Consider the following 57,671-nt stretch of genomic DNA (forward strand, 5'->3'; position numbering starts at 1 on the left):
TAATCGGGAAGCTTCCAATATTGGAACATAGGCCCGTTATCTCCATAGACGGGATCCTTCACCGGGAGCGGCACGTTTCTTATCTCTTCGAGCACCTGCGGACGCTCGTTGTTTTTGCCTGTTTTCAAATTGTAGCTCATTCCTTCCGGATAAGCTCCTGCGACGCGAAAGCCTGAGCCGGATGATATGCGTTTGTGCCCTGTTCCTGCCGGCAGCACGATGACATCGCCTCTTTTTACCTCCAGGAGTTTGCCGTTTTCCCCGCCGATTTGCAGCTCCGCATAACCGCTTAGCACCCCCAGCACTTCATGAACGTTACTGTGGTAGTGATGGAAATCGAATACGCCGTTAATCCAGCTGTTCAACCAACGGTTCCGGTGAAATACGCTCAACGCCTGGTCCGAATCCAAATCGGTGAACACACCGGAGTAGATCAGCACAGGGAAGCGGGGATGGTTAGGGATCACTCCGTCGTCTTGGAAATAATAAGGGATGGCTGCAGATAGGTTCATTCGGTTTCACTCCTTTTTCGTATGATTAGCTGTTTGTTAGTTCATCATATTGGATCGAACAGCCGACGAGGAATAGGTTTTCCTTCGGCCGATCATAATTATTTTGTAAAATCGGATCATTCAGAGAGGAGTAATGAGGGATTGTGGCGAATCGTAATCAGTATTGGAGCGCTTTCATCCAAATACAATCATTTATGGGAGGTCCCGAAATGCGAAGTGTGAAGAAAATCGCAGTAACCGCCGCATTATCCACCATGGTGTTGTCAGCATCGATCGGAGTTGTATCCGCCGAAACCGTGAAATCGGACATGAAATTGTTGATCAACGACAAGGAAGCTTCCTTTGCAGCCCAAAGCGTACTGGTGGACAGCAGCTTGTATGCGCCTTATGATGCCGTCGCCAAGCAATTGGGTGTGGAAGCAAAATGGAATGAGGCATCTCAGACGCTGCTGCTTGCGAAGGATACCAACACTTTGGAACTTAGCGTCGGGGCTTCCACGTACAAGGTCAACGGACTGGCTTTGGCCACGACGACACCTTTGAAGGTATTGGACGGAAAAGTCTTAGCCCCTGTACGGATTGTATTTGAAGCGTTCTATCATCAGATCGGATATGAAAATAAAACTCGGACGGTCAGCATCCGTTCGCAGGCAGATACGAAACCGGCATTCAAGGTTCACGGGATCGAACCGGGCGGATACGTCACCGGCAGCGAGCTGAAAGTGTCTGTGTTTACATTTAACCATTTATTGAAGGATTTTGCACAAGCCAAGGAGCCGAAAGCGGGAGAAGGCCACATTCACCTATGGCTGGATAACGAAAAGCTGGACGCCGCTTCCGCGATCAAGCTGTTCAAGAATGAGCCGGTCGTCTTCCGCGATTTGAAGCCGGGCCAGCATACGCTGACCGTTCAGCTGGTGGGCAACGATCATAAACCGGTGCAGCCGGAAGTGAAGCAGGTCATTCCTTTTACGTCTACATCCTTGTCGATTTTGAAGGATCTTGACGAGACGAAGGCGACGGGACTGCGCATCGAGGGCGTCATTGCGGATGAGAAGCACAACGTATATACCGTGGAGATGGAATCCAAAAAGCTGTACCGCATCGCTGCAGACGGTAAAATGGACGTATTGACCGAGCTGCCTCGTTCGGCTACGGGCATGGCGTTCGATGCCGCAGGCAACCTGTACATAGCGAGCGGCGGCATGGAAGGCGTCATATTCAAAGTGAATGCGAAGGAGCTTGCGGGCGGGCCTTTCGACACGTCGTTAGTGGAAACCTACGCAAGCGGCGTCCAAGGGGCGAACGGGATTACATTTGACGCCAAGGGCAGCCTGTATGTAAGCGGCGGGGCGAACGGCAACATTTATGTCGTCTCTCCCGACGGACAGCTGGCGACATACAAGAGCGGCATTGCTGCAGAACGGACCAGCCAGCAAATTGTCGTTAACGGCGTAGCCTTCGGCCAGGACGGCAAGCTGTACGTTGCCAATACGAGCTCCGGAGAGGTGAACCGGTTTGCCATTAATGCAGACGGTTCTCTGGGACCGTGGGAGCTCGTGGCGAAGAGTCCGCTGCTGTACGGAGCGGACGGCTTGAACTTCGGGCCAGACGGCGCCGTCTACGTCGCGGCTAATGAACGTAACGCCATCGTACGCGTGAGCGTGGACGGCAAAGTCACCGAGGTTGCCCATAACGGCAACCAAGGGCCGCTTGAGTTCCCGGCGAGCCTTCATTTCGTAGGCAGCACGCTGTATATTAGCAATTTCGACCAGCCGCGCGGCGACAATATGCCGAACGATCCGGGCATCGGCTCCTCGATTGCGAAGATCGAGTTCGGCAGCGGCAAGTAAATTTTGCTGGAACCATGGTCATATAGATTACCATGCTTGAAACGAGCCACGGATACGGAGCGGTTGAAGACGGACTTGCGTGATTGCACATGCGACAAGCCCGCCGGTTCAATTGCCCGGACCGTGGCTTTTTTTGCCGCGAAACGGGAAAGCGAGGGAAAAGAATGAATCCGTCCGTCGAAGTCGAAGTAATCGAATTGACTGCAGAGCTGCTGCCGCAAGCGAGCTTGCTGCTGGCGGGCTACATGTACCCGAACAGCGAGTGCACGTGGACAGGCGATCGGCTGGAACGATGCAGAGGCAATTTGGAAAGGCTGTTAACCTTTCGTCACGTTAACTTTTTCATGGCCAAAAGAGGGGAGGAGTGCGTCGGTTTCATCGCGGTCCATTGGGGATTTTCCACTACAACGGGCAAGCTTATTTTGAGAATTCAGGATCTTTATGTCGTGCCCGAAAAGCGCAAGCAAGGCATTGCTGCACGGTTGATCCATACTGCGGCGGATTTGGCGAAGCAGCATGACGCGAATCGTCTGGAGCTTAACACGGGGACGGCAAATGTCAGTGCGCGTCGTCTTTATGAAGCGCTGGGCTTCGAACGACAGCCCGGCAAAGAGATTTATATGCATTTTATTCGTTAGCTTGCCGGCGACAACGGGTAGCGTTATGGGAATACCGGGTTCGTACACGTCCGATGACGCATTCGGACGCTCCTGCAGCCGTTGGATCGTCAGCCTCGCGATTGCTATTGTCCGCTATGATTACTCCGAACCGCACCGCCCCTCAATAAGCTCCGCACACCCGCTATCTTTTCCTTTTGCATCCGGCGTCGCTTGTGTGTAAGATAAGACTGTTACTAACTATGAAAAAACAGGAGGGGGATTTGTGGTATTCGGAGCCCGCGTATGGAAGACAGGAATCGCGGTAACATTGGCATTATATATCAGTGCGTGGTTGAATTTTACCCCTCCGGTTATTGCCGCAGTAGCTGCCATCTTTGCGATGCAGCCCTCGATTTACCGATCTTGGCGTTATTTCCTTGAACAGCTGCAGACGAACATTGTGGGGGCGGCGTTAGCGTTGTTTGCCGGGATGTTCTTCTCCAACAACGTTATCGCCATCGGCATCATTTGTATTCTTGTCATCATTATTTGTTTAAGAATGGGTATGGAAGAAACGATAGGCCTCACCCTGGTCACGGTTGTCGCGGTGATGGAAGCTTCGGCCGAATGGCAGTTTGCCGTGAACCGGTTTTTGCTTAGCCTCATCGGGATCGGCTGCGCTTTTTTGATTAACGTCCTCTTTTTTCCCCCGAAGCCGAAGGCGCAGTTTGCCGCACAAATTCATACGGTGTTTAACAAAATGTCACTGCTTCTGCGCACCGTCATTTCCGATGAAATGAAAGAAAACGTGTTCCGGACGGAGAAGGAAGGCTTGCTCAAAACCATACAGGCATTGGCAGATAAATATAAGCTGATGGAAGAAGAAGTCAAGAAGCTGAAGCGGGGCGGGGGCGTCTTCAGCCAGAAGCGCCAGCTGGTCATTTTCAAGCAAATGCTGCGCACGCTGTATAAAGGAGCCGAAGTGCTGGATGCGGTGGAGGAGCACTATTTTCAAGCGGCGCCGAGCGATAAGACCGATGCGTTCTTCGACGAGCAGCTGGAGAAGCTGATCAAGTTCCACGAGCATACTTTGCTGAAATTCGAGGATAAGCTGAAGGCCGACAGCTCGGAAGGGCTGGAGATGGAAGCGGAGAACGAGAGGTTTATGGTTACGCTGATCGAGAAATACAACGAACGGCCGCAAGGGATGCTGCGTCTTTCGGTGGTGGCCGCCGCCATGTACGATTACGGTCACCAGATCGCACGGCTCGACAAGCTTGTCGATCACTACCATCGCGGCGATGCGGACGATAAAGATAAAGAGCCGATAGAGGCTCTGTTAAAAAGCATCAGGCTGAAATAACCTCAGCCGAGAGCCGAGACAAAAGAAAGATCGCCTTCCCAAGATAGGCTTCTAGGGAAGGCGATTTTTCATGTAAGCGAGACTTATGCTTACAGCTGTTTTTTCATCCGGACATGCGGGATTCCGGCATCCAGGAACGTTTCCGGCGAGACGGTGGTGTAGCCGAGCTTGATGTAGAATGGCTCCGCCTGGCATTGCGCGTCCAGCAGCGTGTACGCATAACCGATGCGGCGGGCTTCCTCCTCCAGGGCGAGGACGATCGCTTTGCCGGCTCCGGTCCCGCGGGCCGGCTTCCGAACGGCGATACGCTGCAGCTTCATCGTATCTTCCTTATAAGGGCGCATGCGTCCGGTGGCAACCGGGAGCCCGTCCTCCTGCAGCAGCACATGGCTGCATGCCTGCGGGGAATCGTCGAATTCGTCGATCTCCAGACTTTCGTCGACCTGCTGTTCGTGGACGAATACTTCCTTACGGATATCGAGGCATTGATTCAATTGCTGTTGTGTCGTTACATGGATGATTTCTTTCATGGCAAGGTCTCCTTTGAATTCGAAACTAAGTGAGCTTCGGAAAAATGCTGGTATAACATCCATACCGCAAAAAATGCTTCACGTCAAACGTTCTGCCAAAAGTTGCTATATTTTTGCATCCTTGACCGCTGTTCGATTACAATGGAAGGAGCAGAGAAAAAAGGAGTGGAGACCGTGACAGCAGGGTTTGTCTTGATGATTTTCATTGTAGTATTTGTTATCATCGTATTTAACCTTATGAACGGATCCAGGAGCCGTCACAGCCGTCGCAACAACCGGCACCGGCGTTCGGACGGAGGCTGGAATGCATCGAACGGCTTCTTCATGAACGATACCGTTGACTCTCATCGCCACCACCATCACCATCACGGCCATCATCACGGGCATCACGGGCATCATCACAGTGATGATCACGGCGGAGGCTCCTCCGACAGCGGCAGCTCGAGCGGGGGGGACAGCGGTGGAGGAGGAGACGGCGGAGGCGGCGGTGGCGGAGATTAACCGGTCCGGCTCTATCGGCTAGCAAGATGATGACTAACATGGAGAGTGAGATTATGGACGATTTGCGGTTTCCTATCGGACGTTTTGAATGGACTGAAGATATTACAAAAGACCAGCGGCTGCGGTGGATCGAGGATATCGAATCGGCGCCGGCCCAGCTAAGAGCCGCTGTGGAAGGACTAACGGAGCAGCAGCTGAACGAGCCGTATCGGCCGGGCGGGTGGACCGTTCGCCAAGTGGTCCATCATTTGGCGGACAGCCACATGAACAGCCTAATCCGCTTCAAGCTCGCTTTGACGGAGGACCAGCCGACCATCAAGCCGTACGACGAGGCTGCCTGGGCGGAGCTGACCGACAGCAAGGATGCGCCGATAGCTTTGTCGCTCACTCTGCTGGATCAGCTTCACACTCGATGGGGAGTGCTGCTTCGCTCCGTAAGCGACGAGCAGTGGCAGCGGAGCTTCGTTCATCCCGATTCTGGCGTCGTTCGGCTCGATGTCAACTTGGGGACGTACGCCTGGCATGGCCGTCATCATATCGCGCATATTACGCGCCTAAGAGACCGGATGGGCTGGTAAAGCCGATCGGCCTCACTTCGGCGATTCAAACCCAAAAACCTGTCTGCAGCATCGTCTGCGGACAGGTTTTATTTGATTGCCTATTAGAAAATACTTCCATCCCAAGGTAACCCTTTGCGGAAGCGGGATTCGTCATGCCAGCGCTGCAGCATCAACGGAGTGAATTGATACATTTCCCAAATTTCGCATGGACTTTCCTTGGAGCCGGAGGCCTCCAGCAAGGCGTTAACCGCCCGGCGGGCCGCTTCGTTGGCGCCTTCCATCGTAGCCAAGTCCGTGTTTGTTCTGACATAATCGGAAGCAAGGAACAGGTTCGGAATGGCGGTGTAAGCATTAGGGCGCATATCCCAAGTGTATACCTTGTTGACCAGCAGAGGCTCCAGGTTCACATTAACGCCGTCCGGATTCGGGGTATGAATATCTTCGTCCAGGAACCACGAATGGAGGTTGCTGTCCTCCAGCACGACCCGTCCTCCGACATTCAGGCTCGCTTTCAGCTGCCACCAAACCTCCTGCATAATTTCTTCCCGCGTGCAGTGGCGCGCGCTTTTGCCGAACAGGGCCCCTTTGGCTTCCCAGTCGGAAATATCGACGGACAAAATACCGCGCACTTCACCGTCACCGTACTGGCTCAGATCGGTATGAGGCCAAAACTGCTTCTGGGACACCGAGGTCAGCGCCCACTGGGAATCCATATAAATCATATGCCCGTGAATAATCGGCACGTCTTCCTTGAAGTAAAACTGGATGCCGTTCATCCAGTCCACGTCCTCGGCAAGCTCCTTGATTTTCGCCAAAGTCGGATCGGCATGCACAATCTCGTCGGTTACGAATTGCGCCATCACCTCGACAGGAAAAGCAGCTATGTAATAGTCGGCCTGCACCTCGTAGGTTTTGCCTAATTCGGTCACAACCGCTCCCGTAATGACGCCGTCCTTGCAGTTGATTCGTTCCACCTTCGCATTCAAATGGTAGTCGACGCCGGATTGCTGCAAATAATTAAGCCAAGGGGTAATCCATACTTCGTTCGTCGGCCCGTCCAAGAGACGGTCTGCGCTGCCGCCGGGCAGCACCATGTCGAGCATAATTTGCGCTCCTACGGTACCTACGGTCGCCGTGTTGGCTTCGCGCGCTTTGGCGGCTACGAGAATCCGGGTCATCCCGGTGAAGACGCGCTGGAAATTGGCCGACTGCTCGTCCGCTTGAATGAAGTTCCACCAAGGAATATCTTGATATTCCTCCGTTCGCCGTTCATTGCAGCTGGTCATGACCTGCCAGACCCGCTCCAGGTAGTGGTCGACCTCTTTCTCCGTCAGCCCCAAATGATTGTCAAATATCGACTTGAACAGCGATTTAATATCCGCAATAGACGTTGGGAACTCGGTTACGAACTCTACCGGCACATCGTCGGTACGGGCCAGTCCGAGACGGGTACCTTCGATCAGATTGTCCGCAACCCCGCGTTTATTGTTTCCGTACGGAATCCGTTCCATGGTGTCGATAATATGCTTGTAAAATCGCGGAAAGAAACGAAATCCATGCTCTCCGGGCAAATCCTTGCGTCCGTCCGTACCGCTGTCCGGCACAGGCATGGACCGCGCTTTCCCTCCCGGGATGCGCTTCATCTCGTACACAGCAACCTCGAAACCGCGCTCGATCAGCTCGTGAGCAGCACTCATTCCCGCCACTCCGCCTCCAAGAACGGCGACCTTCTTCTTCATTTCCATTTCCACCCCTGTCATATATTGCTAACTTATCTAATCTAGTTATACCATGACTTTTATCCTACGAAAACCGTTATTTTTCGACAAAATGTTTCCTATTACCTAATAAATGATAGATTTGATTCGAAAATGTATGGAAAACCGGATCGATCGGATGCTATCGGTCCCGGACTCAATTTCCAGTTCGGTAGGCAGCGCGTCAGCAAGTGCGAAGGTTGTCGATAACCGCCGGACGCAGAAAAAGAGGTTTAGCCACAATGATGGAATAAGACAGCCAAATGGAATAAAGACATCGCTGGCCGAATCCGGTATGATGACATTAATGACAGCTTAGTGTACATGCTTACGGACTTACTAAATAAGACGGCAGAAGGGAGCATAATGATGCAACCATTTCGTATTGCGGTGATCGGCTGCGGCAGCATGTCCAAAGCCTGGATCGAATACGCGCAGCAGCGCGAGGACGCACAGATTGTAGCGATGGTGGATATTCGAAAAGAAAGCGCTTCCGCCATGGCTGAGCGCTACGGGATTCAATGCGGCATTTTCGACGATGTGAGAGAGGCCATTGAGCAGACGGGGGCGAACCTGGTGTTCGATGTGACGATACCGGAGAGTCACGCTGCGGTTACGACGACGGCGCTGGAATTGGGCTGCGACGTATTGGGAGAAAAGCCGATGACGACGTCCATGGAACAAGCGCGCCGTCTGGTTCAATCGGCGGAGCGGCAAGGACGCACGTATGCGGTTATGCAAAACCGCCGGTACTTGTCGCAAATTCGCGCGTTCCGCCATTTGGTGGAGCATGCGGGCATTGGGGACATCGGCTTCGTCAATGCGGATTTTTTCCTCGGACCGCATTTCGGCGGCTTCCGCGATGCTATGGAGAGCCCGCTGCTGCTCGATATGGCGATCCATACGTTCGATCAGGCCCGGCTCATTACGGGCAAAGATCCGGTCTCGGTCTACTGCCATGAGTTTAATCCGGCAGGCTCCTGGTATGCCGGCAATGCGGCGGCCATCTGCATTTTCGAGTACGCCGACGGCGGCGTGTTCTGCTACCGGGGCTCCTGGTGCGCGGAAGGGGCGCCGACCTCCTGGGAGGCGGAGTGGCGGGTCAACGGGAGCGGCGGCACGGCCATATGGGACGGGACGCACGCGCCGTTTGCCGAGGTGCTGCTGCCCGCCGCAGAGCAAATCGACGGACGCCGCTTCCGGAGGGTGGAAGCGGAGCTCGTCTGGGACGGCCGCAGCGGCCATGCCGGCTGCCTGGATGAGATGTTCGCCGCTCTATCGGAAGGACGCAAGCCGGAGACGGTGTGTACGGACAACATCAAGAGCATGGCGATGGTATACGGTGCGCTGCAAAGCGCCAAAGAAGGACGCAAAATACTGCTGTCCGACGTGGTTTAAGCTCGATGAGCTAAAATAAACGGCGTTCGGCCCCCGGTTAACACCGCCTTACGGCTGCGGTGACTCCGGGGGCCTGACGCCGTTACAGGCTATTGGCGTATCCGATCGCGTGTGCGTACGGGCAGGCGCAAAATCGTCTTCAGCTTCCCCGGATCCGTCCTCCGCGGATCGGATATATAAATCTCGTGATGGAGCCCGTTCTGCTCCAGTTCATGGGCCTCCATATATCCATGGAGCTGCGTCAACGTTTCCGGCTCCGCCGCATAGGGGCCTTGATGCATCATTTGCACGCACGACATCAATATGTCAGGGTTTTATTAATAGGAGGAACTAGCCTACAGACAGTTTGTTGAGACGCAATCCGATTTCATCCGCTGTCATCGGTTTGCCGTAATAGTAGCCCTGCATGACATGGCATCCGCGTGATTGCAGAAATTGGATTTGCTCTTCCGTCTCGACGCCTTCGGCTATGACTTCCAAATTCAAATTTTTTGCGATCGCAATAATGTTGCTGATGATCGCTTGCTTGGATAGCAGCTGGCTTTTGCGGACAAAAATCTGGTCGATTTTGAGCGTATCCACGGGCATTTCGTCCAGCGTGCCGAGAGAGGAATAGCCGGTCCCGAAATCGTCCAGCGATACGCGGACACCCAGCTCGCGCAGCTTGTAGAGCTGCTGCACCGTATCCTCCGAATCGTGCATCGCAATCGACTCCGTTATTTCGAGCTCCAGATACTTTCCCTGTAAGCCCGACTCGGTTAACGCTTCTTGTACCATATCATACAATGCCTGACTCTCGAACATGCGGACGGACATATTGACGGAAACGCATAATTGGGCCCATTGCTGCTCCTGCCAGTGGCTGTTTTGCTTGCATACCTCTTTTAACAGCCAATGCGTAATCGGAATGATCAGCCCCGTATCCTCCGCGATCGGAATAAATTCTACCGGAGAAATAATGCCGAGGGTCGGATGCCGCCAGCGCAGAAGTGCTTCCATCCCGACCATTTGATTGGTGGAGGCGTCGCATTTCGGCTGATACACCGCAAAAAACTCCTGATGCGCCAACGCTTTGCGAAGGTCCTTTTCGAGCTCCATCTTGCGGATCATTTCACGGTCCATCTGTTCGTCAAAGATACGGAAGCGGTTTTTCCCTGCAGCCTTGGCGTTGTACATGGCGGTATCTGCCGCCTTCAGCAGCGAGGAGCGGTCGGTTCCATGCTGCGGGGATAAGCTGATGCCGATACTGGCCGTAACGTAAAGCTCATTTTCTTCGATAAAATAAGGCTTCTTGATCTCGTTCAACAAGGCTTCGGCGAGTGTTCGAACCGTATCCTCCGATCCGTCCCTCGAAGCGATCAGAAACTCGTCGCCCCCTAGACGAAATACCGTCTGCTTGTCGCTTACCGTCTGCTGCAGTCTCTGCGACACCTCGCGAATGAGCAGATCGCCTATGTCGTGGCCCAGTGTGTCATTAATCGATTTGAACCGGTCGAGGTCGATAAAAAATACGGCTCCTCCCGCCTGCGGGGTGAACTGCTCCTCGAAAAAGCGGGTGAGATCATGGCGGTTAGCAAGCCCAGTCAGCGGATCGCTGTAGGCCATCCGTTCCAGCACGTGACGGTCAAAAAATATCGCTCCCCAAGAGATCGCCAATATGACCAGTGCGGCCAACGATACGCCGATTAACAGAAACAACCGGGGCTCCGCATCCGAAGCGAGACCGGCAGGCTGCATGTCCGAATAAGGAATGAACCGGACAGCCGCCATCCCGATATAATGCATGCCGCATACGGCAATGGCCATAACGACCGAGCTCAACAGCTTCCATCGGCTGTAATCGGGAGAAAGGCGGAATTTCCGGAACAAATACAGGGCGGCATAGCAAGCTACCAGCGCGACAATGACGGAGAGCGTCCACAGCCCCGGTTCGTAGGTCAGGGAGGCTGCCGTACGCATGGCGGACATGCCGGAGTAATGCATCACGACAATTCCGCTGCCCATAAATAAGCCGCCTATGCCAAGGCGCCATTTATTGACCTTTGTGTCCATAGTGGCACGGAAAGCGATGAACGACGCCAGGATGCCGGCCAATGCCGACAAGAGGGTGGTCCAGGCATCGTAGTGAACAGGTAGTTCTATGTGAAAAGCAAGCATGCCGACAAAGTGCATCGACCAAATGCCGCAGCCCATTACGCAAGAGCCCGCCAACAGCCAGACAAGCCGGGATTTGCCGCGCGAACGGGAAATTTTGCCTGCCAAATTCAGCGCGGAGTAAGAGGCCATAATGGCGATAATGAAAGACAGAAGAATAATCCAGCCGTTATAATGAGCATGAAGATGGTCCATGGTCCCAACCTACTTTTCTAGTATCTTCAAATTGATAGATTCAGTATAGTGTATCCCTTGTGCATATACAAAGATAAAGTTTTCACATTTCAACGCATAATGGATCGCTTATAATCCTGAGCTGGGATAGGTATGAAACCTCGGTACCGTATTGTATAATAAGTAATAAAAATGCGGGAACGGCCGGTTCCGCCGCCCAGAAAGTGATGTGAATGCGATGAGCGCCAATAGGGCTGTAGATCCAGCGGCAGATCAGCCGGAAGCAGCGGACGATGCTTGCTGTGCAGTGGACGGAGAACGAAAAAGCCATCATTCGACTAAAGTGAAAGATAATCTAATCTCCCGATTAAACCGGATCGAAGGACAAATCCGTGGCGTCAAAGGCATGATCGAGAAGGATACGTATTGCGACGATGTGCTGAACCAGATTGCCGCCATCCAGTCCGCCCTGAACAGTGTCGGGAAAATACTGCTCGAGGGCCATATGAAAAGCTGTGTCGTCGAAAGGCTGGAGCAAGGGGACAAGGAAGTCATCGACGAGCTGCTCAAGACGGTGGGCAAGCTGATCAAATAAGCTTGCTCTAACTCCGCCCGGGCGAAGGGCCCGTTTAGGCCCGCTTTCGCCCGCTGCCCGTCCCGACCCCTTCCGCTTCGTCGGAAGGGTCGGGGAACATAACAAGAAACCCGCGCTTAGGCAAGTCGCGGGTTTCTTGTTATGGCAAGGCTGCGGCAGCATCCCGTTTATATATGCTGCGCAGGGCTTTTTCTCCAGCCGGTAAGTGCGCCCGGCAAATATTTGCGGCTCATCCACCGGGGAAGGAGGATGGCGCCGCGGATAAATTCATCGGCGATCATCGCGATATAGACGCCGGCGAGCCCCCACTGCAGCTGGATGCCCAGGAAATAGGAGCATCCGACCGAGATCGCCCACAGCGACAGCATGCCGACAACGGTCATAAAGCGGATGTCTCCCACGGCCGTCAAGGCGTTGGTCGTCACCATATTGACCATTTTGAGCGGCTGCAGCAGCAGGTTGAGCGCGAGCAGCGACGCGCCGAGCGTAACGATTTGCGTGTCGCTCGTAAACAGGTAGAGCACGCGCGAGCCGAAGAAGTACAGCAGCAGCACATTCAGGATGACCAAGGCGAGGCCGATCCATATCGCCTGAAATGCGCTTCGGTAGGCTTCCTGATGTCTACCCGCCCCGTACAAATGGGCGATCTGGATTTGCACGGCCATCGCTACGGAGCTTCCCAGAATGAAGCAGAACGATTCGAGCGTATTCATGTACGTTCTTGCAGCCAGCTCCAAGGCGCCCAGCATGGCGACAAAGGAGAAGATGACCAGCTGAGAGAGTACCCATGATGACATATTGACGCCCATCGGCCAGCCGATGCGGATGATTTCGCCGAACAGAGGCTTGTCGAACAGGCGGATATCCCGCCATTCGATCCGCTGCTCAAAAGCGCGGATGAACAAGAGCAGCAGCATAGCGGTAGCGGCAAGCCGGCTTACCAGAGTGGACAGAGCGACGCCGGTCAAGCCCCACTGCGGGAAGCCGAAGGCGCCGTATATAAACGCATAGTTCAATACGACGTGAACTACGTTCATTCCAAGTGCTATAAACATCGGACTGCGCGTATTGCCCGTGCTGCGGATGGCCGTGCTGAGCGCCGCCATCGCTGCCGTAAACACCATGCCTCCGCCTACAATCGAAATGTAGGTGGCTGCCAGCTCGTGCAGCTGCTCGGGCAGCTGAAGCAGCACGGCGATCGGAGCGGCGCCGAAATAGAGTACGGCGCTTAGGGCGGCTCCGATCCAGATGGACACTTTGACGGCCATTATGGCAATCGTTCGCGCATCCTCGGGTTTTCTCGCTCCGATCTTCTGGGCTATGAGGACGCCGGCGCCGCTTGCGACCGTCATGAACAAAATCGTCACGGCGGAGAACAGCTGGTTGGAAATGCCGACGACCGCAACGGCGTCGTCCGAAATCCGGCTGACCATCAGCGTATCGGCCGTCCCGAGTAAAAATTGCAAAAACATTTCAATAAAAATAGGCCATGCCAGTGCCCATAAGGTAAACTTTTGTTCGGATGCCATGGATGTGCTGCCTCCTGCTTCTTTCTGCCTTATCGAATGAGATGAGATGCAGTTAAAATTATAGAGGATACGGCGAGAGCCATGTATAAGGTTGTGAACCAAAACTTTCAGTTTTCCAACCTGCAATTCTCATTCGGAAGGGGGAGCATGATGTCCGTACTGCAGTTCGTTTCTCCGCCGCTCCCGCATTATATCGCCAGCGGCTACACGATCTTTCATCCCGGCGATAAGCATATGAGCCGGCGCAATATCGGCGTGTTCGACCTGCTGGTCGTAACGCGCGGGTGCTTGTTTATCGGCGAGGAAGACCGCCATTACGAGGTTTCAGGCGGCCACGCGCTCATTCTTCGGCCGGATCGTCACCATTATCCGACGAAGGGCTGCGAGGAGCGGACGGAATATTATTGGCTTCATTTCGATACGACCGGCAAATGGGGTCAGGTGGAAGAGGCCGAGAATGAACGGCCGCGGGAGCCGTCCGGAGAGAAGACGGCTTTTACGATGGAAACGTTCACGATGCTGCTGCCCCAATTCGTGTCGCTTCCTTTGCCCAAAGCAACCTACGAGCCGCTGAGGCAGTTAAGCGAATTGGAGCAGGAATCCCATATGAGCTGGGCCCGGTGGAAGCTGCAGCTGATTTTCCAAGGCTTGCTCGAGCAATTGAGCTCCTCGCTGGATCGGCGAACGGCATCGCCAGGGGCGCATGTGGCCGAGCAGGCGGCCTCATACTTAAGAATGCATTACAAAGAAGAAGTAACGGCCAGGCAGCTTGGCGAGGCGTTAAATTTTCATCCTGTGTACATTGCGCGGTGTATGCAGAAGGAATACGGCGTGTCGCCGTTCGACTATTTGCTCCGGTACCGGATCGAGCAGGCTAAGCTGCTGCTGCTGCAGACGAATCATTCGATTGCTCTCATAGCCGAAATGGTCGGCTTCAATCAGGCCGCCTATTTCGCTTCCTGCTTCGCCAAAGTGGAGGGAATCCCGCCGCGAACGTACCGTCAACGCTTTTATCATATTTGATCCGGCTCGCCGACCCCCATAAATGGTTAGAGGCTGACGAACATGCATAGAGAAGATGTCGAAAGCTGGAAATACAAGGCGGGGATCAACATGAATTTGTCCAACTGCAGCGGCTGCGGCAAGCTGCATCTGCAGCGTGAGCATGTGCTGTGTACGGATTGCTTCAAGCTTCATATGGAGGAAAGGAGCAAGGTGAAGGCTTTTCTCTCGGCTCATCCGGGAGCGTCGGTAATGGACCTTGCTCGGCATATGGGACTTTCCATTCAAAAAGTAAACGAACTGGTGAAAAGGTAGCTATATCGGGGATACGCCTCGATAGCTGGCTGCTTGAAGCCGGTTCTTTTTTTGTTAACTGCACTCGATGCGGCTGGTTCAATGACTCTATAAAAAAGGGATAAAGATTATTTAATGATAGTGAAACCATAATATTCGATCTCACGTACCACTAGTGTACGGAGCGACGGAAGGACTTTTCCCGCGGTTGCTCTGGAAAAGTCCATTTCATTTTTGCTATGAATTGGTCATACATTGGGAACCCTATACAACGATCTGAACGAAGGAGAGATGCACATGGAATTGTTTTCCCCCGAATTTTGGTCGGCCTTATTGGCCATCGTGGTGATTGACCTCGTCCTAGCCGGAGATAACGCTATCGTTATCGGGCTGTCTGCGAGAAACTTGCCCAAAGCGCAGCAGAAAAAAGTAATCTTATGGGGTACCGTCGGCGCCATAGCCATTCGTTCTTTGCTGACCTTGGTTGTCGTATGGCTGCTGAAGATTCCGGGATTGCTGCTGATCGGCGGATTGCTGCTGGTCTGGATCGCATACAAGCTGTTGGTGGAAGAGAAAAAGCACGACGTCGAATCGGCGGTCAGCATGATGTCGGCGATCAAGACGATCGTCATTGCCGATACCGTAATGGGATTGGACAACGTCCTGGCTGTAGCGGGCGCGGCGCACGGCGACTTTCTGTTAGTTGTACTCGGCTTGCTGGTCAGCGTTCCTATCGTTGTATGGGGCAGCACGATTATTCTAAAATGGGTCGAACGATTCCCGATTATTATTTATATCGGTTCGGCGGTTCTCGCCTGGACGGCGTCGAAAATGATCGTCGACGAGCCGATCGTCAAAGGATTTTTCGAAGCGAATCCGATATGGAAATATGTATTGATGGTTGTCGTTGTTATAGGGGTACTGGCACTCGGCAGGCTGAAGAAAAAGAGCCACGTGATGGAGAAAGCTTAAGAGAATCAGCTTTTAAGCAGGAACCTGCTGTATGGCGGAGACAGACAGTTATCGATAATCAATAAGGTTAAATAAAATAGGCCGAAGAAAGCGCAGCAGCTTTCTTCGGCTTTGTTGTGTTGATGGACCGTCAGTTATGGAGAACGGGATAGTATCCATATGCGGTCGGAAATCCTCTTCATGTACTGCTCACCCAGAATGGACTGCCGGTCGCTTAGGCTGCTGCAATTGTCCGGCGGCCCTGCGTGCTTGATTGACGCTATCCCTTCAGCCGTTTGCCTTCCTGCAGCAGCTCCACGGCCTTTTCAATGCGTCGGGAGCGGGTATCGGCCTTTTTGGCCGACTCGATCCAATCGATGTATTCTTTTTGGTGAGAATAGGACAGTCGCAGGAACGGCTCCAGCAGGGAAGGGGCGGCCATTTGCAGCGCAGCACGCAGATCGTCCGGCACGTCCACGGTGCGCGTCTCCTTATCCTGCTCCATCTCGACCTCAGCCATATCTCCGGCTTCGACACCTGCGCTGTCCCGCAAGGACTGGTTAACAACCATATAATGGGTGCCGTTGCCATGGGGCATTAGCGTACCGCGGTACGGAACCCCGTTGACGGTGCCTTTCACTTTAACCTGCGACCGGCTTCCGAAGGCTTGCTCCACGTCGAAGGGGACATCGAGATAAGTCCATGTTCCCGTCCCCTCCGGGCGAATGAGCCGGGAAGTAAAGATATGCATGCTGCTTCCGCTCCTTTTTTGCACCTATTATACCATGGGCGAGCGGCGGGAACGAAACTAGCCTTTGCGAGTTACCATGCCGCCAGGAGAGTAAGAACCAAGGCGGAACATACTGCCGGATGAAAAAAAGCCCCCATTGAGGGAGCTCTTTACGCTTCTTGCCTGCTTGTCGTGCTACGTCTGAACTGTAGACAGCTTGCATTTTATGGCGCGCCGAATGATCGTTTTGTGCAGCTTTTTCGGTGTGATGCTTGGATTCCCGGCATTGATGCGCGGCAGCTGCAGCGGGTCGTCCTTGCGCGTCGCCATCCGGCTCGTGACGGTAAAGGCATAGCCGATTCCGCCCTGCTGAACGAGCTCGGAAGCTTCTTTATGGTACATCCCGAACGGATACGCATAAGTATCCACCTTCTTGTTGTGCAGCTCGTACAAACCGTTGATGCACTTCTGGGTATCGTTAACGATACGAGCGCGGTACTCATCTTGCGTCTCCTGCTTGCCGTCCGCGAGCAGATAGCTGGTCAGCAGCGGCTTTCCGTTCGCTTTGGCATGCAGTCCGTGAGAATGGCATTGGAAGTCGACGAGATCGCTCTGCCGCTTCATCTCCCTTATTTCCTCTCTGGATAACGAAGGGAGGTGCGTTGCTTTCGGATGATCGAGATCCTTGGTAATGACGAAGTTCACGGCCGGGATGCGCAGCTCTTGAAGAACCGGATAACCATATGTATAAAAGCTCTCGTAGCCGTCGTCGAATGTGATGAGCACTGCCTTCTTCGGAACCGGAGCCCCTTCTATGTATTGCTTGAACTGATCCAAAGTAATGAAATGATAGCCTTTGCGCTTCAAATAGGATAATTGCTCCCGGAACAGCTGCGGCGTGATGGTCACGCTGCTTTGTTCCTTTTCGCTCAAATGATGATAGGCCAGCACGGCGACCTGATCGCTGTAGGAGTAAGAACCCCACTGGTAAACGCTGAACAGCAGAAAGAAGGAAGCCAGAAGCAGGATGCCGACTGACTTCCACACAACATGTTTCGAACGCATGATTTCGGTTTGAACCTCCGTTTAGCTTTTATGTTTCGGCGCTTCGTCCTCATTCCATACGTCATCGGACGGCTCCTGGTTTCCGGAAGAGGAAGAATGGCTGCCGCTCTTGCCGTTGAACAGCGTTTCGGCCAACGCCTTCAGCTTATCCATGACTTTGCCGTAGCCGAACCCGACGAGGAAGGCGATGGCGATTTTGGCTATTACCGAGTCGCCTGTCTGCAGGAGGAGAATGCCGCTTTGGAACAAAATGATCGTCATGACCGCTGCAGCGGCGCATTTGATGGGGCGGAGCATATACCATAACACCCATCGCTCGGACATCCTGTCGTAATATTCATGAAAAAGGCGAAGCGCGTATAAACACCCGCCTATGCTGCCGGCCAAGGCGTAGTAGACGTAGTCCCGCAGCAGCTGCCAATCGACGCCCAGCATCGTGCCGAACAAGCCGCTTCGCATCGCGGCCATAAGCCAGAAGCTGCCCAGCAGCCAAAGCGTCAAATAGATGACTATGCCGAGCTTGTACGCCTTTTTCTTGTCGAGCATTCGCTTCACCGCCTTTTCCTTGCGCTACTGCATCATATGTGCAAGGCGCACGGGAGGTGCAGACGCAAAAAAAGAAGGATAGAAGCGGCGTCCGTTCGCCGTGCTATCCTCTTAGAGCTGTTTGACGGTAAACCGAAGATTAATTTCCTTTTCGTTTGGACGAGTAGCATTTGCGGCAGACCGGCAAATAGCTTTCGTTGCCGCCGATCTGGATTTGTTCTCCTTCGAATACAGGCTGCCCGTCCTTGCAGCGCATGTTCATGATGGCTTTTTTATCGCAAAACCAGCAAACGGTTTTAATTTCCTCGATCTTATCCGCCAAAGCGAGCAGATGATAGCTGCCTTCGAACAGCTGTCCCAGGAAATCTGCGCGCAGTCCGTAAGCAATGACCGGAATGTCCAGTGTATCGACGATTTCCGTCAGCTGGAGCACCTGCTCTTTATTCAAAAATTGCGCTTCGTCAATAATGATGCAATTGGGCTTTTCCGCCTCCGCCATCTTAACCATATCAATCCGGTCGTCGATGACAATCGCCTGCTTCTGCATCCCGATCCGGGAAGCTACCGTGCCTACACCGTTCCGGTCGTCGACGGAGGGGGTGAACAAAAGCACTTTTTTGCCCTGCTCCTCATAATTGTGAGCGGTACGGAGCACTTCGATCGATTTGCCGCTGTTCATAGTGCCGTACCGGAAATATAATTTGGCCACGTTGGAAGACAGTCCTCTCGGGTGAAAGATATCCACCTATCATAGCACAGGTTGTTCAGGAAGAGTATAGGTCTCCCGCGGAATGGGCCGGACTCCCTTCTCGGCCGGGGTATGACCGGCAGGAAGGAATACCGTGACTTTCGTGCCTGCTCCCGGCTCGCTGGCGATTTGGATGGCACCGCCGTGATCGTTCAGCATTTTTTGGCAGAGCACAAGTCCGAGGCCGGAGCTTTTATCTTTGGTAGTGAAGAAGGGTTCGCCGATGCGTGCCATCAATTCCGGAGGAATGCCGTTCCCTTCGTCTGCAAAGGTCACGGCCAGCATGTCATTCGATAAATAGCAATCGATCGTAATGGTTCCGCCGTCGGGCATAGCTTCCATGCCGTTGCGAATGAGGCTGGCAAATACATGCTTCAGCTGCTCCTCGTCGCAATAAACCTCGACCAGGTGCGTCGGGAAGAGCGGTTTCAGCTTAGCTCTGTTCAAAGCTGCTTCCTCTTCCATAAGAGCGATAACCTCACGGAGGATCGGTCCTATTCTGCGCCGTTTGAATTGGCTCGAAAGAGGACTTGAGAGCATGAGCAGCTTGCTGATCGTTTGCTCGATACGCGTCATCTCGGAGAGCATGACGGAGAAGTATTGCTCCTTGTACTGCGCATTTTGCTTCATGAATTGAGTGAAGCCCTTGAGCGCGGTCAGAGGATTGCGAATTTCGTAGGCCAATCCGGCGGCGAGCTGTCCTGCAACCGACAGCCTATCCGTAAAGCGCAGCACTTCCTCGGCCTGCTTGCGCTCGGTCATGTTGCGCAGGATGAGACAAAGGGCAATGACGCTTTGATCCTCCGCAAGAACAGGAGAAACCGTCATACAGACGTCGATCCTGCTGCCATCCTTATGCTGCCGCACCGTTTCGAGGCTGCCAAGAGACTGTCCTTGCGCTGCTTGCCTGAACCATTTCAGGGTATCTTCCAGAAGAGCGCCTGGAATTGTCGGCGGCAGCTTGCCGAGCAGCTCGTCATCTTCATAGCCGAACGTGCTCTTGTACGCGGGATTGATGTAAATGACGCGGAAGTCCAGATCGAGGATGGCGAAAGCGTCGGGAATATGCTCGATCATGGAATCCAGCAGCCGTTTCAATTCCCTGTAGGCGTTCTCCCGGTTGTTGACCGCGGTCGTTTCCTGGATAAACAGGCACAGGCCGTCTTTGGTCGGATGACAGTTCATTTCATAGGCTCGGCCGGAGGGCATCGTTTCGTGGACGAAGACCGATGTTTTATCTTCCATCGCCCGATGGCACGCTTGGTAAAACCAGGTATTGACGGCATAAGGGAATTTGTCCCATATCCGCTCGCCGATCAGCTGTTCGCGCCGGATTTGGATCAGGTCCTCGGCCGCTTTGTTAACATAAGTATATTTCCAATCGGTGCTTAATTTGATGAAGGAATAAGGAATCGATTCCAATAACGAACAGAAGGAAGAAGAGGAGAAGCGAAGCTGCTGCTCCAGCATTTTGTTATTCGTAATATTGTGCAGCTGCCATAAGATCCATAGCGGCTGTCCGTTCGCATCCTTCAGCAGCATGGCGTTCGCAAGGCACCAAACCGTATCCTTCGACGAATGGATAAACCGGACTTCCTCCTGGAAGGAGGGGATCGCTTGCTCGGCCAGCCGGCTGGATAAGTCCATGCAGCGGAGCAGCTCGTCGGGATGGAGCAGTGCCGGCAAATTCATCTGCTTCAATCGGTGCTCCGTATAACCCAACAATTGACAGAAGGCAGGATTGACCCGCATCAAGCTGCAGTCCATGTTCATCAGCGCTGCTCCGAAGGGGGACTCGGCAAACCATTGCTCTGCAAGCTCTGGGGGAAGAGCCTTATTGTTATTTGGATTCATCTTCGCACGGGCCTCCGAAATAGGCTGAAGTAAGAACTCATTGCTAGCTAAGTTCTACAACAACCCGCCCGTTCCCTTCGTAAGAAAATGACATTGGTGAAATTTTTCTTCACAATTTCTTGGAATTTCCCGGCAGGCAGACAGGGAGCGCGGACTTTTTGGCGAATTGATTGTACTATCGATACGCAACAGGAATACAAATGTAAAGGGATCAGGAGGCGATAGGATGTCCACGATTCGTTGGGCGGTTATCGGAGCGGGTGACGTAGTGGAGCGCAGGGTGGCCAAAGCCTTGCAGACTGCTGAAGGAAGTACGCTCCTGGCCGCGGTGAGACGCGATGAGGCAAAGCTGCAGGCATTTGCCGAGAAGTTCGGCGTGCCAAGGGCATACAAGGATGCTGCGGACGTATGGAACGACCCGGACATCGATGCGGTGTACGTGGCGACACCTGTCATGATGCACGCGGAGCATACGATGGAAGCGGCCCGTCACGGCAAGCACGTGCTGTGTGAAAAGCCGATGGCGCTAAACGCTGCGGAAGCAGAAGGCATGATCGCCGTCTGCAGGGAGCATGGCGTGAAGCTCGGCATTGCGTACTACCGCAGATTTTATCCGAAAATTCAAAAGATGAAGCAACTGATCGACTCGGGCGCCATCGGCAAACCGGTCTATGCCCGTGCGCAATTCAGCGGCAAAACGAATCATGCAGGAACGGACCGGGCATGGCTGCTGAGGCCGGAGGTGTCCGGTGGCGGGCCGCTGATGGATGTCGGCACGCATGTCATCGATTTGCTGTGCTACTGTCTCGGTGAGCCGCGGCAAGTGTCGGCCATGACGGGGAATGTGCTGCAGGAGCTCGATGTCGAGGATACGGCCTCGGTCCTGATCCAATTCGCATCCGGCTGTCACGCTTCCGTTCATGCGAGCTTCAGCACGGCCGCCGGCAACCAGCTGGAATTGTTCGGCACGGAAGGAAAGCTGACTATGAAGACAATCGAGGATTCCGAGCTGGTATGGACGAACGGAGCCGGGGAGGTTCAGCTATTCGATTTGCCCAAGCATGAAAATATGAACGTTCCTATGATAGAGCGTTTCATAGAATATATACGGGGCGGGCAAAGCTTCCCGAGCGAAGGCAAGCAGGGAATACTCGCTTCGCGGGTTGCGGAAGCCGCTTATCGTTCGGCGGCGGAGGGGCGCCATATTTCGGTTTTAGACAAGTAGGCTTGGTCATAGCCGGACATTCATGGATCAAGCTTGGAGAAAAGCTTGGTTTTTGTAGAAAAATGGATTCATTTTAAATTGATAAGTAAGTTCTTAGATGTTAATATATATCATATCTTAAAAAGAGGTTCATAGAATTGTCACAATTTCTTCTATGGCAGGGCGTAAATTCTCCATGTTCATCAGGTGTAACGGCTTCGGCAAACGGGACGCAAATGAGGGCAGCAGGACGGTTTGATCGCCCTTTTTTCCTTTTTAGTGCTTTACATCTGTGAAGCTGTGATTTACAACCGTGCCGGTGAATGGTGAAACCAATACTAAGGTATAGAAAGGTTGTACAACATGAACAGAAAAGGACTGCCAGCGAAGCAAGGTCTGTACGATCCGCAGTTTGAGCACGATGCTTGCGGAATCGGCTTTGTAGCTAACATCAAAGGGGTGCCCTCGCACGAAATTGTCGGTCAGGCGCTGAATGTGCTCTGTAATCTCGACCATCGCGGCGGTCAGGGCTCCGAAACGAATACCGGAGACGGAGCGGGGATTTTGCTGCAAATTCCCCATGCTTTTTTGCAAGCGGAGTGTGCGAAGGAGGGCATAGAGCTTCCGGAGGCCGGCCAGTATGGCGTCGGAATGGTATTCCTGCCGCAGGATGCGGCGCTGCGCGCTGCCTGTGAGAGCATTCTGGAGGAGAATGTCAAGGCATCGGGACAGCGGCTGCTCGGCTGGAGAACCGTGCCGACGGACAATTCCTCTCTCGGGGAATCGGCCAAATCGGTGGAGCCGTTTGTCCGGCAAATTTTTATCGGGGCGGAGGAAGCCGCAGAGCTCGCATTCGAACGCAAGCTGTACGTCATCCGCAAGCGCACCGAGAACGCCGTCCGTGCATTGAGCCAGGAGCGGCCGCTATATTTTGCAAGCTTATCGAGCCGTACGATCGTATACAAAGGCATGCTTACTCCCGTGCAAGTCGACAACTACTACTTGGAATTGAAAGACCCCTCGTTCGAAACCGCATTAGCTCTTGTTCATTCCCGTTTCAGCACGAACACGTTTCCCAGCTGGGAGCGTGCACATCCCTACCGCTATGTCATTCACAATGGAGAAATCAATACGCTGCGGGGCAACGTCAATTGGATGCATGCCCGTCAGCAAATATGCGAAACCGACCTGTTCGGCGACGATTTCAAGAGCATTCTGCCCGTTATCGATACGGACGGCTCGGACTCGCAAATGTTCGACAATACGCTGGAATTTTTGACGCTGTCCGGCCGTTCGCTTCCTCATGCAGCCATGATGATGATACCTGAGCCGTGGTCCAAGCATGAATCGATGAGCGACGACAAGAAAGCGTTCTATGAATACCACAGCTGTCTGATGGAGCCATGGGACGGCCCTGCGGCGATTGCTTTTACCGACGGGACGGTGATCGGAGCGGTGCTGGACCGTAACGGGCTTCGGCCGGGCCGCTATTATGTAACTAAAGACGACCTGATTGTCCTCGCCTCTGAAGCGGGCGTGCTGAATATTGCGCCTGAGCGCATCGCGCGCAAGGAGCGGCTTCAGCCGGGACGCATGCTGCTGGTGGATACGGCTCAAGGCCGGATCGTATCGGATGAGGAGGCGAAGCGCCCGATTATCGCCGAGCATCCTTACCGCGAGTGGCTGAGCGAGCATTTGATCTCACTCGAGGAGCTGCCGGAATCGGCGGACGTTCCGCGGACCGACCACGAATCCGTGCTGCAGCGCCAGCAGGCGTTCGGCTATACATTTGAGAACCTGCGTAAAATTATCGAGCCTATGGCCAAAACAGGCGTAGATCCTGTCGGCTCGATGGGCTTCGATGCGCCGCTTGCCGTTCTGTCGGACCGCCCGCAGCTCTTGTACAGCTATTTCAAGCAGCTGTTCGCACAGGTTACGAATCCTCCTATCGATGCGAACTTCGAGGAGATCATTACTGCGCAGGGAACGACGGTGGGCCCTGAGCGCAGTCTGATTCGTCCGGAGCCCGAGAGCTGCCGGCAAATTCGTCTCGCGACGCCGATTCTGACGAACAGCGAGCTGGCCAAGCTGCGCGACATTCAGCGCGAAGGCTTCCGCACGGAGACGCTGCCGATCCTGTTCAAGGCGGCTGACGGTGCAGCTGCGCTGGAGCAGGCGATGGAGGAGCTGTATGCGGCTGCCGACAAGGCGATTGCCGGCGGTGCAACGCTGATCATTTTGTCCGACCGGGGCGTGGATGCCGCCCATGCGGCGATTCCTGCGCTGCTGGCCGTCTCCGGCCTGCATCATCACCTGATCCGTGAGGGGACGCGGACGAAGGTGGGCCTGCTGCTCGAATCCGGCGAACCGCGGGAAGTGCATCATTTTGCTCTGCTGCTTGGATACGGCGTCAGCGCTATCAATCCTTACCTTGCGATGGAGACGGTGGAAGATTTAGTCCGTTCAAATAAATTGAAGGACGTTACGCCGGAAAAGGCGCTTTACAACTATGTCAAGGCTGCCACCAAAGGCGTCGTCAAAGTATTGGCGAAAATGGGCATTTCGACGATCCAAAGCTACCGGGGAGCGCAAATTTTCGAGGCCATCGGCTTGGATTCATCCGTTATCGACAACTATTTTACATGGACTTATACGCCGGTCGGCGGAATTACCATCGATGTCATCGCGCAGGAAGCGATATTGCGGCATCAGCGCGCGTTCTCGGAGCAGGAAGGCCGCGACCGGGTGCTGGACACCGGCGGTGAGCTGCAGTGGCGCAAAAGCGGTGAGGAGCACCTGTACAATCCGGAGACGATCCACGCGCTGCAAACGGCGGTCCGGACGAACAACTACGGCATGTACAAACAATTTGTAAAGCTGATTCATAAAGAAAACGAAAAGTACGCTGCGCTTCGTGCACTGTTCTCATTCAAAGCCGGCCGGAAGCCGGTCCCGATCGAAGAGGTCGAGCCGGTCGAATCGATGTTCAAACGGTTCAAAACCGGGGCAATGTCGTACGGCTCGATTTCGAAGGAAGCACACGAGAGCATGGCAATCGCTATGAACCGCATCGGCGGCAAATCGAATACGGGCGAGGGCGGCGAGCATCCGGAGCGCTTCACCCGGGATGCGAACGGCGACTTGCGCCGCAGCGCCATCAAGCAGGTAGCGTCCGGACGCTTCGGCGTGACGAGCAACTACCTGGTCAACGCCGACGAGATTCAGATTAAGATGGCGCAGGGCGCGAAGCCGGGCGAGGGCGGACAGCTGCCCGGTACGAAGGTGTACCCTTGGGTAGCCGAGGTGCGCGGCGTAACGCCAGGCGTAGGCTTGATCTCGCCGCCGCCGCATCACGATATTTATTCGATCGAGGATTTGGCGGAGCTGATTCATGATTTGAAGAACGCGAATCCGCGTGCCCGAATCAGCGTCAAGCTCGTATCCGAGGTGGGTGTCGGCACGATTGCGGCCGGCGTCGCCAAAGGGAAAGCCGATGTCGTGCTCATCAGCGGCTACGACGGCGGCACGGGCGCGTCCCCGCTGACGAGCATCCGTCACGCGGGCTTGCCTTGGGAGCTTGGGCTTGCAGAAACGCACCAGACGCTGGTGCTGAACGACTTGAGAAGCCGCATAACCGTCGAGACCGACGGCAAGCTGATGACAGGTCGCGATGTCGTAATCGCAGCGCTGCTAGGCGCCGAGGAATTCGGCTTTGCGACAACGCCGCTTATCGCTCTAGGCTGTATCATGATGAGAGTGTGCCATCTGGATACGTGCCCGGTAGGGGTGGCGACGCAAAATCCGGATTTGCGCAAAAAATTCGCCGGCGACCCGCAGCATGTCGTTAACTTCATGCATTTCGTGGCGCAGGACGCGCGCGAGCTGATGGCGGAGCTCGGCTTCCGCACGATCGAGGAAATGATCGGACATACCGAAATTATCGAAACGAAGCAGGCGGTGGAGCATTGGAAAGCAAAGGGCATCGATTTGACGCCGCTGCTGCATCAGCCCGATGTGGGCGAAGAGGTCGGCCGTTTCTGTTCGCAAGCCCAGGATCACGGTCTGGACCGCTCGATCGATAGGAGAGAGCTGCTCGAGATTGCCAAGCCGGCATTGGATAACAAGGAGCACGTCCATGCGATCTTGCCGGTCCACAACGTGAACCGCGTCGTCGGCACGATACTCGGCAGCGAGGTGACGCGCCGGTACGGGCTCGAGGGCCTGCCGAGCGATACGATCCGTCTGCACTTCAACGGCTCGGCAGGACAAAGCTTCGGCGCTTTCGTGCCGAAGGGGATTACGCTATCGCTCGAAGGCGATGCGAACGATTACGTCGGCAAAGGGCTGTCCGGCGGCAAAATCGCGATCTTCCCATCCGAGCAATCGACCTTTGCGGCGGAGGAGAACATCATCATCGGCAACGTGGCTTTCTACGGCGCCACCGACGGCGAAGCCTACATTCGCGGCATCGCGGGCGAGCGCTTCTGCGTACGGAACTCCGGCGTCCGCGCGGTGATAGAGGGCGTAGGCGACCACGGCTGCGAGTATATGACCGGAGGGCGCGTAGTCGTTCTCGGCAAGACGGGGCGCAACTTTGCCGCCGGGATGTCCGGGGGGATCGCCTACGTGCTGGATGAAGACGGTACGTTCGCGAGCCGCTGCAACAAGGAGATGGTACTCCTGGAGCAGGTCGAGGAAACGTACGAAGCCGAGGAGCTCCGCAACATGATCCAGCACCACGAGACGTTCACCGGCAGCACGGTAGCCGACCGCGTTCTGAAAAGCTGGGGAGAGTACGTGTGGAAATTCGTCAAGATCATTCCGAAGGATTACAAGCGGATGTTCGAGGCGATCGAGCGCGTGAAGCGCTCCGGCTTGAGCCAGCAGGAAGCGATGCTCGTCGCCTTCGAGGAAAATATGAAGGACGTCTCCCGCATCGGCGGTAACTAATCTAAGCGAGTGTGTCGAATGACAGCTTGTTACGGTCACCTTTAGATAAAGCCATTTCGGCACATGTAGGAGGTAAAAGACAAACGATGGGTAAACCAACCGGCTTTATGGAATATGACCGGGAAACCCCGGTCGAGACGGCCCCTCTGCTGCGAATCAGCCATTGGAATGAATTTTCCACTCCGATGTCTGAGGAGAAGCTGCAGACGCAGGGCGCCCGCTGTATGGACTGCGGCATTCCCTTTTGCCATACGGGCAAGCTGATCAGTGGCATGGCGGCAGGCTGCCCGGTCAACAACCTCATTCCCGAATGGAACGACCTAGTCTACCGCGGTCTTTGGCGCGAAGCGCTCGACCGGCTGCACAAGACGAACAACTTCCCGGAATTCACCGGGCGCGTATGCCCGGCTCCGTGCGAAGGCTCCTGTACCGTGGGGTTGAAAGATACCCCGGTTACGATCAAGAACATCGAGAAATCGATCATCGATAAAGGCTTCGCCGAAGGCTGGGTCGTTCCCGAGCCTCCGAAGAGTCGGACCGGCAAGAAGGTGGCCGTTGTCGGATCGGGCCCGTCCGGCCTGGCCTGTGCTGCTCAGCTGAACAAGGCTGGCCATACGGTAACCGTCTACGAGCGTGCGGATCGCGTCGGCGGCTTGCTGATGTACGGCATTCCGAACATGAAGCTGGATAAAAAATACGTGCAGCGCCGTATCGACCTGCTCGCAGCGGAAGGGGTAACGTTCGTCACCGGCACAGAGATCGGCAAAGATATTCCGGCCTCCAAGCTGAAGGAAGACTTCGACGCCGTTGTGCTGTGTGGCGGAGCGACCAAAGGCCGCGACCTGAACATCGAAGGGCGAGAGCTGAAGGGCATCCACCTGGCGATGGAGTTTTTGTCCAAAAACACGAAGAGCCTGCTCGATTCCAAGCACGAGGACGGACAGTTCATTTCCGCCGAAGGAAAGGACATCATCGTGATCGGCGGAGGCGACACCGGCACCGACTGCGTAGGCACGTCGATTCGCCACAAGTGCAAAAGCGTGCTTCAGTTCGAGCTGATGCCGAAGGCGCCGGAGACGCGGCAGCCGAACAACCCGTGGCCGGAATGGCCCAAAGTGCTGAAGGTCGATTACGGCCAGCAGGAGGCGGCCGCGCTGCAAGGCGACGACCCGCGCCAATACCAGATCAGCACGAAGAAGTTCGTTGGCGATGAGACCGGCCATGTCAAAGAGCTCCACACCGTCTTGATCGAGTGGAAGAAGGACGATCAGGGCCGGTTCGTTCCGGTAGAGGTTCCCGGCAGCGAGAAGGTGTATCCTGCGCAGCTCGTCATGCTCGCGATGGGCTTCCTTGGTCCGGAGAGCACGGTGCTCGACCAGCTTGGCGTGGAGAAGGACGAACGCTCCAACGCCAAAGCCGAGTACGGCAAGTTCGCGACCAACGTGGACGGCGTATTCGCAGCGGGCGATATGCGTCGCGGGCAAAGCCTTGTCGTCTGGGCGATCAACGAAGGGCGGGAGGCGGCACGTGAATGCGACCGCTATTTGATGGGAGCGACGAATTTGCCGTAATGAATCATTGCTATGATGAATAATTAATAGGATAAAAAGACGCCGGGAGCGGGTTTTTGAATGCACCTGGGTCTTTTTTTTGACTGCATAGGAATGTTGGCGATTCTACCCTATCTTGCTTACGATGAGACTTGGCGCAGCAAAGCTTTAAGCCGCTCAATTTTGAAAGGTATCGATAAAGGCTTTCCTCCTATGCCGTATCAGGGGCGAGACGGAGTAGAGGCTGGAGGCGCTCTTGCAGCAAAAGCTGCATCGTATTTGTGCCAACGTTGGTCATCACAGCTAATCGGGCATGCATGCAGCTTATAAGCAAAGCGGACCATTCCTTCGGCTTAGGTTTGGCGTCATATCATACTGCGGAAGCTGCGCTCGCGCCTGATGCGGACATAGAATCCGCTATTGTGCCAAAAATGCTCGCTTTGGACATGCTTGCGGACATAGAATCCGTTATTTGCCAAAAAAAGGTTCAAAATTGCTGCTCTTCACGGTAATAACGGAACCAGTGTCCGAGAGTCGACCATTTTGAGCAAATTTGGGGAAATAAAGGATCTACGGTCCGAAGCAGTGCGAGGGGCAGGCATAACAGAGGCGGACGGTGCGAATAAAGTGACGGTGCGACAGAGATGAGGCGGTGTGACAGAGGTGACAGGGGCGGCAGAAGATGAGGTGGTGCGACAAAGGTGACGGGTGCGATAGAGGTGAAGGGTAGGACAGAGAGGGGTGATAGAGAGGAGGAGTGCGACAGAAGTAACGGTACAACAGCGGTGAGGGGGGATGAAGTAGTGTGGGGTACGATAGAATTGACGGGTGCGATAGTGGGGACAGAGGCAATAAAGTCATTAAAACAGGGGCGTGAGATGCACCAGACTCGTCACAGGTATTCAAGTTAGCCGCGAAGCCCAAGACGTTCTGGGCATCCGAGAGTACCATTCCAAACAGAGTCACCGTCGCAAACATATGCGCCATCGCAAACAGAGGCATCATGCCAGACAGAAGCTCATCGCAAACAGAGTCACCATCGCAAACAGAGGCACCATGGCAGACAGAAGCTCATCGCAAACAGAGGCACCATGGTAGACGGAAGCTCATCGCAGACAAAGACACCACGGCAGACAGAAGCTCATCGCAAACAGAGGCACCATGGCAGACAGAAGCTCATCGCAAACAGGGGCACCATGGTAGACGGAAGCTCATCGCAAACAGAGTCACCATCGCAAACAGATGTGCCATCGCAGACAAAGACACCATGGCAGACAGAAGCTCATCGCAAACAAAGACACCATCACAAGGCAGCAGCACTTCACACTTGGAAGCGCCGGTTGCGTCACAAACGCACAATAAACACGATAGGTAATGCCGGCCCCGGCCTACAGTAGGCTATATTTTGCCTATGGCTGCAATTTCTTGGTCTCCTGAGCATAGACATTCCAGTAGCATCACTATTTTTGGAATCCTTCAGGAGGTGCTGTGCTGTATGGCTTCAAGTGAGGAAAGAAACCTGGCGCTGCTCGCACATATTTTATGCCTTATTGTCGGTGTGATAGCTCCCCTAATTATTTATCTCATGAAAAAGGACGAATCCGCTTATGTCACCGAGCATGCGAAAGAATCGCTGAACTTCCAAATTTCCATGATCATTTATTCCATTATCGCCGGCATTCTTTGCTTCGCCATCATCGGGTTCGTTCTTTTGCCGATCCTCGGGGTTTTTGCGCTGATCGTCATTATCATTGCTACGATACGCGCTTCCAAGGGACAGCACTATGAGTACCCGCTGACCATCCGCTTGGTGAAGTAGCGCCGGGCTGATCCAGACATCCCCCCGAGCATCGGACTGCTAAGAAGAAAAATGCTCTATCGTTAACAAGCGGTTCATAGCCCGGTCTTACTTTGTTAACACTTTGTTCCTATTTACGTAATTTAATGTAATATACCGCAGGAACCCTCTCTTAATGGTGCCGCGCCCCGAACGCTATGGGGTAAACCTAGTTATCCGAGAATATGGAGGGAGCAGAGCATGTCCTTTTATCGCACGCTTATACCCAACAAAAATCTTGATGAGAACTGGCTCAACTTGATGATTGCAGCTCGCGACATGGGTATATCCAAAAAAGAAGTGCTGCAGTTTATACGACAAACGAAGCAGGAAGAACGTTTCATACCGTATGAAGATCCGTGTAGCCAATAAGTGTAGCCAATAAGAGAGAGAGAAAAAGAAAACATATTTTTTTTCACTGTAAATGGCAACGCTTACAAAATACTTTTTTTACAAATGACCCTACACAGACTTGTATTTTTTGATACAATATACTGGATAACGGACTAGATAGAAACTAGGGGTGGCTACCATGATTGGCAGACGAGTGAAACAGTTACGAATGGAAAAAGGCCTCACCCTCACGGAGCTTGCAGAAAAGGCCGGGGTAGCGAAGTCTTACTTAAGCTCAATCGAAAGGGATATCCAGTCGAACCCGTCGATCCACTTTCTTGAGAAAATATGTGCTGTCCTTGAAGTACCCATAGAATCGTTTCTGCAAAATAAAGCCACTCTGAGCAAAGAGCTGGACGAAGAGTGGTTAGGGCTAGTTCGTGAGGCAATGGATTCGGGCATCAGCAAAGAGCAGTTTCTCGAATTTCTGCAATACAACAAATGGCGCAAAGACAACAACAAGTAAAGCATGTCCTGGTCTTAAGGACGTGTTTATTCGCCGTGGATGCCAGGCCGGGCGGCTCGCTTCACTAACGGCAGCCGATCTGGTGCGCCGGCTCAAATGAAAAAGGATGACTCCTTCCTAATGAAGGGTCATCCTTTTTTGTACCTGCCGGAGCTCCGGGAGGCACATGCGCCTCATCCGCGCTATCACTTCGAAGCAGGAGGCTTCTGGCTGCCGCCGCCCATCTGCTGGTATGCCTGCTTCATGGCGTCGTAGCTTTGCTTGAGCCGCTCGACGTAGCCGACCTTCTCCCACTGCTTCCAGTGGTAGACAGGCAGCTTGGAGACGGCATACGGACCGCCGCTTCCGTTATCCAGTCCGACGACGCTGTTGTCCGAGCGCTGCACGATCCAAGGGACGAACCGGATTCCTTCGGTTGTCTGTGCAAACAGCTTGCCTTCCTGCTCACCGTAGGCTATGACCTGAAGCGAGCTCGGGTCGCTGAAGCCTAGCAGCATCCACGGGATTCTCATTTCGACGGTGTCGCCTTTCGCCTGCCACATCGTCAAGGAGTTGAACTCGGGGGAGTCGAACTTTGTCGTCCCGCGCAGCATTTTGCCCGCATCGACTTCCTCGAACGGATAATACTTTTTCGCGTCCGGCGGCGTCAGCTCGAGCCCGATAGCGAGCTTCCACGGATTGAACACGCCCGAGTCGTCCTTGAACTCCTCCGGCTTGACCTCCATCATGCCGTAGCGTTTGCCGTACAGGCGGCGGTGGAAATCGTAGTTCGACGCGATGCGGACCTCGCTTTCCCCGTTTTTACCGAGTCTGACAACGGTCTCGAGCCCTTCATCCAGCGTCCTGCCGCCCATTTCCTTCGCGTGACGGTTGCCGCCGGGCAGGGTGTCGACGCCGAGGTACAGCTGCTCGCGTTCCGCATCGAACGGCTTCTCCAGCTTGCCGGTTACGTAGACGTACGCTTCGTCGTGAGTGACCCACAGGTCTTTCCAGCCGGGGTACGAGCCTTCGAGCTTCTGCTTGTCCTTGATTGCATCCCAGTCCTTCGCATCGCCGTCGATGACGAGAGGCCCGTCCTTGGACGACAGCATGGCCACGAGGCCGAAATGCTGCTCGTTGGTCAGCACGTTATGCCACATTTTGCGGCGATCCTGAGGAATTTCGAACAGCATCGTGTTCCAGGTTTTCTTGAACCACTCGTCCTGCCAGGAGAAGACGATGGCGCCTGCCATCCCTTCGTCATAAATATCCTTCAGCAGCGATACGTTGATTTGCCCCTGGCTTTGCTCGTCATGACCGCCCTGATTGCGGTCCATCGTTCCCAGATGGGCTACGCCGAGCGATGACGGAACACCGAACTCGGTGATCATGACGGGCAAGTTCTTGTGGTACGCTTTCAGCTTGCGCAAATAGCTTTTATATATGTTAGGCGATCCGTCCGGTTCCCGAATATCCATTAATGTCTCATCCATATGGAAGAAATCCGGGTAATAAGGGTAAGCATGAAACGCGGCAAAATAGCCGGCAGACCAACTGTGCGCATCAATATGCGTCGCGTCCACGCTGACCATATCTTCAGCTACCAGCACCTCGCCCGGATGGGTGAGAGGGTCGGTCGTTACCCAGTTTGTAAAAGAAAGCGGGTGCATCCAGCCGTATTGGGATTCCAGCTTCGCCAGATGATCCAGCATTTCCGCCAGCCAGTTCTCGAAGGGGCTGGCCTCCGGCTTGGAGGAGAAATGAGTGCCTTCATAATGGGTCTTGTCTTTATGCAGCTCGTTGGTATTTTTCACCATCGTCGGGTCCCACTCGGTGCCGATTTGCCAGCCGAGCAGGTAAGGTCCCGCATTAAACCGGTACGTACCGCTTGCTTTGCCGAAATGCTCAGGTATATCTGCGTTGCCGTAGACGGCTCCTACCGCATAGGCGATATCACTTTGGAAGTGCTGGTAAATCTCTTCGATGTAGGCGTCTTTTTTCTCAATCAGCTCTTCCTCGGGCGCCCATACGCCTTGGATGAAAAACAGCGGCTGATCCGCATGGCGCTGGTTGTATTCGACCAGTGCTTCGTAGAATACCGGCTGCAGGATCGTGTAGACGCGAACCGTGTTCGCGCCCATATCCTGAATTTGCTGAAACCATTGCATATAATGCTCTTTCGTAATTGGAAGCTCCCCGGGGTCGGTACCCGGGAGAGCGGCTCCCATATTGACTCCTTTCGAGAAGAAAGGGGTCCACGATTGATTGGCATACATTTCGATCCGGTCTTCCTGCGTGCGGAATTTGATTTGCGAGCCGTCGGCCGCTTTGACGCTTTCCACTTTTTTGTCCGGCCAGTAGTGCCAGGCCAACAAACCTACGAGTAAAACCAAAGTGATACGGAGCAGCCATTTGCCGGCTGTGGTTGTCCCATTCATAATGATGAACTCCTTTTAGGTATTGTGCGTCAGGCCAGCAATCTCCGGATACGGGCTTCAAGCTCTACGGGCGAGAACGGTTTTTTGATAACGTCCGAAACCCCGAGATCGAAGCACTTGCTGACTTCCTGCTCTAATCCAAGATCGGTCAGCACCATAATCTTGCAATGGCTGTGAAGCTCCTGGGACTGCCGAATGCGGTGGATCAGCTGATAGCCGTCAAGCGCCGGCAGTGTCAGCTCCGTAATCACGAGATCCGGCGTCGTCTCGTTAATCAGGTGCAGTCCTTCCAGGCCGTCCTGGGCGGGAAGCACATCATACCCTTGAAGCCCGAGCCGGGCCTGCATGAAATCGAGCAGGTCCGCATTCTGGTCAATCATGACGATGGATGGCGATTCCGCTGCGTCCGACTGCCGATAGTAGACGTGGATGTCATGCCCCGCGCTTTCCTGTCCGTTGGTCAAGGAGATCATCTCGGTTATCGCTTCCGGTGCAGGCTCCGCGCATTCCGGGAAGGCGGCGACGGTCAGTGCGCCTTTCAGGAAGCCGGCGTTTTGCAGAAAGTCCTTCGTCGAGAGGGACAAGAAGTGGGTGTATGCCAGCGTTTGGCCTGGAAGCAGGATCATCAGCAGCTTTTCGATCGGATCGTAGCTCGTCATAGCGGCGAGCGACGCATTTTCCAGACCGAGGTGTGTTTCCAAATCTTGAAGCTCCATGGAACCCAGTTCACTTACTTGCGCCATGATCAACCCGCAGCTATCCCATGTTGCAGCTTGCAGAATGCCGTTCAGCTGTGTATTCAGGTGGTGCGACAAATCGTTATGGTTCATTGTAGGCATCTTCATTCTTCAGGACACTCCTTTATGCTTCGTATTGGTACTGCTTTGTAAAGCAAGAGAGCTATTCCGTGTTTCGACATCTCCAAAGGGTTCGAAACTTTTGTCGATTTAGGGGGGATATTAGATCGCTTGGGCATTGGAAGCTTTGGATGCTTTGGACGCAGCTCCCTTTTTCGACTTCTGGCTCAGAGCATCCTGATCATCCGGCGAGTCCTCGTTCCAGCTCCGGCGTACCATATGGCCCCAGCTATGATTGCCGCGTAAATAGTCGGCATGCCCCTGCAGCTTCCACAGCGCATTCAGCTGGTCGTAGCCTAGGGCCATCAGCATGGAGAGGCCGATGATCCGCAGCACGTCCCGCGTCTCGATGCTTCGCTGGAAAGCCAGCTCTTCGATAATGAGCGAGCCTGAAGTGAAGACAAGCCCGATCAGCAGGTTGATGAACAAAAAGGTGAGCAGAATCGGCAGCTGCGTCATATCCATCAGGACATAGGCGACCAGTGCCGCCAAGCCCGACAGCTTGATATAAGGGCTGAGCGTTTCATACAAAATGGTATAAGGCAGGGCGAGCCAGCCGATGATTTTGTACTTCGGAATGAACAGCATGGAGCGGAATCGGATGACGTTCCACAGATTGCCCTTAATCCAGCGGCGCCGCTGGGAGCCAAGGATGCGCAGCGTATCGGGTGCCTGCGTCCAGCAAACCGCGTCAGGGCAAAACAAAATGCGGTAGGGCAGACCATGGTGCAGCATGTAACGGTGCAGCTTCATGACGATGTTCATATCTTCGCCGGGACACTCCTTCTCGTAACCTCCGACGTTGATCAAATAGTCTTTACGGAACAAGCCGAAGGCCCCGGAGACGATCAGCAGGCCGTTCATGGAGCTCCAGCCGATGCGTCCTCCGAGAAAGGCGCGCATATATTCGACATACTGCATGGCGGGCAGCATCCGGTTCGACAGTCGGGCCGAGGTGACGCGGCCGTCTTGGATTTTGCTTCCGTTGGCAATGCGGACGTTGCCGCCGATGGCGATGTGCTGCTCCGGATTTTCCATATACACCTGAACCATTCGGATCAGGGCGTCTTTTTCAAGCATGGAATCGGCATCGATCGTCGCTACCAGAGGATATTTGGAGACGTTGATACCGGCGTTCAAGGCATCCGCTTTCCCGCCGTTCTCTTTATCGATCACGACGAGCTTCGGATACTGCGGATTGTAATATACCTCCTTTACCGGGTTGGATTGGACCAAATGGCGTGCGGCCGTCATGCGGCCCGGCTTCAGATCGAATTGCTCCACAAGTACCTGGAGCGTATTGTCCTTGGAGCCGTCATTGATGACGATGACCTCGTATACAGGAAATTCCAGCGCCATCAAGGAACGCACATTATCGATAATGGTCAGCTCCTCGTTATACGAAGGAACCAGAATGGACACCGGCGGAACGAATTGCGATCCGGATAGCTCCCTGAATCGGGAGTACATCGTGCTTTTGATCTGGGACAGCATGCTTTGCGACGACATCGCTAAAATAATGAAGTAGACCAGGCTGGACCCGACGATCAGACAGGTGGCTAAGAACCCGTAGTTCAGCAAAAACTCTCTCATCGTGTTCCCCTTTCTACGAGCTGATACGGGGGTGTTGGACAGATGGGCTCGTGTACAATTCATTGAACGTTTTTTGGTACGTAAAGGTTAGTTCGTTATAGTAAAGCACTTGTTTGATATCCTGGGAAGCCGTTAGTGCGGCATTCTCCATCTCATCCCGAATGGCGTCCATGGCGGTTTCGCGGCACAGCTTGTCCTCTGAGGAGCTGGCGGTTTCGCAAAGCGCCTGAAAGCCTTGGAGTCCGAACAGTGCGAAGCTCTTCGCGCCGTAATGGCGCACCCACCAATTGTCGTCCGACAAGGCCGACGTTAAGGCATCCATGTAAAAAGCCAGCCGGTGCTCGCCGACCGTTCTGGCGGCTGCGGCGCGAATTTCCCAGTCCGGGTGGGCCAGCAGCAGGCTGAACCGTTCTGCGGAAAGCAGATGGGAATACTGAAGCAGCAGCTTCGATGCTTTGATTCGCACTTCTTTCTGCTTGGAGTTGGCGAGCTGTTCCAGAACGGGAAGCGGACCGGGAGCATTGCAGGCGGACAAGCCGATCAAGGCTACAATCACATGCTGTACGTTGTCCGACTGCAGCAGCTCCGAATACATGGAGTGGGGATCCAGGGATGAGGAAGCTACAATATCCGCGATGAGCTGGTGGCTCTGCGGATGATGCTCGACAAGCTTCAGGACGAGCTTTTTCAAATCTTGTTGGTTTGCAGCGCATTTGGCTGCCGCTCTTCCGACGACAAAGGCCGTGGAAGCCTCTTTTTCTTGATCAAGCAGGGCTACCAGGTCGTCCGAGCAGCCTTTGGCTCTCATAACGCCGAGATGGTAGGCCGCATCGATGCGGTCGCCATGCTTCGAGCTTTGCAGCCGCTTGCGTTCAAGCTCGACAAGTCCGAGCTCCTCACATAGCTCAATCAGCTTGCTGCGGTGGGAGCCGTCGATCGTCTCTATCCACTCCAGCAGCTTCTTTTGAATGGCTTTGAGCTCCAGGGGCTCCAGACGGCCTGGCGGAGGGAGCAGCCGTTCTTCCCCGTCGATATGAATGCTAAGATACGTGAAATAAGGCTGATGCTTTTCCAAATAGGACGTTATCTGGTTTTGCTGCGTCCGGTTGGCGGCACGCAGCGAGAACAAAACGGCGAATCCTCCGGCGATTATAACGCCAAGCGTTGTCACAACGGGAACAGCCGGTTCCAAGGTGTCCATCCACATACGCTATTATCCTCCTGCGCTTTTAACTTTCCCGGCGAATGCGCGGGCATCGAGCCGAATCAATCGTCCGGTCTATCCGATTCGAACAGACGGCTCTTGGTCGATTCGGCCGTGAAGCCCGCTTGTAAACGCCGGGAGTGTTAAGTAAAAGCGGATTTTATTCGACCGTAACGCTTTTGGCCAAATTTCTCGGCTTGTCCACATCGTTGCCCCGTGCCAGAGCGGCGTAATAAGCAAGCAGCTGGAGCGGGATGACCGATACGGCAGGAGTAAGCAGCGCATGGGTGCGAGGGACATAGATGACCTCGTCCGCCGTCTTGGCGATGTCGATATTGCCGGCCAGAGCGACCGCTGTGACATAAGCTCCGCGTGCTTTGACCTCTTTGATGTTGCTGATCGTTTTTTCCAGCAGCGCTTCCTGTGTCGCAAGGGCGATCACCGGCGTGCCTTCTTCGATCAGGGCGAGTGATCCGTGCTTCAGCTCTCCGGCAGGATAAGCCTCCGAATGGATGTAGGAAATTTCCTTCAGCTTGAGCGACGCTTCAAGCGCCACCATCGCATCGATCCCGCGGCCGATGAAGTACAAATCGTCAACCTTTGCCACTTCCTTGGCAATTTGCTCGATGAAATGCGTATGAACCAGCATCGAATCGACGTGCTCGGGAAGCTCTCCGAGCTGATCCAGCAGCTCCTTGCGCTCCAGCGGATCCAGCGTATTGAGGCTTTGGCATAGATACAAGGCCAGCAAGTAAATGGCGATCAGCTGCGAGGTGTAGGCTTTGGTCGAAGCGACGGCGATTTCCGGCCCGGCCCAAGTATGAATGACGTGATCGGCTTCCCTGGCGACGGAGCTTCCGACGACATTGGTTATAGCCAATACTTGAGCGCCGTTCAGCTTGGCTTCCCGCATTGCTGCAAGCGTATCGGCGGTTTCGCCCGATTGGCTGACGACAATGACCAGCGTGTTGTCCCGGATAACGGGCTGACGATAGCGGTATTCGGAAGCTACGTCGACCTCAACCGGAATTCGGGTCAGCTTCTCAATGACCGCTTTGCCGACCAGCGCGGCATGATAGGCGGTTCCGCATGCGACCATATGGATGTGGCCGATCCGGCGAATCTGCTCCGGCGTCATCTGTACCTCCGGCAAGATGACTTCCTGGGTCGTGCTGTCGATGCGGGTGCGCATCGTATCGCGATAAGCGCGAGGCTGCTCGTAAATTTCCTTGAGCATGAAATGATCGTAGCCGCCTTTTTCCGCGACCATAATATCCCAGTCAATGTGCAGCAGCTGCTTGGCGATAAAATTGCCTTCGAGCGTCATCAGCTCGACGCTGTCCCGGGAGATGACGGCCATCTCGCCGTCGCTCAAAATGTACACGTTTCTCGTATACTCGAGAATGGCCGGAATGTCGGAGCCGATGAAGTTCTCGCCTTCTCCGACACCGATGATCAGCGGGCTTGCCCAGCGCACGGCCACCAGCTTGTCCGGCTCGTGCTCGGACAGAACGACGATAGCGTAAGCTCCGCGAATGCGGCTGGACGCTTGCTGAACGGCGCGGACCAGATCACCTTCATAATAATGAGCGATCAGATGGCTGATGACCTCGGTATCGGTTTCCGACAGAAAACGGTGGCCTTCCAGCTCCAGCTCTTCTTTTAATTGCTGATGATTTTCAATAATGCCGTTATGAACGACGGATATTTTCATGGTGTTGTCTGCATGGGGATGGGAATTCACATCGGACGGCTTCCCGTGGGTAGCCCAGCGAGTATGGCCGATTCCGGCAAACCCGCTGAGAGGCTCGTCCTCCAGTCGTGCTTCCAGCTCGCGGATTCTTCCCTTGGCTTTACGAATGTGGAGGCCATCTGAAGTATGTACTGCCACTCCGGCGGAATCATAACCGCGGTACTCCAATTTTTTTAATCCTTCTAACAAAATCGGCTGTGAATCTCGGCTGCCGATATACCCGACAATGCCACACATCGGTTTACTCCTCCTCTTTTCCGTGTCGGCTCGTGAGCCTTCTGTAAATGATTTTGGTTCTCTATAGCGAATGACATTTTGAAGTATAACGCATTTCTCAACAAAATAAAAATCGAGCAAATGGATTTATTTCGTTTTAGCGAACAAATTCCTTTAAAATTCTCCATTATCCTCCACGAAACGCCCTTTAATCGTTCTTTATAGAGAAAACATCATTCGTTATAATGAATGGCGGAACAGGTGGGACCCATCTGCATACCTCTAAATAAAGGAGAGTCGGTTATGGTACCAACCAAAACGGATGTCAAGCTTAAAGGAGGGGAAAGCAGATCTACTCCCGGCATGTATCTCGCTCTGATGCGCCCGAGGCAGTGGACGAAGAACCTGCTTGTGTTCGCCGCATTGATATTTTCCATACGTATCGCGGATATGACCATGCTGAGCCATGCTGTCGCAGGCTTCGTTCTGTTCTGCCTCGTATCGAGCTGCGTCTACGTTCTGAACGACTACGTGGACCGGGAAAGAGACCGGATGCACCCCGAAAAAAAGCACCGCCCGATCGCTTCAGGAGCGATCCAGCCGAATAGCGCCCTTGCGTTCGGTGTAGGACTTTTGGCCGTGTGTCTGCTGCTGGCCTTTCGGTTTCAACCTGTTTTTGGCTTTGTGCTGACGGCCTACTTCGTATTGAATGTGCTGTACTCGTTCCGATTGAAGCACGTCGTCATTATGGACTTGCTCGTCATCGCTGCAGGCTTTGTGCTGAGAGCTATCGGAGGAGGCCTTGTTATCGGCGTCCCGTTGACACCATGGTTTCTCATTTGTACGCTGCTGCTGGCCTTGTTCCTGGCCATCGGCAAGCGCAGACACGAGCTGTACCTGCTGCAATCGGATAAGGGCGCACACCGTCAAGTGCTTGAGCACTATTCCATGGAATTGCTGAATCAAATGAATGCGATTGTTACCACGGCCACGATCATGAGCTACTCGCTGTTCACCTTCACCTCCGGACATACTCCTCATCTGATGTGGACCATCGTTCTTGTGCTCTACGGCATATTCCGCTACTTGTATTTGATTCATATCGAAGGCAAAGGAGGCAGGCCGGAGAAGCTGCTGCTTGAGGACAAGCACATTTTGCTGACGGTAGTGCTGTACGCATTTTCCGTTGCGTTTATTTTGCTGTATTTGGATAAATAAGAAGTAAAAACGACTTTGATTTGCGGGAGTGGTAGGCATAATGAAGTACATTTGGCTGATTGCCTCGATACTCCTTGGGGCGTCCGGACAGGTGCTGATGAAATGGGGCATTGAAACGGGAAAACAGACCGGAAACGCTGTGATAGCAGGCTTGAACATGACTGCCTTGTTGCAAATCGGCTCCGGACTGGCGAGCTATGCACTCAGCTCCGTATTCTGGCTGCTTGCCTTGAAGCGGTTTCCGCTCAGCACGGCGTATCCGATGGTCAGCATGAGCTACATACTCGTTATGGCCTTAGGCTATTTTCTGTTCAATGAAACGATTTCCATGCAAAAATGGTTCGGCGTGGCATTCATCTCCGTTGGAGTCCTGTTTATCGCCCGCGCCTAAGAAAAGGGGGGAACTTGATGATGGAAGGCGCACAGTGGCTGTACCCGGTGATCCCCTTTGCGGCGTGGCTGTGTTCGGGCACGCTCAAATATTTGATCAATCGGGTGCGCTTCGGCGCTCAAGCCAAAGAGCATATCGGCAATGGAGGATTTCCGAGCACGCATACCTCGGTCATCTCGTCCATTACGATGCTGATCGGATTTGAGCAAGGCTTTGCAACGCCGCTATTCGGCCTGGCTGCCGCCATGACCTATATCGTCATGATCGATGCGGTAGGCATTCGCCGCGCCGTGGGAGATAGCGCCCGGTGGATCAACACCTTGTCCCGGGAGCACGGTGAAGAACGGCGCAGCCAGCTTAGAGAGAAGCAGGGACACACGCGTCCCGAGGTGCTCGGCGGCCTCATCGTAGGCACGCTGCTGGCTTGGGCGGCTTCAAGCATGCTGTAACCAATAAAAGAAATAAAGATTTGGGGAGAGGCGTATGAGAAACCGACTTGCTGCATTCAGCCTGGTAACCGGCTTAACCTTATTGATGTTTGTCACCGGAGCGATGATGATTCCTTCGCTGTTGTTTTTAGTGAACATTTCGGTCACGATGCTGCATGTATGGCTCGCTGCCGGTCTAGCTGCGGGCGTTGCCTGGATAGCGGCCAAAATGGTCCAGGCCGAGCGGCCGGGGCGTTTGTTCGCAGAAGCGATCATCGCTTCTTGCATATTGTTTGTCGCTTGCTTCTTCATCAGCGGCTATTTCTATGACCTATCCTATGACGGACAGGCTTATCATCAGGAATCCATCATTCATTTGGATAACGGTTGGAATCCGGTTTACGACGAGCCGCTGAACGTGCCGACAGGGCACTCGCTATGGATGAACCATTATGCCCGGGCGTCGGAGCTGGCGGCAGCCGTCCTGTTCAAGGCAACCGGCTTGCTGGAGCACAGCAAAGCGATCAACGGGCTGACGATTTTTGCGTCCTTTTTCCTTAGCCTGTCCGCATTGCTGACATTAAGGCCGTCCAGCAATAGCAAGGCGGTATTGGTCGCACTGCTGCTTGCTTTCAATCCAGTCAGCGTATATCAGGCTTTAAGCTATTATGTGGACGGGCTTCTGTCCTCGATGCTGTTATGTATGGTCGCGCTGGGCTGCCTCATCTTCGCCCGTCCCGGCTGGCTGCTGCTTACAGCCTATACGTCGGCCATGATCTTCGCGATCAACATCAAATTTACAGCGCTCGCTTACGCAGGACTTCTGACGATCGGACTGCTGATCGCGCTCTATATGAGCGAGCAGTTCGGGCGGCTGAAGCAGCTGTTCAAAATAGCCGCCGTCGGCGGTCTGGTCGGTGTGCTGCTTATCGGGTACAACCCGTACGTTACGAACACGCTGACGAAAGGGCATCCGTTCTATCCGCTGGCGGGAGAAGAGGCGATCGATGTCGTCAAAAACTTCACTCCGCGGAATCTGGAGAGAATGAACCGTCTGGAGCAGCTGGGCGCCTCCTATTTTGCCGTCACGACAGGCAACAGCACGGAGAAGCTTCCGACCAAGATCAAGCTGCCGTTCACCGTATCGGAGAAGGAACTGGTAGCGTTGGGTGATCCGGACGTAGCGGTATCCGGCTTCGGTCCGCTGTTCAGCGGAGTACTGCTGCTCTCGCTCGCCGTGCTGGTGCTGGCCTTCCGGTACCGCAAAGGCGCTACGATGGCCGCGATAGGCGTGATTGTTCTCCTAGCCGGGTCGGTAATCGTCAATCCGGCCGCTTGGTGGGCCCGGTACGTGCCGCAGCTGTGGATCGTGCCGATAATTTGTCTCTGGCTCGGCTTCAGCATGCAAGGGCGACGCCTGCTGACCGGCGCAAGCTGGACGCTGGCGGCGGTCATTGCCGTTAACGCCCTGCTGGTCACCGGGACATATACGTACCATCAGTGGGAATGGAACCAATCGCTGCGGGAAGAGCTCGCCGCCGTTCAAACCGCCGCCGCCAAAGGGCCGGTGCGCACGGAATTTACTTACAGCTGGGCGAACCGCGAACGGTTCGAGGAGCTGGGTATTGCATTTAAAGAGGAGATAGACCTTGCTTGCGACGATAAGATGACTTTGACCAAGTCCGGCACATCGGTTTGTATGCCGCCGCAGTAAGGATGGTAATAGAGGAGGAGACCATACCCGCATGAAAAAGAAAAATACCGTGCGACTTGCATTAGGAATCGCTGCACTTATCGTAATTTGCGCCGTGGGCTGGGTGTACGGAGCTCCTTATATTCAAATGAGCTCGACGGCATCTCTGAATACGATGCAGCCGATTCAAGAAGAGCAGGGAATCAAACGAATGGCTTCCGTCAAGGACGGACATTTGGCGGTTTACGACGGCACGGAATGGAAGCCGGAATTTTGGAACGGCATCAACATGGGGGCGACCACGCCGGGGCACGCTCCCGGGGAGCTTTCCCCGAGCAAGGAAGATTATTTGCGCTGGTTCGGGCAAATGAAGGATATGAATGTGAACGTGCTGCGGATTTATACGATTTTGCCGCCGTATTTTTACGAAGCGCTGGCGGAATTCAATTCCGGACGTAAGGATCCGCTCTATATGCTGCACGGCATTTGGTCGCCGGAAGAGGCGCTGATGGGGGAGAACGGACAGCCCCGGGACGCGCTGCAGGAAGATACTATCGAGCAGTTTCGCCAAGAAATCAAGGACGCCGTACAGGTCGTTCACGGCAAAATCAATCTGAAAAGCAATCCGGGTCACGCTTCGGGCAAATTCACCGCAGACGTGTCGCCGTATTTGCTCGGCTGGATCGTCGGTACGGAATGGGACCCTTACGTGGTGAAAAAGACCGACGATGCGCATCCCGGAATGAAGCCATTTGCGGGGACGTATTTTCAAGCTTCGGCGGACGCGTCTCCGTTCGAAAGCTGGCTTGCGCAAATGCTCGATACGGTGGCGCAGGAGGAAATGAAGTTCGGCTGGCAGCGCCCGGTGTCGTTCACCAACTGGGTGACGACCGACCCGCTGACGCATCCGAACGAGCCGGCCGACAACGAGGATTTGGTCTCTGTCGATCCGATGCATGTGTCTCCGACAGAGCAATGGACGGCCGGATATTTCGCATCGTATCACGTCTACCCGTACTATCCCGATCTTCTGCGCTATGAGGAGAAGTATCAGACGTACAAGGACAGCACGGGGGAAATCAATCCGTACGCCGGCTACCTGCACGATTTGCGGGCGCACCATCAGGGCATTCCGCTGATTGTTGCCGAATACGGGGTGCCGAGCTCGCGCGGGATGGCGCATTTCGGCCCGGTGGGACGCAATCAGGGGATGCATACGGAGAAGGAGCAGGGAGAGATCAATGCCGATTTGTACCGAAGCATCTACGACGAGAAGCTCGATGGCGCGGTCATGTTCTCCTGGCAGGACGAATGGTTCAAAATTACGTGGAATACGATGGATCTGGATGCGCCTATCCAGCGCAGGCCGTTCTGGCGGAATATGTTAACGAACGAGGAGCATTTCGGAGTCATTGCCGTAGAGCCGGGACGCTCTAAGGAAGATCTCATCATGCTGGACGGGAAAACCGCCGATTGGGAGCGCAAAAAAAACGCCGTCGTCAAAGACTATCCGCAATTCAGTCTGACGACCGTACACGACGAGGCCTACGTCTACATGATGCTGAAGAAAAAGGAAGGCTCCTGGCAGACCGACCAGCAGCCCCTTGATATCGGCTTCGATACGCTGGACGGCGGCAGCACGACGTCGGACAAGGCGCCGGGAGTCGCGTTCGGCAAAGGGCAGGAATTTATGCTGCGTATCAAGGGGGCGAACGATTCGGCGATCTACGTCAACAGCGCCTATGACCAGCACACTTGGCTATACGGGTCCGTACAAAAGCTGCTCCCGTGGAAGCAGGAGTTCGCGCGCGACGGCAGCGGCATCTTCCTTCCGTGGAAGCTGCCTACGAGCAAGGAGCTGTACTTGCCACAGAGCAAGAAGAAGGTGCCGTTCGAGGATGTTGAGATCGGGATCATGAAGCCGGGGATTACCGACCCGGACAGCCCGGAATTCAACAATCTGGCCGATTGGTATGCTTCTGGCGACGTGATGGAGATTCGCATTCCGTGGATGCTGCTCGGCTTTACCGATCCGAGCACAGCCAAAGTATGGCGCTATCCGTATGAGGCGGGCGGCTTGAAATTTGTGGAAACCAAAGGTATCCGCATCGAGCCGCATTTACAGCCGGCATCCGGAGCTCAGGAGGCGGCGGTGGAGCCGGTTCAGTATAAGTGGAATAAATGGGAGAAGCCGGAATACCACGAGCGCTTCAAGCAGAGCTACGATATTTTGAAGCAGGCCTTCGGGGAGAAGCGTCCTCCCAAGTCTTAAGTTGTAAGTCGTAAGCTGCAGTGCTTGGCTGGAAAAAGAAAATGACAAAGCGGGGGGGAGGGCTAATCCTTCAGCCGCTTCCACCCGCTGTAATCGTGAATGGCAATGCCCGAATAGGAGGGATGAGCGCTCAGCTTCTGGTCGATGACGGCCATCTGGCGGCCCATTTCTCCTTTTCCTTTGCTATGGAAGGTGACGAAGGCGGCCTCGTTGACCGGATTCGTCTCCACGCCGACGAAAACTTTGATCCCGAGCTTGTCGCCAAGCGCCATTTCCGCAGCCGTAATTTCGATGAGGGCTTCGGCGGAATCGCGATAGGACATCAGCGTGACCTCGTCGAGCTGCTTCATCATGCCCTCGATGGCCGTTTGGCCGGTTTCGGGCACGGTGACGGTATCGAGCCAAAAGGGCAAAGCGGCGCTGACCGTCAAGGAAGCATCCTGCTTCCTCGCTTCGCTGGCGAAGGCGGCAGTCGCATCCAGCCATTGGGCCGTCACAGCATCCTGCTTCGTGCTCCATTCGGGAAGCTGGTACGGCTCGATGTCGATCTGGATGCCGCCGAACCGCTCGTCCGGCTGCACCGACCGGTTATATTCGGTAACCCAGCTTACCATATCGGTAAGCTGCTTCCGGTGGGAGGGCAGCGCCCATTTCGGCGCGCCATCCAGTGCATGAACCTGAATGCCCGACTCGGAGGCAGTGCCGATGAAGTCGCTGTAGGCGCTGCGGGACACGTCGCCGTTAACCTGAACATAGATGCGCCCGAGCGCATGCTCCTGGGCGAATTGGAGAATCGATGCGCGCCCTTCCGGCGTGCCGATCATTTCGGTATCCCATAGCCAGGTGGCTTTCATTTTCTCTGACGGTAGCGGGGCGTTAGGTAAGAAGTTCCACGGTGTCAAGAAAGCAAACAGTAAAGTCAATGCAACAATGGGTTGTATCATGCCTAAACCGCACCTTTATCTTAGAAGTTGTTATGTCTTTCTTCCTATATTATATGCTTCGTATGATACCGGCTCCTATAGTACTTAGGTCATAAATACGTCAAGGAATGTACACATAAAGAAGCTGCCCTCCTGCAGGCAGCTTCTTTGCATACGATGGGACACGGTTTCAAACACAACACAAGCAGCTTGAACAAGCCGCTGCGGCTTGCCGTTACTTGTAACGCCATACTCTGCGCGAACGGACCGGATTGGAGCGGAACGTTTTGACCTGCTTCGGAAAACGGATGCTCCTCAATATTCGCGGGTCGTCGTCATTCACCATGCGATTTAAAAGCCGGATGGGAATGCCGTATTTTTTATAGTCAACCTGCTTCGTCTGCGGATCCAGGAAAGCGTCCGGAAGCGCTTCGGGAGTGAGAGAAGCGAACACCCTGCCTTCATATTCGCCCAAAAACGTAAGCGGGGATTCGCTATAGCCCTCGTCCATCCATTGATGGAACGTGATGGGAAGCACCAGAATGGTCAAGACGTCGTCGTACAGCTTTCCCTTGTACTTGAACTTGAAATGCAGCACATATTCCGCGGTTGGATCTCCCTTGTCTCTACGGATCACGACATAGTTTTTCCACCAGCGCGGAAATACAAGCTGAAACCCGTACTTTTTGTCGTGATAAACGATCGGACTGTGGTTATTCACTTGAACATGGTCTCCTTCCTGCTTTAGGGGTGTCTCCTTACACCTTATTCACAGGATCAAGGCTTATACCAAATGTTTTTGAATTGAACCCAATCGAGCGAGTCCAGCGAAATGCCTTTGACCGAAGAGTGGTAAATCGTTTTTAACCGTTTGAAATACAGCCATTGCAGCACATGCTCGCTTCGCAGCCGGCGCTCGATGCTCTGCAAGAGGCCTGCCCGTCCTTCTCGGTGCGGTTCCCGCAAGGCGGCGCCGATGAACTGCTCGACGGCGGATTTGCACGCAGGCTCGAGATGGTGCTGCATGCTTTTGTACAGATCGATGAGCCGCAGCTCCGTATCGTTGTCGAGCATGATCGAGAACAGCAGCATGTCCGCCTGAAGCCGTCGCTCGCCCTTGAATTCCTCCACGGGCAGCAGCGACAGCTCGACGGCGAGGCCGGCCTCTCTCAGCAGCGTTTGCACGAGCATCGCGTCCCGCTCGTAATGCGGAATCGTGCACAGCAGCATTCGTTCGCCGGCGTAGCCCGACTGCTTGACGGCCTCGCGCACGCGGGCAAGATCGGTGGCCGGCGGGTCGATCGCCGCCGGGCGGATGAAGCTGTCCGACGCATAGATGGCGTCTCCGTCGAGCAGCTCCAGCAGCTTGCGCTGGTCGAGCGCCTCGTACACGGCCTTGCGGATCGCAGGATCCTTCAGTGGCCCCTGCTTCAGCAGGTTGAACGTGACGAAACGGCACGTCGTCCCTTGCTGCTGCACCTGCTGCCAGGGGCTTTCCGCTTCGTCCGGCATCCGGTAATTGTGGATGATCTGGAAGCTCTCCAGCGTCCGGTACCGGTCCTGCTGCTGCAATTCGGGAACGTGCCACAGCTCGACACGGTCGAGGTGGGCGCGCCCCTGGAAATAAGCGGGGAACGCGTCGAGCACGCACATGGAGTCGTCAAGATAAGTCAGCTTGAACGGCCCGGTTCCGATAGGGGAGCGGGCGAAAGCCGCTTTGCCTTCCTCCTCGGTTTCGTAGCCGTAATAGGCGTTGTTCGGGATGATGGACGCCCGGTTCGTGCTCATAAACTGCAGGAACAGCTCGTTCGGCTCCGTCAAATAGACCGTTACCGTCAGAGGGTCGATAATATCGATCCGCTCAATTTGCCGGTACACCCACCGGTACAGGGATCGTGCGGCGGAATGCTTCAACCGCTCCAGCGTATACCGGATATCCTCCGAGCTGAGCTCTTTTCCGTGATGGAAGAGGACGCCCTTACGCAAATAAAAGGTCCACGAAGAACGGTCCGGACTGGATTCCCATGCGTGGGCCACGTGCGGCTCGATCGTCTGAGTCAGCCGGTTGTAGCGGACCAGACTGTCGAACAGCTGGTTCACCAGGTGCCCTTCGGTGGAAAAGTTCGTAAAGGCAGGGTCGAGCGATTGGACCGGCTGCGTCAGCGGGAAGCGGAGCGTATCGAACCGCTTGCTGTCCCGGACTTCGCTGCTGTAGCCGAAATGGCCGTTCAGCCAGCTGTGAAAATGGTCCTTCAGCGAGTCGGGAATCGACGACACATTCATTTGCTCCAGCGCTCCGCGCAAATCTTTTCGTTCCACCAGCTCCTTGGCGAGCAGCAGGATCACATCCTCCGACGGCGTGAGGAACAGCAGGGTGGAGCGGTTGCCCCGTCCGCGCTTGGGCAGCCATTGCAGCCAGCCCTGATCGTTCATTTTCTTCAAGATCATCGCCGCATTGCGGTGCGTGCAGTCCAGAATAGCGGCTATGTCGTCCAGCAAAATGTCCTGCTCCTGATGCTCGCCCACATGCGGCAGCTTGTCCCGCAGGCGTATATAATGACTGGCCAGTTTCATAGAATCACCTCAGCTTATACATTCATCATATCCGATATTTGGGATTGAAAATAGGAAATTTCCATTTGTAAACTTGCGCTTTTTATTCCTATTTTATCGCCTACAATAAAAAAAGAAAACGAAAGCCTTTAGATGGCGGGTTCAAAATACTGGGATTTCCGGCAGTTCTAGGGCTGCGGGAGCATCCTTAAGTTCTAAAGGAGGATAATTTCATGAACAGACTGCTCTTATCGGCGGAGTGTCGTCCGCTGCAGATGCAATGGGCCGAGCAATTCATTAAAGAATCGGAGCTTACAATAGTGAACGAATGCATTACCGAGGCGGCGCAGACCGTTCTCTTTTATGCCGGATTGCTGCTGGAGCTGGAGGGACAGAACGATTCTGAGAGGGCTTATGCGGAGCAAACCTCATGGCTTGCCGCAGAAGAGGAAGTGGTGGAGCAAGTGCTTCCGTACGTCCCGAAAATGTATCATGGGCTGCTGAAGCTGTGCCTCATGGTCTCATCGCTGAATGCCGAGCTGGAGCTGGAGCCGGGCGAGCTGGCGGCGATTCGGGGGAATGCGTATTCCTTTATCGCCTATGTAAGGGGACGGACACATCAATTGGCGGATTGGTTTCATTAAAAGAACGCCTCAAGGAGGTTGTTTAAGGCATTATGCAAACGAACCGTTCTTATAAACAGGAAGTGACGGTGCTGGGAGCGGCGCTGCTGTGCGCCGTCATCCACCATGCGCTTTTTTACGGCAAAACCGCGGGAATCTCGTATCCGCTGTTTACGTTTAGCTTCTACCTGCTGTTTTATTGGGCGGTGAAGGACCGCTGTAAGCCGCAATGGGACAGCGGGCTGCTGCTGCTCATTCCGGTAGGATTGCTTGCGCTAACGTTTACCTTATACACCAACGTATTGTTTATGGTACTTAATGCAATGGCCGTTCCCTTGCTTGTTATCGTACATACGACGTGGACGATGCGCAGGGACAGCCTGCGCTGGTTCGAGCCGCGCATCGTTCAGGCCGTCCTGGATCAAATCTTTCTTCATAGTCTTCGCCTGCTGCCTATGCCGGTCGTCATCCTGGCCCGAGTCGTATCGGGCAAAATGAACTCGAGCCGCTCCCGCCAGCTGGCGAAGGTGCTCGCAGGAGTGCTGCTTTCCTTGCCGCTGCTGCTGCTTGTAGGAGCTTTGCTCGCTTCCGCCGATGCGATGTTCGATCGCACGATGTCCCGGCTGCCGCAGCTGCTCGGCGAGCTGGAGCTCGGAACGCTGCTGTTCCGAGTGCTGTGGATAGCGGCCGTAGGCACGGCGCTGTTCGTTTATCTATGGGGCTTGCTGTACCCTAAGCCCCCGTATGTCACCGCGTCTCCCGCGGGGGCAACGATGCCGGGCGCGGGCAGCACGGCAGAACGGGCGGAAGCGGGCTGGGAACCCGGCTGGGAACCCGGCTCGCCGGTTCCGGCCGTGAGTCCTGCCGTGAAACCTGTCCGCCCGCTGCGGATCGATGCGACCATTGCCGCGACGCTGCTTTTCATGCTGAACGCAGTGTACGCTCTGTTTGCGGTCGTGCAGTTCTCTTACTTTTTCGCAGGGGGATCGGCACTGCTACCGGATGGAGTGACTTACGCCGAATATGCACGGCGAGGGTTCGCGGAGCTGGTGACCGTTACCGTCATTAACTTCTCTCTGCTGATGATCACTTTGTATGGCGCAGACCGGACGAACCGCTTCATGGACCGGCTGTTGAGAGGGTTGCTTGCGCTGCTCGTCGTCTTCACGGGAGTGATGCTTTGTTCCGCTTTTATGCGGCTCTCGTTGTACGAGCTGGCTTACGGCTACACGATAACCCGGGTGCTGGTCCGCGCGTTTATGATCTTTTTGGCGGTGCTGTTCGCGATTGCGCTGTATAAGCTGTGGAACGACAGGCTCCAGCTGCTTCAGCCGTATGCCGTCGTTGCTATTGGGGCATATGTGCTGATCAATTACATCCAGGTGGATGCGGTAGTGGCTTCGGGCAACCTGAAACGGTACGAGGCCACCGGCCGTATCGATGCCGCTTATTTGGGCGAGTTGAGCTATGAAGCCGCGCCATATTTAATCGAGCTGCATACGAAGTACCCGCAAGCGGAGGGGGCGAAGGAAGCGCTTCTTCGAATGAAAGAACGTGCCGACGAAGTACGGGAGCTTTCCTGGACGGAGTTCAATGTATCGAAGAAGAAGGCGGCATCGCTGCTTCAGGCAGCCGGTTCTTAATGTGCGTTTACGCATGGAGGATAATGATGTAATGAGGTAACGGGAACCGGTTTGACTTTGCCCATGGTCCATATTATCATTTTATATAATGATAATGATGGAGGCGGCACCATGAATTCATCCGACGATAAAGCCAAAAGGAAATCGAAGGCGGAGCTCCTTCTTCATCCGGTTCGACTGAAAATTATTCAATCCTTAATCGGGCGGCAATTGACGATCCAGCAGTTAAACGAGCGGATGCCCGAGACCCCTCAGGCTACGCTGTACAGGCAGGTCAAATTGCTGCAGGATTCGGGATTGCTGAGAGTGGTCGAGCATCATCAGGTACGGGGAACGGTTGAACGGGTGTTCGCCCTGGCCGAGTTTGGTGCTGATCTGACGCCGGACGATATGCGTCATGCGAGCCGGGAGCAGCATATGCAGCTGTTTATGCAGTTCATCGCGCTCCTGCTCGGCGATTACGGCGCCTATCTGGAGCGGGATACGATAGATATGGAGAAGGATATGGTCAGCTACAGGCAGGCGGGATTTTTTGCTTCCGACGATGAGGTAAGGGAGCTGCTCCGCAAGCTCAGCTCGGCGATAGCCGAGGTGATGGCGAATGAGCCGGCACCGCACCGGAGGAAAAGGACGCTGACGTCCATTTTGCTGCCGGATTCGTAATAAAAGCGCTGTCGGCGGGATATTATCCTGCGGCAGCGCTTTTATATTGCCGGATGGCTAATGGAATATCCGACAGCGAGGACAAGGTAAGGAAGGCGCCTTGCGGCTCGGCGTCGATCTCGACGTTATTGTACGACCATTCCTGCTGAGCAGGCATGAAGATAGCGTGAATGCCCGTTCTCAAAGCGGGCAGCACATCGGTGCGGAGTGAATTGCCGATCATCCAGGTGTTGCTTCGGTCGAGCTTATGGTTGCTGATGATGGACTCCAGAAACTCCGTTGTTTTGTGCCGCGTGATGTGAATGCGGTCATCGAAGAAGCGCTCCAGACCGGCCTCCGTTACTTTGCGCATTTGCACGAACGGCTCGCCGCCGGTATACAGGTGCAGCTCATGCCCTTCGGCGGCCAGCTCGCTGAGCGTCTCGTACATAAACGGATAAGGCTCGATGCTGTGCCCGTACACGGAACGGCCGAGCTCGAGCAGCCGCACCGCCTCATCTTCGTTTTTCTCCCTGCCCGTCAGGTCGGAATAATATTCATAGGTTTCGATGAACGATTCCGGGAAATGGTCCGGGGCGAATCCGGACAGCTCTACCCGCTGCAGGTCGATTTCGGCCTGCTTTTTCTTAACTTCATCGATGGGGATACGGTATGTGTGAAACCACATTTCCATTAAATCGGCAAACTGGTCGATCACCAGGTCGAAAAACTTGTTACAGTACAAGAGCGTATCGTCCATATCGAATAGAATCGTCTGTTTCTGCATAGGCGGTCTCCGTTTACTGGTTGTTTACCTTAGAATTCCCCCGAAGCGGCATAAACACGCAGGGGGCTGGTGTGACCCATTATACCACGGCAATAGGGAAAAGCCTATCGGTAGGCACCTCGTCCATCTGGCTCGTGCCTTGGAACACCGCTCCTTTTTCGATAATGAGCGAAGCCGCCTGAATCGTCCCGACCAGCTTCCCGGTAGACGTAATGCGTACTACGCCTTCCGCCTTGACCGTCCCTTCCATGCGGCCCGCAATGGTTACGTCCTTGGCGGTAACCTCGGAGCGGACGATGCCTTTTTCGCCGATGACGACGACACCGGTAGTGCGAACATCGCCGGCCACCTCACCTTCGACGCGAATGTCCGCCTCGGCCGTGCACTTGCCCTCCCACAGCGTTCCTTCGCCGATTAACGTATCCGCTCCCGCAGTCCGTCGCTGCGCCTTCTTGTTTAACATGGACATGTTCTTTTACGCCACCTTTTCGTTCGGTTTCATGACTCCGGCAAGTAAGGCTTCGGGTTCGTGCTTTTGCCGTCATGCAAAATTTCGTAGTGCAAGTGAGGCCCCGTACTGCGGCCGGTAGAGCCCAGCTTGCCGATCTGCTGGCCTCGCTCTACAGGGTCTCCGATATGCACGAGAGCTTCGTTCAGATGCATATACCAGGTCCGCAGCCCGTTGCCGTGCTCCAGCACGACATGGTGGCCATGGAACTTGTCGTAGCCGACGGTTACGGCGGTTCCTTTCGCGGAAGCGATGACCGGATCGTTCATTTTGCCGGCGATGTCGATGCCGCGGTGAAAGCTCAGCTTGTTGGTAAACGGGTCTTTACGGTATCCGAACGGCGAAGTGACCGTACGTGACCGGGTCGGCCAAAGACCGGGCTTACGCTCCGCCCGTTCTTGTTTTTCCAGCATCGTTTGGCGGGATTGCATCCATTTGCCCTTCAGCTCCCCGATCTCTTGCTGTAGGGTGGAGAAGCTGGCGCGGGTTTCTTTGGCGAGAGCCTTGACCTGCTGGGAGGTCACCGGATGCGCCGGTCCTCCCATACCGCCTTGTACCGCAAGCGCTCCGGCTGCCGGAGAGGCGGCAAGGTCAAGCGCGGAGCCCCCTCCAGTGCCTGCAGCGGAGGATAGCTCCTTGAGCTCCTGCTCAAGCTGCTTCATTTCCTCCATTTTGCTGCGCACCTCGGAAGCTTGGCGCGACAGCTGGTATATTTCATTTTGCAGCTGCTCTATCGTCTTGTTCTTGCTTGTTAAATCTTGCTCCAGCCGGCTCGTCTGATCCTCAAGACGGGATTGGGTCGACCGGGAGGAGACGAAATTGTGAAAATGGGCGGCGTGCATGAACACCGCGGCTCCCAGTACAAATAGGAGGGATAACGTAACGGCACATAGCGCCGCTCTGGACATTTTGACACGCATGACTCTTTCATTCGCCTCGGGAATGATGACGAGAGTCAGCTTGTTTTGAAACCATTTGAACCTCATGATAACTCCTTTCGGTATGTTGCGGACACCCTGGGCATACATGTAAAAAAACGTAAAGGGGAAATCCGCGTTGTTAAAACCCAGCAAAATGAATCTCATGGGCCGGCTGGCGCTCCATCTCAAAAACGACGTTGCGCTTCAGGGTGAAGATTTCACCATCTACATGGGCAGCTTTGTCGCCGCATTCATCCGGAGCGGCATGGATTTTGTCGAAGTGGCCGCCTCCAGAGACGGAGAGGAGGAAGTGCTGACCATCCTCATTCCGATGAACAAGCTGATAGGAATAGAGGCGATCTGATTGCCGGGCTCCGGATCATTACACCTGCTGCTGCCGTGCCTGCACCAGCTCCATGTACGAGCTGATCGTGGCCAGTATCATGCAGGTGCCGTATATAATGCTGCAGATGACTCCGATCATCGCATAATACTCGCTTCCCAACAGGCCTACAACTAGGGATACGATGCAGACGAGAAGCAGCGCATTGCTTACCTTGGACCACCCGTGGTACGAATGCTGCATGATGGAGCGGCTCGAGGAGCGTCTGGATGTACGGCCCTGGCTGCCTGATTTGCCGGGCGGACTGTTGCCTCCATTCGCATCTCCGGACTTGCCGGGGGATTCGTCCGGTACTTTCTTCGGATGCCTGAGCGAGAGTCCCACCAACAGTACAAGCAGAAGCGGCTGGTAGCTTAGTATTATCACGGTGGAGCTGAAATTGCCGAAGCTGAACAACTCCGACGTATTTTTGAATGCCAATAGAGACGTAATTAATACGAAGAAGCCTGTAGGAGTATTAATGGTGCTGTAATCCCTCTGCTTCACCAAACTCGCGATTCCGGTTAAAAGCGCCATGTAAATTAAAATATCCTTGCAAAATAAAATCGGAGCCCAGATGCTCAAGATGAGCAGATCCATCCGGTCCAGGAAGTCGGTGATATGGATTTGCTGCACCAGATTATAGTTTGGGTAAATAAGATTGCCCGTTATAACGGGGCCGAACACCAGTACTTCAAGCAGCAGAAACACGGCAAGAAAAAACGAAGACAGAATGACTCCGTGGCGGATGGCGGACCGCACCTGACGGATTTGGCCGATCGTGTGCAGGAACGCCCCGAGAATTATAACGTCCCCATACCATCCGAGAGACAAGAAATTTCCGTTCCATACCGAAATCAGGTCGCCGGCAAGGATAGGTTCTATCAACGACTTGTCCAATTCATTGGTCAGCATCAGAGGAAGCAGAATAATGGTCATGGCGAAATACGGGAACATAATATCGTTGACTCTCGCTATTACCTCAATGCTGGAACGTCCGAAATACATGATAAGCAGCACAAGAAGGAACAGAACTATCTCTTCAGGCGTGTTCGGCAGCAGGATCGTTCCCATGAATTTGCCGAAGGATCGGACATCCCGGATCAGCAGCAGCCAGAAATGGAATATCAGAATCAGGTTGCACACCGTGCCGAAGCCCTGCCCCATAATCATCTTATTGATCTCAAATAAGTTTTTGCCCGGAAACCGCTGTGCAATCAGGCAAAAAACGAACGCCACCAAGATCCCGTACAAGGTAGGCACGATGTAGGTGAACCATGCGTCCATACGAGCAACCCGGACAAGATCGTGCTGGATGCTGACAAGCCCCCCTCCCGTCAACAAGGAGGCCGTTAACCAGGAGAACTGCCTGTAGTTGATGATTTGCTTGGAATCCATACCTTCACCTGCTTCATTATCATTGTCGGTTCAGTGCTGCATCTTGGAGAAGACCCACGGCGATACCTTATGGATGAAAAAGCTGGTCGGCATGGGTATTTGGTACCCTAGCAGAAAGCAGAAGTACACGCCGAAGGCAAGTGCAAATATCAAATAATACAATCGCTTCAGAGGCGGTTTTTGACTGCGAAGCTTTCTAATATCGAATAGCAAAGTGACTACCATGGCTATGAGGTAGAACGTTAAAAAAATGACGTTCATTTGAACGAACTCCCCTTCGTCACATTTTCATAGATCAAGCCCGTTTCAATCAGCGTGCTCTTTACATAAATGTCGTATTCGGCCTGCTTCATGGCCTGCGGCCAGTTTTTGGCGTAGGTTGCCTTCCATTGATCGGGAAAGCTTCTCCATATATAGGTGCCGAACTGCATGGAATCGACGTTATTTTTCTTGCATTTCTCGATAACGCGGGTCATCGCTTTTTTCATATAATCGTTGAGCAGCAATTCGATTTTGTCTACATTTTTGATCTGGCTCAAATCGAGATGCTTCTCGTCCTCGAGCAAAACCGCCTTGGCTTGAACGTTAATGGTAAAGCGAAGCTTATCATCGCGGATCGCCGGCTTTATTCTTGTATGGACCTCATGCATACGCAGCCCGATCCTGTTTTTTTTCTCCTTGTCATACTCCAAATCGACCGTTGTTTTTATCGACTCGTTACGCAGCCAGGAGAAGCCTTGCGCCTCCTCGTTCTCAAGCGTGCCGATCATTTTATCTCCCCGAAACTGGGCATAGCCTTTGACTTCGATTTCCTTTGATTGTTTTTCGCTTTTGACCGAATTTTTAACATCCATGAGAACCATAACCGGATCGCTTCCCGGAGCGTTAAGGGCTACTCCGACGTCCTTCATATTGATATCCATCAGGCTGCCCGATTTGGCCAGCTCGCGAATAACCTCCGATGGAAAGCGCTCGAATTTGGGCGCAGCCTGCAGCAGCTCGTAAGCTTTTCCTTTCGTTGTAACGAGATAGGTGGACATCCGGTTTTCTGAATTCCGGGGAGAAGAGTCGAACAAATCGCCGATGCCGGCCTTGGCGACATCTTCGCCGACGATAAGCGTTCTCCGGTGACCGAAGAACATGCGCCGGGACATCCGCTGCTGCAGCTTCGCCTGCGCAGCCCGGAAGGTCGAGCCGGCCTCCGAGTCCAAATAGTAGCTCTTTCCGCCTCCCCCCCCAGTACCACCGCCGCCTCCGGTTGCCCCGCCCATTTGCCCCGGTAGAGGAACCATGACGGTAATGCGTACTTTGCCGTCCTCGTCCAGATCAACCGCTGAAGATACGACGAAAGCGACGTCGTTGATTTCCGTACGGTCCCAGCATCCGGAAAGCAGGAGCAGTGAACAAGAAAGAAAGGCGCACAAGGCGCTTCGTCTTCTCATTCGACATTCCCCCGATCCTCATTGTCATGTTGGATGGACATCCCTCTTTGTCCGCCTTGTTCTTTAATTTCCTTGGACAGCTCGTCGCCCTGGCGCGTCGAATCCTTCAAGGTCATAAAGGAAGGCCGTTCTTTAAGCGACCACCATGGAGCCCGGAACATGGCATCCTTCATATCGTTGGATGAGATCGGTCCGAAAGGCGACAAGTAAGGCACGCCGAAGGAGCGAAGGTTAGCCAGATGACCGAGCAATAGCATAATGCAGATCAATATGCCGTACAGGCCGAAGATCGCCGCTGCAATCATGATCGGGAAGCGCAGGATACGGATGGCGATAGCGGCGTTAAAGCGCGGGATCGTAAACGATGCGATACCGGTCAGCGAAACGACGATAACCATCGGCGCCGACACGATGCCGGCTTGAACCGCAGCTTGCCCGATAACCAGGGCTCCCAGAATACTGACCGCAGCCCCGATGGTCTTGGGGAGCCGGATTCCTGCTTCCCGCAGCGCTTCGAAGGTCGTCTCCATGATGAAGGCTTCGACTACCGCCGGAAAAGGAATCGCTTCACGCGATGCCGCTACCGACAGCAATAGCGACGTGGGAAGCAAATCCTGATGGAATGTAGTAAACGCCACGTACAAGCCTGGCGTGAGCAGAGACAATACAAGCAGCACATAGCGAAGCCAGCGG

General features: G+C 54.3%; 51 protein-coding genes (2 of these 51 only partly in view). 25 read left to right on the top strand and 26 right to left on the bottom strand.

Going from position 1 to position 57,671, the window contains the following annotated elements; translation table 11 throughout:
- Positions 1–512, bottom strand: the 5' portion of a protein-coding gene (locus DVH26_RS03480) for a cupin domain-containing protein (protein WP_239631158.1). 1 nt of this gene lie to the left of the window's left edge; 512 of the gene's 513 nt are visible here — the first part of the coding sequence; its start codon is at positions 510–512; only part of the stop codon is in view: it crosses the left edge, with 2 bases visible at positions 1–2.
- Positions 513–721: 209 nt separating this feature from the next.
- Here DVH26_RS03480 and DVH26_RS03485 point away from each other — a divergent pair, with 209 nt between their 5' ends.
- The 3 genes from DVH26_RS03485 to DVH26_RS03495 all read left to right on the top strand — a co-directional run bounded on the left by DVH26_RS03485 (position 722) and on the right by DVH26_RS03495 (position 4,327).
- On the top strand, positions 722–2,365 hold the full coding sequence (locus DVH26_RS03485; RefSeq protein ID WP_239631159.1) for a stalk domain-containing protein: 1,644 nt from the start codon (positions 722–724) through the stop codon (positions 2,363–2,365).
- Positions 2,366–2,529: 164 nt separating this feature from the next.
- The gene (locus DVH26_RS03490; protein WP_239631160.1) at positions 2,530–3,003 is read left to right on the top strand and encodes a GNAT family N-acetyltransferase; all 474 of its coding nucleotides are present in this window, start codon (positions 2,530–2,532) and stop codon (positions 3,001–3,003) included.
- A 244-nt stretch (positions 3,004–3,247) separates the two neighbouring features.
- Positions 3,248–4,327, top strand: a complete 1,080-nt coding sequence (locus DVH26_RS03495) for an FUSC family protein (protein ID WP_239631161.1) — start codon at positions 3,248–3,250, stop codon at positions 4,325–4,327.
- An 89-nt stretch (positions 4,328–4,416) separates the two neighbouring features.
- Here DVH26_RS03495 and DVH26_RS03500 read toward each other — a convergent pair whose 3' ends face one another.
- Positions 4,417–4,857, bottom strand: a complete 441-nt coding sequence (locus tag DVH26_RS03500; protein ID WP_239631162.1) for a GNAT family N-acetyltransferase — start codon at positions 4,855–4,857, stop codon at positions 4,417–4,419.
- 174 nt (positions 4,858–5,031) lie between these two features.
- On the opposite strand from DVH26_RS03500, the gene DVH26_RS03505 reads away from it, so the two are divergent.
- On the top strand, positions 5,032–5,358 hold the full coding sequence (locus tag DVH26_RS03505) for a hypothetical protein (protein WP_239631163.1): 327 nt from the start codon (positions 5,032–5,034) through the stop codon (positions 5,356–5,358).
- A gap of 53 nt (positions 5,359–5,411) precedes the next feature.
- Complete coding sequence (locus DVH26_RS03510; RefSeq protein WP_275590479.1) at positions 5,412–5,936, top strand: YfiT family bacillithiol transferase; 525 nt, start codon at positions 5,412–5,414, stop codon at positions 5,934–5,936.
- An 83-nt stretch (positions 5,937–6,019) separates the two neighbouring features.
- On the opposite strand, the gene DVH26_RS03515 is transcribed toward DVH26_RS03510, so the two are convergent.
- A complete protein-coding gene (locus DVH26_RS03515) occupies positions 6,020–7,657 on the bottom strand; it encodes a hydroxysqualene dehydroxylase (protein WP_239631164.1) in 1,638 nt (545 codons plus the stop codon).
- 387 nt (positions 7,658–8,044) lie between these two features.
- Between DVH26_RS03515 and DVH26_RS03520 the strand changes: the two genes are divergently transcribed.
- On the top strand, positions 8,045–9,073 hold the full coding sequence (locus DVH26_RS03520) for a Gfo/Idh/MocA family protein (protein WP_239635268.1): 1,029 nt from the start codon (positions 8,045–8,047) through the stop codon (positions 9,071–9,073).
- 89 nt (positions 9,074–9,162) lie between these two features.
- Here DVH26_RS03520 and DVH26_RS03525 read toward each other — a convergent pair whose 3' ends face one another.
- Both DVH26_RS03525 and DVH26_RS03530 read right to left on the bottom strand, forming a co-directional pair.
- A complete protein-coding gene (locus DVH26_RS03525) occupies positions 9,163–9,357 on the bottom strand; it encodes a GyrI-like domain-containing protein (RefSeq protein ID WP_239631165.1) in 195 nt (64 codons plus the stop codon).
- A gap of 46 nt (positions 9,358–9,403) precedes the next feature.
- Positions 9,404–11,422: a bifunctional diguanylate cyclase/phosphodiesterase gene (locus tag DVH26_RS03530; RefSeq protein WP_239631166.1), complete on the bottom strand. Its 2,019-nt coding sequence runs from the start codon at positions 11,420–11,422 to the stop codon at positions 9,404–9,406.
- Positions 11,423–11,639: 217 nt separating this feature from the next.
- Here DVH26_RS03530 and DVH26_RS03535 point away from each other — a divergent pair, with 217 nt between their 5' ends.
- Positions 11,640–11,996 (top strand): metal-sensitive transcriptional regulator, encoded by a 357-nt coding sequence (locus DVH26_RS03535; protein WP_239631167.1) that lies wholly within the window; start codon positions 11,640–11,642, stop codon positions 11,994–11,996.
- A gap of 167 nt (positions 11,997–12,163) precedes the next feature.
- Here the strand turns inward: DVH26_RS03535 and DVH26_RS03540 are convergent, their stop codons facing one another.
- Complete coding sequence (locus tag DVH26_RS03540; protein WP_239631168.1) at positions 12,164–13,525, bottom strand: MATE family efflux transporter; 1,362 nt, start codon at positions 13,523–13,525, stop codon at positions 12,164–12,166.
- 150 nt (positions 13,526–13,675) lie between these two features.
- On the opposite strand from DVH26_RS03540, the gene DVH26_RS03545 reads away from it, so the two are divergent.
- From DVH26_RS03545 to DVH26_RS03555, 3 genes are all read left to right on the top strand, one after another.
- Positions 13,676–14,548, top strand: coding sequence for a helix-turn-helix transcriptional regulator (locus tag DVH26_RS03545; protein WP_239635269.1), 873 nt, complete (start codon positions 13,676–13,678; stop codon positions 14,546–14,548).
- A gap of 42 nt (positions 14,549–14,590) precedes the next feature.
- The gene (locus tag DVH26_RS03550) at positions 14,591–14,842 is read left to right on the top strand and encodes a hypothetical protein (protein ID WP_239631169.1); all 252 of its coding nucleotides are present in this window, start codon (positions 14,591–14,593) and stop codon (positions 14,840–14,842) included.
- A gap of 276 nt (positions 14,843–15,118) precedes the next feature.
- On the top strand, positions 15,119–15,793 hold the full coding sequence (locus DVH26_RS03555) for a TerC family protein (protein ID WP_239631170.1): 675 nt from the start codon (positions 15,119–15,121) through the stop codon (positions 15,791–15,793).
- A 259-nt stretch (positions 15,794–16,052) separates the two neighbouring features.
- On the opposite strand, the gene DVH26_RS03560 is transcribed toward DVH26_RS03555, so the two are convergent.
- From DVH26_RS03560 to DVH26_RS03580, 5 genes are all read right to left on the bottom strand, one after another.
- Complete coding sequence (locus DVH26_RS03560) at positions 16,053–16,523, bottom strand: YdeI/OmpD-associated family protein (RefSeq protein ID WP_239631171.1); 471 nt, start codon at positions 16,521–16,523, stop codon at positions 16,053–16,055.
- A 174-nt stretch (positions 16,524–16,697) separates the two neighbouring features.
- Complete coding sequence (locus DVH26_RS03565) at positions 16,698–17,567, bottom strand: polysaccharide deacetylase family protein (protein WP_239631172.1); 870 nt, start codon at positions 17,565–17,567, stop codon at positions 16,698–16,700.
- Between the two features lie 21 nt (positions 17,568–17,588).
- Positions 17,589–18,113: a hypothetical protein gene (locus tag DVH26_RS03570; protein WP_239631173.1), complete on the bottom strand. Its 525-nt coding sequence runs from the start codon at positions 18,111–18,113 to the stop codon at positions 17,589–17,591.
- 139 nt (positions 18,114–18,252) lie between these two features.
- The gene (locus tag DVH26_RS03575) at positions 18,253–18,822 is read right to left on the bottom strand and encodes a thymidine kinase (RefSeq protein WP_239631174.1); all 570 of its coding nucleotides are present in this window, start codon (positions 18,820–18,822) and stop codon (positions 18,253–18,255) included.
- A gap of 39 nt (positions 18,823–18,861) precedes the next feature.
- Complete coding sequence (locus tag DVH26_RS03580; protein WP_239631175.1) at positions 18,862–20,715, bottom strand: PAS domain S-box protein; 1,854 nt, start codon at positions 20,713–20,715, stop codon at positions 18,862–18,864.
- Positions 20,716–20,941: 226 nt separating this feature from the next.
- On the opposite strand from DVH26_RS03580, the gene DVH26_RS03585 reads away from it, so the two are divergent.
- The 6 genes from DVH26_RS03585 (at position 20,942) to DVH26_RS03605 (ending at position 31,115) form a co-directional block, all read left to right on the top strand.
- Positions 20,942–21,940 (top strand): Gfo/Idh/MocA family protein, encoded by a 999-nt coding sequence (locus DVH26_RS03585; protein WP_239631176.1) that lies wholly within the window; start codon positions 20,942–20,944, stop codon positions 21,938–21,940.
- A 342-nt stretch (positions 21,941–22,282) separates the two neighbouring features.
- Complete coding sequence (gene gltB / locus DVH26_RS03590) at positions 22,283–26,869, top strand: glutamate synthase large subunit (RefSeq protein WP_239631177.1); 4,587 nt, start codon at positions 22,283–22,285, stop codon at positions 26,867–26,869.
- 86 nt (positions 26,870–26,955) lie between these two features.
- Positions 26,956–28,440 carry a glutamate synthase subunit beta gene (locus DVH26_RS03595; RefSeq protein ID WP_239631178.1) on the top strand — a complete coding sequence of 495 codons (1,485 nt, stop codon included), beginning with the start codon at positions 26,956–26,958 and terminating at the stop codon, positions 28,438–28,440.
- Positions 28,441–29,914: 1,474 nt separating this feature from the next.
- Entirely contained in the window at positions 29,915–30,238 is a 324-nt protein-coding gene (locus tag DVH26_RS03600) for a DUF4870 domain-containing protein (protein WP_239631179.1), read from the top strand.
- A 279-nt stretch (positions 30,239–30,517) separates the two neighbouring features.
- Entirely contained in the window at positions 30,518–30,628 is a 111-nt protein-coding gene (locus DVH26_RS37200) for a hypothetical protein (protein ID WP_481857598.1), read from the top strand.
- 160 nt (positions 30,629–30,788) lie between these two features.
- Positions 30,789–31,115, top strand: coding sequence for a helix-turn-helix domain-containing protein (locus tag DVH26_RS03605; protein WP_239631180.1), 327 nt, complete (start codon positions 30,789–30,791; stop codon positions 31,113–31,115).
- A gap of 185 nt (positions 31,116–31,300) precedes the next feature.
- Here DVH26_RS03605 and DVH26_RS03610 read toward each other — a convergent pair whose 3' ends face one another.
- From DVH26_RS03610 to glmS, 5 genes are all read right to left on the bottom strand, one after another.
- Positions 31,301–33,532, bottom strand: coding sequence for a hypothetical protein (locus DVH26_RS03610; RefSeq protein ID WP_239631181.1), 2,232 nt, complete (start codon positions 33,530–33,532; stop codon positions 31,301–31,303).
- A gap of 29 nt (positions 33,533–33,561) precedes the next feature.
- Complete coding sequence (locus DVH26_RS03615; protein ID WP_239631182.1) at positions 33,562–34,377, bottom strand: response regulator transcription factor; 816 nt, start codon at positions 34,375–34,377, stop codon at positions 33,562–33,564.
- A 114-nt stretch (positions 34,378–34,491) separates the two neighbouring features.
- Complete coding sequence (locus DVH26_RS03620; protein WP_239631183.1) at positions 34,492–35,982, bottom strand: glycosyltransferase family 2 protein; 1,491 nt, start codon at positions 35,980–35,982, stop codon at positions 34,492–34,494.
- Between the two features lie 13 nt (positions 35,983–35,995).
- Complete coding sequence (locus tag DVH26_RS03625; RefSeq protein ID WP_239631184.1) at positions 35,996–37,189, bottom strand: HEAT repeat domain-containing protein; 1,194 nt, start codon at positions 37,187–37,189, stop codon at positions 35,996–35,998.
- Between the two features lie 157 nt (positions 37,190–37,346).
- Positions 37,347–39,176 (bottom strand): glutamine--fructose-6-phosphate transaminase (isomerizing), encoded by a 1,830-nt coding sequence (gene glmS / locus DVH26_RS03630; RefSeq protein WP_239631185.1) that lies wholly within the window; start codon positions 39,174–39,176, stop codon positions 37,347–37,349.
- Between the two features lie 282 nt (positions 39,177–39,458).
- On the opposite strand from glmS, the gene DVH26_RS03635 reads away from it, so the two are divergent.
- The 5 genes from DVH26_RS03635 to DVH26_RS03655 are packed head-to-tail and all read left to right on the top strand — an operon-like array spanning position 39,459 to position 45,157.
- A complete protein-coding gene (locus tag DVH26_RS03635) occupies positions 39,459–40,373 on the top strand; it encodes a decaprenyl-phosphate phosphoribosyltransferase (RefSeq protein WP_481857571.1) in 915 nt (304 codons plus the stop codon).
- A 40-nt stretch (positions 40,374–40,413) separates the two neighbouring features.
- A complete protein-coding gene (locus DVH26_RS03640) occupies positions 40,414–40,764 on the top strand; it encodes an EamA family transporter (RefSeq protein WP_239631186.1) in 351 nt (116 codons plus the stop codon).
- A gap of 17 nt (positions 40,765–40,781) precedes the next feature.
- Positions 40,782–41,213 (top strand): divergent PAP2 family protein, encoded by a 432-nt coding sequence (locus tag DVH26_RS03645; protein ID WP_239631187.1) that lies wholly within the window; start codon positions 40,782–40,784, stop codon positions 41,211–41,213.
- Positions 41,214–41,247: 34 nt separating this feature from the next.
- Positions 41,248–42,906: a hypothetical protein gene (locus DVH26_RS03650; protein WP_239631188.1), complete on the top strand. Its 1,659-nt coding sequence runs from the start codon at positions 41,248–41,250 to the stop codon at positions 42,904–42,906.
- A gap of 31 nt (positions 42,907–42,937) precedes the next feature.
- Entirely contained in the window at positions 42,938–45,157 is a 2,220-nt protein-coding gene (locus DVH26_RS03655) for a hypothetical protein (protein WP_239631189.1), read from the top strand.
- A 62-nt stretch (positions 45,158–45,219) separates the two neighbouring features.
- Here DVH26_RS03655 and DVH26_RS03660 read toward each other — a convergent pair whose 3' ends face one another.
- The 3 genes from DVH26_RS03660 to DVH26_RS03670 form a co-directional block, all read right to left on the bottom strand.
- Positions 45,220–46,101 (bottom strand): hypothetical protein, encoded by an 882-nt coding sequence (locus tag DVH26_RS03660; RefSeq protein ID WP_239631190.1) that lies wholly within the window; start codon positions 46,099–46,101, stop codon positions 45,220–45,222.
- Between the two features lie 214 nt (positions 46,102–46,315).
- On the bottom strand, positions 46,316–46,801 hold the full coding sequence (locus tag DVH26_RS03665; RefSeq protein WP_239631191.1) for a hypothetical protein: 486 nt from the start codon (positions 46,799–46,801) through the stop codon (positions 46,316–46,318).
- 56 nt (positions 46,802–46,857) lie between these two features.
- Positions 46,858–48,654 carry an ABC transporter substrate-binding protein gene (locus tag DVH26_RS03670; RefSeq protein ID WP_239631192.1) on the bottom strand — a complete coding sequence of 599 codons (1,797 nt, stop codon included), beginning with the start codon at positions 48,652–48,654 and terminating at the stop codon, positions 46,858–46,860.
- 212 nt (positions 48,655–48,866) lie between these two features.
- Between DVH26_RS03670 and DVH26_RS03675 the strand changes: the two genes are divergently transcribed.
- The 3 genes from DVH26_RS03675 (at position 48,867) to DVH26_RS03685 (ending at position 51,562) form a co-directional block, all read left to right on the top strand.
- On the top strand, positions 48,867–49,277 hold the full coding sequence (locus tag DVH26_RS03675; RefSeq protein WP_239631193.1) for a hypothetical protein: 411 nt from the start codon (positions 48,867–48,869) through the stop codon (positions 49,275–49,277).
- 32 nt (positions 49,278–49,309) lie between these two features.
- Entirely contained in the window at positions 49,310–50,899 is a 1,590-nt protein-coding gene (locus DVH26_RS03680) for a DUF4153 domain-containing protein (RefSeq protein WP_239631194.1), read from the top strand.
- A gap of 111 nt (positions 50,900–51,010) precedes the next feature.
- Positions 51,011–51,562: a helix-turn-helix domain-containing protein gene (locus tag DVH26_RS03685; protein ID WP_239631195.1), complete on the top strand. Its 552-nt coding sequence runs from the start codon at positions 51,011–51,013 to the stop codon at positions 51,560–51,562.
- A gap of 22 nt (positions 51,563–51,584) precedes the next feature.
- On the opposite strand, the gene DVH26_RS03690 is transcribed toward DVH26_RS03685, so the two are convergent.
- The 3 genes from DVH26_RS03690 to DVH26_RS03700 all read right to left on the bottom strand — a co-directional run bounded on the left by DVH26_RS03690 (position 51,585) and on the right by DVH26_RS03700 (position 53,822).
- Positions 51,585–52,328 (bottom strand): HAD family hydrolase, encoded by a 744-nt coding sequence (locus DVH26_RS03690; RefSeq protein ID WP_239631197.1) that lies wholly within the window; start codon positions 52,326–52,328, stop codon positions 51,585–51,587.
- Positions 52,329–52,407: 79 nt separating this feature from the next.
- Positions 52,408–52,797 carry a bactofilin family protein gene (locus DVH26_RS03695; protein ID WP_239631199.1) on the bottom strand — a complete coding sequence of 130 codons (390 nt, stop codon included), beginning with the start codon at positions 52,795–52,797 and terminating at the stop codon, positions 52,408–52,410.
- Between the two features lie 29 nt (positions 52,798–52,826).
- Positions 52,827–53,822, bottom strand: coding sequence for a M23 family metallopeptidase (locus DVH26_RS03700; protein WP_239631221.1), 996 nt, complete (start codon positions 53,820–53,822; stop codon positions 52,827–52,829).
- 70 nt (positions 53,823–53,892) lie between these two features.
- Between DVH26_RS03700 and DVH26_RS03705 the strand changes: the two genes are divergently transcribed.
- Positions 53,893–54,120 carry a hypothetical protein gene (locus tag DVH26_RS03705; RefSeq protein WP_239631223.1) on the top strand — a complete coding sequence of 76 codons (228 nt, stop codon included), beginning with the start codon at positions 53,893–53,895 and terminating at the stop codon, positions 54,118–54,120.
- Positions 54,121–54,138: 18 nt separating this feature from the next.
- Here DVH26_RS03705 and DVH26_RS03710 read toward each other — a convergent pair whose 3' ends face one another.
- The 4 genes in view from DVH26_RS03710 to DVH26_RS03725 are tightly spaced (at most 30 nt apart) and all read right to left on the bottom strand, a layout consistent with a single transcriptional unit that may run on beyond the window.
- Positions 54,139–55,536: a GerAB/ArcD/ProY family transporter gene (locus DVH26_RS03710; protein ID WP_239631225.1), complete on the bottom strand. Its 1,398-nt coding sequence runs from the start codon at positions 55,534–55,536 to the stop codon at positions 54,139–54,141.
- A 30-nt stretch (positions 55,537–55,566) separates the two neighbouring features.
- Complete coding sequence (locus DVH26_RS03715) at positions 55,567–55,797, bottom strand: hypothetical protein (RefSeq protein WP_239631227.1); 231 nt, start codon at positions 55,795–55,797, stop codon at positions 55,567–55,569.
- Positions 55,794–56,978, bottom strand: a complete 1,185-nt coding sequence (locus DVH26_RS03720; RefSeq protein WP_239631230.1) for a Ger(x)C family spore germination protein — start codon at positions 56,976–56,978, stop codon at positions 55,794–55,796. Before DVH26_RS03720 ends, DVH26_RS03715 begins: the two co-directional genes overlap by 4 nt.
- Positions 56,975–57,671, bottom strand: partial view of a spore germination protein gene (locus DVH26_RS03725; protein ID WP_239631232.1) — the 3' portion only. It continues 929 nt past the right edge of the window; 697 of the gene's 1,626 nt are visible here — the last part of the coding sequence; the start codon falls outside the window, past its right edge; the stop codon is at positions 56,975–56,977. The genes DVH26_RS03720 and DVH26_RS03725 overlap by 4 nt, the downstream gene beginning before the upstream one ends.

Origin of the sequence: Paenibacillus sp. H1-7 (assembly GCF_022354825.1) — a bacterium.
Classification (GTDB): domain Bacteria; phylum Bacillota; class Bacilli; order Paenibacillales; family NBRC-103111; genus Paenibacillus_S.

Coding starts and splice junctions, on each gene's coding strand:
- DVH26_RS03485 (WP_239631159.1), top strand. CDS start 722: ATGCGAAGTGTGAAGAAAATCGCAGTAACCGCCGCATTATCCACCATG.
- DVH26_RS03490 (WP_239631160.1), top strand. CDS start 2,530: ATGAATCCGTCCGTCGAAGTCGAAGTAATCGAATTGACTGCAGAGCTG.
- DVH26_RS03500 (WP_239631162.1), bottom strand. CDS start 4,857: ATGAAAGAAATCATCCATGTAACGACACAACAGCAATTGAATCAATGC.
- DVH26_RS03510 (WP_275590479.1), top strand. CDS start 5,412: ATGGACGATTTGCGGTTTCCTATCGGACGTTTTGAATGGACTGAAGAT.
- DVH26_RS03515 (WP_239631164.1), bottom strand. CDS start 7,657: ATGAAGAAGAAGGTCGCCGTTCTTGGAGGCGGAGTGGCGGGAATGAGT.
- DVH26_RS03520 (WP_239635268.1), top strand. CDS start 8,045: ATGCAACCATTTCGTATTGCGGTGATCGGCTGCGGCAGCATGTCCAAA.
- DVH26_RS03525 (WP_239631165.1), bottom strand. CDS start 9,357: ATGATGCATCAAGGCCCCTATGCGGCGGAGCCGGAAACGTTGACGCAG.
- DVH26_RS03530 (WP_239631166.1), bottom strand. CDS start 11,422: ATGGACCATCTTCATGCTCATTATAACGGCTGGATTATTCTTCTGTCT.
- DVH26_RS03535 (WP_239631167.1), top strand. CDS start 11,640: ATGAGCGCCAATAGGGCTGTAGATCCAGCGGCAGATCAGCCGGAAGCA.
- DVH26_RS03540 (WP_239631168.1), bottom strand. CDS start 13,525: ATGGCATCCGAACAAAAGTTTACCTTATGGGCACTGGCATGGCCTATT.
- DVH26_RS03545 (WP_239635269.1), top strand. CDS start 13,676: ATGTCCGTACTGCAGTTCGTTTCTCCGCCGCTCCCGCATTATATCGCC.
- DVH26_RS03550 (WP_239631169.1), top strand. CDS start 14,591: ATGCATAGAGAAGATGTCGAAAGCTGGAAATACAAGGCGGGGATCAAC.
- DVH26_RS03555 (WP_239631170.1), top strand. CDS start 15,119: ATGGAATTGTTTTCCCCCGAATTTTGGTCGGCCTTATTGGCCATCGTG.
- DVH26_RS03560 (WP_239631171.1), bottom strand. CDS start 16,523: ATGCATATCTTTACTTCCCGGCTCATTCGCCCGGAGGGGACGGGAACA.
- DVH26_RS03565 (WP_239631172.1), bottom strand. CDS start 17,567: ATGCGTTCGAAACATGTTGTGTGGAAGTCAGTCGGCATCCTGCTTCTG.
- DVH26_RS03570 (WP_239631173.1), bottom strand. CDS start 18,113: ATGCTCGACAAGAAAAAGGCGTACAAGCTCGGCATAGTCATCTATTTG.
- DVH26_RS03580 (WP_239631175.1), bottom strand. CDS start 20,715: ATGAATCCAAATAACAATAAGGCTCTTCCCCCAGAGCTTGCAGAGCAA.
- DVH26_RS03585 (WP_239631176.1), top strand. CDS start 20,942: ATGTCCACGATTCGTTGGGCGGTTATCGGAGCGGGTGACGTAGTGGAG.
- gltB (WP_239631177.1), top strand. CDS start 22,283: ATGAACAGAAAAGGACTGCCAGCGAAGCAAGGTCTGTACGATCCGCAG.
- DVH26_RS03595 (WP_239631178.1), top strand. CDS start 26,956: ATGGGTAAACCAACCGGCTTTATGGAATATGACCGGGAAACCCCGGTC.
- DVH26_RS03600 (WP_239631179.1), top strand. CDS start 29,915: ATGGCTTCAAGTGAGGAAAGAAACCTGGCGCTGCTCGCACATATTTTA.
- DVH26_RS37200 (WP_481857598.1), top strand. CDS start 30,518: ATGATTGCAGCTCGCGACATGGGTATATCCAAAAAAGAAGTGCTGCAG.
- DVH26_RS03605 (WP_239631180.1), top strand. CDS start 30,789: ATGATTGGCAGACGAGTGAAACAGTTACGAATGGAAAAAGGCCTCACC.
- DVH26_RS03610 (WP_239631181.1), bottom strand. CDS start 33,532: ATGAATGGGACAACCACAGCCGGCAAATGGCTGCTCCGTATCACTTTG.
- DVH26_RS03615 (WP_239631182.1), bottom strand. CDS start 34,377: ATGAAGATGCCTACAATGAACCATAACGATTTGTCGCACCACCTGAAT.
- DVH26_RS03620 (WP_239631183.1), bottom strand. CDS start 35,982: ATGAGAGAGTTTTTGCTGAACTACGGGTTCTTAGCCACCTGTCTGATC.
- DVH26_RS03625 (WP_239631184.1), bottom strand. CDS start 37,189: ATGTGGATGGACACCTTGGAACCGGCTGTTCCCGTTGTGACAACGCTT.
- glmS (WP_239631185.1), bottom strand. CDS start 39,176: ATGTGTGGCATTGTCGGGTATATCGGCAGCCGAGATTCACAGCCGATT.
- DVH26_RS03635 (WP_481857571.1), top strand. CDS start 39,459: ATGGTACCAACCAAAACGGATGTCAAGCTTAAAGGAGGGGAAAGCAGA.
- DVH26_RS03640 (WP_239631186.1), top strand. CDS start 40,414: ATGAAGTACATTTGGCTGATTGCCTCGATACTCCTTGGGGCGTCCGGA.
- DVH26_RS03645 (WP_239631187.1), top strand. CDS start 40,782: ATGATGGAAGGCGCACAGTGGCTGTACCCGGTGATCCCCTTTGCGGCG.
- DVH26_RS03650 (WP_239631188.1), top strand. CDS start 41,248: ATGAGAAACCGACTTGCTGCATTCAGCCTGGTAACCGGCTTAACCTTA.
- DVH26_RS03655 (WP_239631189.1), top strand. CDS start 42,938: ATGAAAAAGAAAAATACCGTGCGACTTGCATTAGGAATCGCTGCACTT.
- DVH26_RS03660 (WP_239631190.1), bottom strand. CDS start 46,101: ATGATACAACCCATTGTTGCATTGACTTTACTGTTTGCTTTCTTGACA.
- DVH26_RS03670 (WP_239631192.1), bottom strand. CDS start 48,654: ATGAAACTGGCCAGTCATTATATACGCCTGCGGGACAAGCTGCCGCAT.
- DVH26_RS03675 (WP_239631193.1), top strand. CDS start 48,867: ATGAACAGACTGCTCTTATCGGCGGAGTGTCGTCCGCTGCAGATGCAA.
- DVH26_RS03680 (WP_239631194.1), top strand. CDS start 49,310: ATGCAAACGAACCGTTCTTATAAACAGGAAGTGACGGTGCTGGGAGCG.
- DVH26_RS03685 (WP_239631195.1), top strand. CDS start 51,011: ATGAATTCATCCGACGATAAAGCCAAAAGGAAATCGAAGGCGGAGCTC.
- DVH26_RS03690 (WP_239631197.1), bottom strand. CDS start 52,328: ATGCAGAAACAGACGATTCTATTCGATATGGACGATACGCTCTTGTAC.
- DVH26_RS03695 (WP_239631199.1), bottom strand. CDS start 52,797: ATGTCCATGTTAAACAAGAAGGCGCAGCGACGGACTGCGGGAGCGGAT.
- DVH26_RS03700 (WP_239631221.1), bottom strand. CDS start 53,822: ATGAGGTTCAAATGGTTTCAAAACAAGCTGACTCTCGTCATCATTCCC.
- DVH26_RS03710 (WP_239631225.1), bottom strand. CDS start 55,536: ATGGATTCCAAGCAAATCATCAACTACAGGCAGTTCTCCTGGTTAACG.
- DVH26_RS03715 (WP_239631227.1), bottom strand. CDS start 55,797: ATGAACGTCATTTTTTTAACGTTCTACCTCATAGCCATGGTAGTCACT.
- DVH26_RS03720 (WP_239631230.1), bottom strand. CDS start 56,978: ATGAGAAGACGAAGCGCCTTGTGCGCCTTTCTTTCTTGTTCACTGCTC.